The 57,671-nt window shown below is 31.6% G+C and carries 49 protein-coding genes and 3 pseudogenes (1 of these 52 running past the window's edge); 14 read left to right on the plus strand and 38 right to left on the minus strand.

What is annotated here, in order from left to right; translation table 11 throughout:
- Together LDL57_RS02750 and LDL57_RS02755 are read right to left on the minus strand one after the other, a co-directional pair.
- Positions 1-445 carry the start of a pentapeptide repeat-containing protein gene (locus LDL57_RS02750; protein ID WP_225506998.1) on the minus strand. Its footprint begins 5,921 nt before the window's first position, so only the first 445 of its 6,366 coding nucleotides appear in the window; it begins with the start codon at positions 443-445; its stop codon lies off the left edge, out of view.
- Positions 446-616: 171 nt separating this feature from the next.
- Complete coding sequence (locus tag LDL57_RS02755; protein ID WP_180560540.1) at positions 617-934, minus strand: hypothetical protein; 318 nt, start codon at positions 932-934, stop codon at positions 617-619.
- Between the two features lie 154 nt (positions 935-1,088).
- Between LDL57_RS02755 and LDL57_RS02760 the strand changes: the two genes are divergently transcribed.
- The gene (locus tag LDL57_RS02760) at positions 1,089-1,334 is read left to right on the plus strand and encodes a hypothetical protein (protein ID WP_225507000.1); all 246 of its coding nucleotides are present in this window, start codon (positions 1,089-1,091) and stop codon (positions 1,332-1,334) included.
- Positions 1,335-1,662: 328 nt separating this feature from the next.
- On the opposite strand, the gene umuC is transcribed toward LDL57_RS02760, so the two are convergent.
- Together umuC and umuD are read right to left on the minus strand one after the other, a co-directional pair.
- Positions 1,663-2,934, minus strand: a complete 1,272-nt coding sequence (umuC, locus tag LDL57_RS02765) for a translesion error-prone DNA polymerase V subunit UmuC (RefSeq protein ID WP_180560542.1) — start codon at positions 2,932-2,934, stop codon at positions 1,663-1,665.
- Positions 2,935-2,942: 8 nt separating this feature from the next.
- On the minus strand, positions 2,943-3,326 hold the full coding sequence (gene umuD, locus LDL57_RS02770) for a translesion error-prone DNA polymerase V autoproteolytic subunit (RefSeq protein WP_225507002.1): 384 nt from the start codon (positions 3,324-3,326) through the stop codon (positions 2,943-2,945).
- Positions 3,327-3,987: 661 nt separating this feature from the next.
- On the opposite strand from umuD, the gene LDL57_RS02775 reads away from it, so the two are divergent.
- From LDL57_RS02775 to LDL57_RS02790, 4 genes are all read left to right on the plus strand, one after another.
- A complete protein-coding gene (locus LDL57_RS02775) occupies positions 3,988-5,238 on the plus strand; it encodes a class-III pyridoxal-phosphate-dependent aminotransferase (protein WP_180560544.1) in 1,251 nt (416 codons plus the stop codon).
- Positions 5,235-6,296: a zinc-dependent alcohol dehydrogenase gene (locus LDL57_RS02780; protein WP_180560545.1), complete on the plus strand. Its 1,062-nt coding sequence runs from the start codon at positions 5,235-5,237 to the stop codon at positions 6,294-6,296. The genes LDL57_RS02775 and LDL57_RS02780 overlap by 4 nt, the downstream gene beginning before the upstream one ends.
- A 20-nt stretch (positions 6,297-6,316) precedes the next feature.
- Positions 6,317-6,946, plus strand: coding sequence for an HAD family hydrolase (locus tag LDL57_RS02785; protein WP_180560546.1), 630 nt, complete (start codon positions 6,317-6,319; stop codon positions 6,944-6,946).
- 80 nt (positions 6,947-7,026) lie between these two features.
- Positions 7,027-8,145, plus strand: coding sequence for an MFS transporter (locus tag LDL57_RS02790; RefSeq protein ID WP_180560670.1), 1,119 nt, complete (start codon positions 7,027-7,029; stop codon positions 8,143-8,145).
- 565 nt (positions 8,146-8,710) lie between these two features.
- On the opposite strand, the gene LDL57_RS02795 is transcribed toward LDL57_RS02790, so the two are convergent.
- The 33 genes and pseudogenes from LDL57_RS02795 to LDL57_RS02955 form a co-directional block, all read right to left on the minus strand.
- On the minus strand, positions 8,711-9,982 hold the full coding sequence (locus tag LDL57_RS02795) for a glycoside hydrolase family 68 protein (RefSeq protein WP_225507004.1): 1,272 nt from the start codon (positions 9,980-9,982) through the stop codon (positions 8,711-8,713).
- Positions 9,983-10,529: 547 nt separating this feature from the next.
- A complete protein-coding gene (locus LDL57_RS02800; RefSeq protein ID WP_225507006.1) occupies positions 10,530-14,006 on the minus strand; it encodes a hypothetical protein in 3,477 nt (1,158 codons plus the stop codon).
- 337 nt (positions 14,007-14,343) lie between these two features.
- Complete coding sequence (locus LDL57_RS02805; protein ID WP_225507008.1) at positions 14,344-14,715, minus strand: hypothetical protein; 372 nt, start codon at positions 14,713-14,715, stop codon at positions 14,344-14,346.
- A gap of 368 nt (positions 14,716-15,083) precedes the next feature.
- Complete coding sequence (locus LDL57_RS02810; RefSeq protein ID WP_051296968.1) at positions 15,084-15,362, minus strand: helix-turn-helix domain-containing protein; 279 nt, start codon at positions 15,360-15,362, stop codon at positions 15,084-15,086.
- A gap of 172 nt (positions 15,363-15,534) precedes the next feature.
- Positions 15,535-16,077 (minus strand): hypothetical protein, encoded by a 543-nt coding sequence (locus LDL57_RS02815; protein WP_180560550.1) that lies wholly within the window; start codon positions 16,075-16,077, stop codon positions 15,535-15,537.
- Positions 16,078-16,314, minus strand: coding sequence for a hypothetical protein (locus LDL57_RS02820; protein ID WP_180560551.1), 237 nt, complete (start codon positions 16,312-16,314; stop codon positions 16,078-16,080).
- Positions 16,292-16,957, minus strand: coding sequence for a hypothetical protein (locus LDL57_RS02825; protein ID WP_225507010.1), 666 nt, complete (start codon positions 16,955-16,957; stop codon positions 16,292-16,294). The genes LDL57_RS02820 and LDL57_RS02825 overlap by 23 nt, the downstream gene beginning before the upstream one ends.
- A gap of 271 nt (positions 16,958-17,228) precedes the next feature.
- Entirely contained in the window at positions 17,229-17,492 is a 264-nt protein-coding gene (locus LDL57_RS18070; protein ID WP_180560553.1) for an OrgA/MxiK family T3SS sorting platform protein, read from the minus strand.
- On the minus strand, positions 17,493-18,284 hold the full coding sequence (gene sctJ / locus LDL57_RS02835) for a type III secretion system inner membrane ring lipoprotein SctJ (protein ID WP_180560554.1): 792 nt from the start codon (positions 18,282-18,284) through the stop codon (positions 17,493-17,495).
- A gap of 1 nt (position 18,285) precedes the next feature.
- Positions 18,286-18,585, minus strand: coding sequence for a type III secretion system inner rod subunit SctI (sctI, locus tag LDL57_RS02840; RefSeq protein WP_225507012.1), 300 nt, complete (start codon positions 18,583-18,585; stop codon positions 18,286-18,288).
- A 36-nt stretch (positions 18,586-18,621) separates the two neighbouring features.
- The gene (sctF, locus tag LDL57_RS02845; RefSeq protein ID WP_180560556.1) at positions 18,622-18,933 is read right to left on the minus strand and encodes a type III secretion system needle filament subunit SctF; all 312 of its coding nucleotides are present in this window, start codon (positions 18,931-18,933) and stop codon (positions 18,622-18,624) included.
- A 13-nt stretch (positions 18,934-18,946) separates the two neighbouring features.
- A complete protein-coding gene (locus tag LDL57_RS02850; RefSeq protein ID WP_180560557.1) occupies positions 18,947-20,131 on the minus strand; it encodes a PrgH/EprH family type III secretion apparatus protein in 1,185 nt (394 codons plus the stop codon).
- A 136-nt stretch (positions 20,132-20,267) separates the two neighbouring features.
- On the minus strand, positions 20,268-20,525 hold the full coding sequence (locus tag LDL57_RS02855) for an acyl carrier protein (RefSeq protein WP_180560558.1): 258 nt from the start codon (positions 20,523-20,525) through the stop codon (positions 20,268-20,270).
- A gap of 212 nt (positions 20,526-20,737) precedes the next feature.
- A complete protein-coding gene (locus LDL57_RS02860) occupies positions 20,738-21,859 on the minus strand; it encodes a hypothetical protein (protein ID WP_180560559.1) in 1,122 nt (373 codons plus the stop codon).
- A gap of 16 nt (positions 21,860-21,875) precedes the next feature.
- A complete protein-coding gene (locus tag LDL57_RS02865; protein WP_180560560.1) occupies positions 21,876-23,000 on the minus strand; it encodes an IpaD/SipD/SspD family type III secretion system needle tip protein in 1,125 nt (374 codons plus the stop codon).
- A gap of 116 nt (positions 23,001-23,116) precedes the next feature.
- Complete coding sequence (locus tag LDL57_RS02870) at positions 23,117-23,323, minus strand: hypothetical protein (RefSeq protein ID WP_180560561.1); 207 nt, start codon at positions 23,321-23,323, stop codon at positions 23,117-23,119.
- 15 nt (positions 23,324-23,338) lie between these two features.
- On the minus strand, positions 23,339-24,208 hold the full coding sequence (locus tag LDL57_RS02875) for a hypothetical protein (RefSeq protein ID WP_225507014.1): 870 nt from the start codon (positions 24,206-24,208) through the stop codon (positions 23,339-23,341).
- 15 nt (positions 24,209-24,223) lie between these two features.
- The gene (sctE, locus tag LDL57_RS02880) at positions 24,224-26,215 is read right to left on the minus strand and encodes a type III secretion system translocon subunit SseC family protein (RefSeq protein ID WP_225507016.1); all 1,992 of its coding nucleotides are present in this window, start codon (positions 26,213-26,215) and stop codon (positions 24,224-24,226) included.
- Between the two features lie 28 nt (positions 26,216-26,243).
- Positions 26,244-26,774: a SycD/LcrH family type III secretion system chaperone gene (locus LDL57_RS02885; RefSeq protein WP_225507018.1), complete on the minus strand. Its 531-nt coding sequence runs from the start codon at positions 26,772-26,774 to the stop codon at positions 26,244-26,246.
- A 109-nt stretch (positions 26,775-26,883) separates the two neighbouring features.
- Positions 26,884-27,921: an EscU/YscU/HrcU family type III secretion system export apparatus switch protein gene (locus LDL57_RS02890; RefSeq protein ID WP_180560564.1), complete on the minus strand. Its 1,038-nt coding sequence runs from the start codon at positions 27,919-27,921 to the stop codon at positions 26,884-26,886.
- A 9-nt stretch (positions 27,922-27,930) separates the two neighbouring features.
- Positions 27,931-28,701: a type III secretion system export apparatus subunit SctT gene (sctT, locus tag LDL57_RS02895; protein ID WP_180560565.1), complete on the minus strand. Its 771-nt coding sequence runs from the start codon at positions 28,699-28,701 to the stop codon at positions 27,931-27,933.
- A 9-nt stretch (positions 28,702-28,710) separates the two neighbouring features.
- On the minus strand, positions 28,711-28,965 hold the full coding sequence (locus LDL57_RS02900; RefSeq protein ID WP_180560566.1) for an EscS/YscS/HrcS family type III secretion system export apparatus protein: 255 nt from the start codon (positions 28,963-28,965) through the stop codon (positions 28,711-28,713).
- Positions 28,966-28,977: 12 nt separating this feature from the next.
- Positions 28,978-29,640 (minus strand): annotated as a pseudogene (locus LDL57_RS02905) (EscR/YscR/HrcR family type III secretion system export apparatus protein).
- A 34-nt stretch (positions 29,641-29,674) separates the two neighbouring features.
- Positions 29,675-30,607: a FliM/FliN family flagellar motor switch protein gene (locus LDL57_RS02910; protein WP_180560567.1), complete on the minus strand. Its 933-nt coding sequence runs from the start codon at positions 30,605-30,607 to the stop codon at positions 29,675-29,677.
- Positions 30,601-31,359: a SpaN/EivJ family type III secretion system needle length determinant gene (locus tag LDL57_RS02915; protein WP_225507020.1), complete on the minus strand. Its 759-nt coding sequence runs from the start codon at positions 31,357-31,359 to the stop codon at positions 30,601-30,603. Before LDL57_RS02915 ends, LDL57_RS02910 begins: the two co-directional genes overlap by 7 nt.
- A 258-nt stretch (positions 31,360-31,617) precedes the next feature.
- Entirely contained in the window at positions 31,618-32,088 is a 471-nt protein-coding gene (locus LDL57_RS02920; protein WP_180560569.1) for a SpaM family type III secretion system protein, read from the minus strand.
- On the minus strand, positions 32,072-33,364 hold the full coding sequence (sctN, locus tag LDL57_RS02925; protein WP_180560570.1) for a type III secretion system ATPase SctN: 1,293 nt from the start codon (positions 33,362-33,364) through the stop codon (positions 32,072-32,074). Before sctN ends, LDL57_RS02920 begins: the two co-directional genes overlap by 17 nt.
- The gene (locus tag LDL57_RS02930) at positions 33,364-33,765 is read right to left on the minus strand and encodes an InvB/SpaK family type III secretion system chaperone (protein ID WP_180560571.1); all 402 of its coding nucleotides are present in this window, start codon (positions 33,763-33,765) and stop codon (positions 33,364-33,366) included. The genes sctN and LDL57_RS02930 overlap by 1 nt, the downstream gene beginning before the upstream one ends.
- A 17-nt stretch (positions 33,766-33,782) precedes the next feature.
- On the minus strand, positions 33,783-35,807 hold the full coding sequence (locus LDL57_RS02935; protein ID WP_225507022.1) for an EscV/YscV/HrcV family type III secretion system export apparatus protein: 2,025 nt from the start codon (positions 35,805-35,807) through the stop codon (positions 33,783-33,785).
- A 28-nt stretch (positions 35,808-35,835) separates the two neighbouring features.
- Positions 35,836-36,894: a type III secretion system gatekeeper subunit SctW gene (gene sctW, locus LDL57_RS02940; RefSeq protein WP_225507024.1), complete on the minus strand. Its 1,059-nt coding sequence runs from the start codon at positions 36,892-36,894 to the stop codon at positions 35,836-35,838.
- 41 nt (positions 36,895-36,935) lie between these two features.
- Positions 36,936-38,555 (minus strand): type III secretion system outer membrane ring subunit SctC, encoded by a 1,620-nt coding sequence (gene sctC, locus LDL57_RS02945; RefSeq protein ID WP_225507026.1) that lies wholly within the window; start codon positions 38,553-38,555, stop codon positions 36,936-36,938.
- The gene (locus LDL57_RS02950; RefSeq protein WP_225507028.1) at positions 38,527-39,357 is read right to left on the minus strand and encodes a helix-turn-helix domain-containing protein; all 831 of its coding nucleotides are present in this window, start codon (positions 39,355-39,357) and stop codon (positions 38,527-38,529) included. The genes sctC and LDL57_RS02950 overlap by 29 nt, the downstream gene beginning before the upstream one ends.
- A 59-nt stretch (positions 39,358-39,416) precedes the next feature.
- Positions 39,417-39,902, minus strand: a complete 486-nt coding sequence (locus tag LDL57_RS02955) for a winged helix-turn-helix domain-containing protein (RefSeq protein ID WP_180560576.1) — start codon at positions 39,900-39,902, stop codon at positions 39,417-39,419.
- A 1,648-nt stretch (positions 39,903-41,550) separates the two neighbouring features.
- Here LDL57_RS02955 and LDL57_RS02960 point away from each other — a divergent pair.
- The 3 genes and pseudogenes from LDL57_RS02960 (at position 41,551) to hemB (ending at position 45,261) form a co-directional block, all read left to right on the plus strand.
- A pseudogene (locus tag LDL57_RS02960) lies at positions 41,551-42,695 on the plus strand (trans-sulfuration enzyme family protein).
- Positions 42,696-42,721: 26 nt separating this feature from the next.
- Positions 42,722-44,140 (plus strand): Na+/H+ antiporter NhaC family protein, encoded by a 1,419-nt coding sequence (locus tag LDL57_RS02965; RefSeq protein WP_180560577.1) that lies wholly within the window; start codon positions 42,722-42,724, stop codon positions 44,138-44,140.
- Positions 44,141-44,283: 143 nt separating this feature from the next.
- On the plus strand, positions 44,284-45,261 hold the full coding sequence (gene hemB / locus LDL57_RS02970) for a porphobilinogen synthase (RefSeq protein WP_180560578.1): 978 nt from the start codon (positions 44,284-44,286) through the stop codon (positions 45,259-45,261).
- A 30-nt stretch (positions 45,262-45,291) separates the two neighbouring features.
- Here hemB and crcB read toward each other — a convergent pair whose 3' ends face one another.
- Positions 45,292-45,675, minus strand: coding sequence for a fluoride efflux transporter CrcB (crcB, locus tag LDL57_RS02975; RefSeq protein WP_180560579.1), 384 nt, complete (start codon positions 45,673-45,675; stop codon positions 45,292-45,294).
- A gap of 677 nt (positions 45,676-46,352) precedes the next feature.
- On the opposite strand from crcB, the gene hcp reads away from it, so the two are divergent.
- The 6 genes and pseudogenes from hcp (at position 46,353) to LDL57_RS03005 (ending at position 57,091) form a co-directional block, all read left to right on the plus strand.
- Positions 46,353-48,005: a hydroxylamine reductase gene (hcp, locus tag LDL57_RS02980; protein WP_202881812.1), complete on the plus strand. Its 1,653-nt coding sequence runs from the start codon at positions 46,353-46,355 to the stop codon at positions 48,003-48,005.
- Between the two features lie 846 nt (positions 48,006-48,851).
- Positions 48,852-49,880: a hypothetical protein gene (locus LDL57_RS02985; RefSeq protein ID WP_225507030.1), complete on the plus strand. Its 1,029-nt coding sequence runs from the start codon at positions 48,852-48,854 to the stop codon at positions 49,878-49,880.
- 1,266 nt (positions 49,881-51,146) lie between these two features.
- Positions 51,147-52,133 (plus strand): hypothetical protein, encoded by a 987-nt coding sequence (locus LDL57_RS02990; protein WP_225507032.1) that lies wholly within the window; start codon positions 51,147-51,149, stop codon positions 52,131-52,133.
- A 409-nt stretch (positions 52,134-52,542) separates the two neighbouring features.
- Positions 52,543-54,255: pseudogene (cptA, locus tag LDL57_RS18075) on the plus strand (phosphoethanolamine transferase CptA).
- Positions 54,256-54,904: 649 nt separating this feature from the next.
- On the plus strand, positions 54,905-56,200 hold the full coding sequence (locus LDL57_RS03000; RefSeq protein ID WP_180560583.1) for a dicarboxylate/amino acid:cation symporter: 1,296 nt from the start codon (positions 54,905-54,907) through the stop codon (positions 56,198-56,200).
- A 366-nt stretch (positions 56,201-56,566) separates the two neighbouring features.
- The gene (locus tag LDL57_RS03005; RefSeq protein ID WP_180560584.1) at positions 56,567-57,091 is read left to right on the plus strand and encodes a hypothetical protein; all 525 of its coding nucleotides are present in this window, start codon (positions 56,567-56,569) and stop codon (positions 57,089-57,091) included.
- Positions 57,092-57,671: the final 580 nt, after the last annotated feature.

The following is a 57,671-nucleotide window of genomic DNA, read 5'->3' on the forward strand; positions in this document are numbered from 1 at the left end:
TGCTATTTAATTGCTCATGGATCATAGCCGGTATTTTGAAGTATCGCTTATATTCAGCGCTAACACGCTCTTCCTGCAAAAGTGCGGCCAGCAGCATACCATTATTGCTAATCTCTTCCAGGCTCATGCCCTTAATGTCAGCACCACTTTCCTTTAATAGCGCCATTCCAGCATGTAAATAGCCCCATTCTGGTTGATCTATCATCATCTCTGCTAGTTTTTCCGCCCCCTTATCCGCCTTAATCTGTAGCGTAAATATGGGCATGATATGATTAATAACTTGCTGTTGAAAATAAGTGCAGCTTTCAGGCGACAATTTACCAGACTCATTCTGACTATTGAGTTGTTCGAATAACCGCCGTCGCAGATTAGCATGGCGTAGGAGAGAATGTTCCTGTGATTGGATATCACTACTTTTTTTTAATAACGATGCATCAGATGACATACTTAATAAAGCATATTGTAACCAATCGGTAATAATTGATCGCTGCCGGACGGAAGAAATTTTTTCATCTGGATTAACACCATTTTCACTGAATGGTTTTTGTTCTTGTGATGGGATCCCACTGATTTGTTTTAATTTCCATGCTTCAGATAATATATCTAATCTAGTAGTTTATGACCAATTGGCAGTTGCTTGCTGCTGTGTAGAAAAATTTTTTTCCTCTGGATCAGCACCATTTTCACCTAATGATTTTTGTTCTTGGAATGGGATATCACTGATTTGTTTTAATATCCATGCCTCAATTGTCATACCTAATACGGCATATTGTAACCAATTGGCAATGACTGCTTGCTGGCGGACAGAAGAAATTTTTTCCTCTGGATTAGCGCCATATTCACCTAATGGTTTTAATAGTACCCTAGCGAGCTTGGCTATCTGCTCTTCATTATCTTTATAGCGGATCAGATAATCAATGACATGATTTACCAACTCACTGACTAAAATAATATCGCAAGGTTGGCATGTGATATAACCTTCTTCGGTTAGCAGGCCACATAAGAGTCTAACCTGTTCATCGTTAACAGAATAATAAAAATCTTCTGTTGATAATGATATGACTGTTGGTAATTTATGATGTAATTGTTTGATAAGCGCAGCACTATCATACTCATACGAGGTGGCAGAATTATTTGACGCTGAAATTAACGATGTTTCTCCATCATGCGGTATTATACTGTCTGAATTTATTGAATTATCCGTTGAGCTTTCTTCATTGGCGCTATTTTCAGCTACTTTTTTATCGCGTTGCGCAACATCTGATGCAGAAGATAACCGGTTAGTTGATGAGGTGTTTGAGTTTACTAATTACATGAGACATTCCAATATTTAATTTTAATTAATGTTAAATTATATAATTCAATGTTATTTTTTGTTAAAAATAGTTATCGAAAACATGAATAAATAATTTATTAATCGATTGTTTTATGGTGATAAAAATTAGTTAATTGTGGAATGTAATGTACAGATATGATAAATAAATCATCGATTATTAAAAAATAGCTACCAACTATTAGATTAAAAAACGCTATTGAATTTGTTTAATAAAAATCCGATACGCTCAACATAATAGCCATTAGCAGGGGATGTGAAATCACCAACGCTTTTCAAACACAGCGGCTAAATACAACAGCTTAAATATCGCCAAATCGTTTCTTATATTAGCATTTTACAATAGGTATTTGATTAATATCTGTCGTCCAATGAGGAGAAAGATATTCTTGCTTCATTACCCAGGGATATTTTTTATTAATCAGCCCTTGCCCGGCAAAGCCTATTTTGCCAATTTGATTTTGATTGATAGTGTCGATCACTTGCATAAGGGAATACGCGTTAGCTAATGGCTTTTCTGTTGCAAAAAGAGAAAGTTGGCTCAAATCTGGTTCACTAAAATCACTTAGCATGACACTACTTTTGCTATATCTAATCCCCGGCTGCCATATCTGCAGTAAAATCTCCGTTGCCGCCTTAATAATATCTCGACTATCTTGCGTTGGATAAGACAATATTTTGCTCGCATATCGATAAATAGCCGGCTCGCTTGATGAGAAACGACTAGTTTGGATCGCAATTCTAACAAAACGACAGCATTGTCTTTGTTGCCTTAATTTTTCTGCTGCACGCTCTGCATGCGCACAAATACTTTGTCTAACAAATTCAAACTCACTGATCTTACGGCCAAAAGAGCGAGAACAAATTATCTGCTTTTTGGCTTTTTGTTGCTGTTCTAATGTTAAACACGCAACGCCATTTAATTCGCGGACTGTCCTTTCTAATATGACAGAACCAAATTTGCGCGCATCGCTTGGCGGCATCTGGCTTAAATCTAATGCCGTTTTAATATTCATTAATTTTAATTTTTTGGCTAATTTTCGACCTATCCCCCACACTTCATCAACGGCAATTAAAGACATTAATTTTTGTTGCCTATCGCGTTGACTAAGATCAACAACACCTTTTGCACCTTTCCATTGCTTGGCGGCAAAATTGGCTAATTTAGCTAACGTCTTTGTCGTGGCTATCCCTACCCCAATAGGCAAATGACAGCGCTGCATAATTTGTTGTTGTAGATAACAACCGAATTGGGTTAAATCGTGTAATGAGTCAATATCAGTGAGATCACAAAATGCCTCGTCAATAGAATAAACTTCTAATTTGGGTACCAAAGAGGCTAACACTTCCATGACACGCATACTCATATCAGCATAGTAGGTATAATTGGAGGAAAATACCGCTATATTGTTAGCTTTAACCATCGACTCAATTTCAAACCAGGGTGCTCCCATTTTTATAAAAGCTTTGGCTTGCTCAGAACGTGAGATAACACAACCATCATTATTAGAAAGAACAACCGTTGGTTTTCCTTTTAAATCAGGCTGAAAAACTTGTTCGCAAGATACATAAAAACTATTAACATCAATCAGGGCAAACATTTTATTACTCAAAAATAATGAATAGCATATCTGACAACACCAAAAATACGTACAGACATATCTTCATTGATAACAATCGGCGGATAAACAGCATTAGCTGAAAGAAGTGCTTTAAATGGAGATAATTGTAAATATTTACATGTAAATTCTCCATTTAATTCGGCAATCACAATCTCACCCTGTTTTGCTGTGTTATGGCACTCCACAATCAGCAAATCTCCATCTAAGATCCCGGCATCTTTCATCGAATGACCCGATGCCCGCAAAAAATAGGTACTTTCAGGAAAACGAATTAATTGTTTATCTAAAGAAAGCCGCTTTTCAACATAATCTTGAGCAGGAGATGGAAAGCCACAAGCAATCTTATCTAAAAATAAAGGCAAATTACCCATATCAATCACCATAATAATACTGTATAAAAAAACAGTATAATATAGTAAATAACAAAAAATAAAATATTTTTATCTGGCAAAACAGATTGGAAAAACGTTGTGGTCGATATTTTGCCTAACAACAAAGCATCTAACATCGATTTAAGGGCCACTAACTGGTTGTTAAACTATTTTTCTGATTAGTTAATTAAAGTTATTTTTTAAATAATTATTACTCTAATCATGTAAAATATTAATTTAAAATATCAATCGATATTTATAATCAAATAATATTTTAAAAAAATTAACATCCTCTGTAAAAAAAAATATTATCTGTTTAATTTTTTAATTAAAGAAATCATAATAGAGATGAATCAACAAAATCTTTAATTTTAAATTATTATTTTTAATATCACATCTATATGATAACTTATATTACGATTATAAAAATTCAAATCAATCCATTAAATACACTCAATTAACAAAAACCAAAACATTGATTTAAAAAGAAAAAATAATAAAGTAAGTTAAAATTCATTAATTTAACACTGATTAATTTTTATTATTTTTTAACTGGCATGTAATTGTCATTTTTTTGATTTATTTTTTGATATTTATTAATAAACAATAATTATAAAATCATAAAATATATTATATTAACTAAATTGGAGGCTTTAATATTATGCAGAAAACCTTTGAAACTCTCATTGCTAAATACCAAGGTGAGGGTCCCTACTTAATTATAGATGGAAATAAATATATTGATGCAGCTTCAGGGACATTCAATCTACCACTTGGCTACACTAATAAAAGAATAGCCGATAAACTAAAGCAGCAAATAGATCGCTGTACCCATTTAAGCTCTGCCTATACCCGTGAAATGTCAATTTGTATTCTACAAAAATTAATCAAATATCTTCCTGAAAAAATCAATCGTATTTGGTTTAGAGATGTTTCAGGATCGGGTGCTGTTGAAGGTGCAATAAGGATGGCACAAAAAGCGACTGGCCGCTCTGGCGTCATTTCACTATACCTGGCCCATCATGGCCAATCGCTGGCAACGGCACAAATATCCGGTAATGCTTTTCGAATCAAAAATTTTCGCATTAATATTGAAGGATCGCTTAAAATTCCTATGCCGCCTAGCCTGCTAGCCGGTGCTGAAGACACAAATATATTAGCGTCTTATCCCGATCTCGATCAAATTATCCAACTCGGCTCTAATGACAATATTGCTTGTCTTATTATTGAGCCTGTTATGGGTAATGGTGGAAATATTGTTATACCCACTGATTTCTACCGCTATATAAGAGATGTCTGTCATAAATACGGCATTATTATTATTGCTTATGAAGTACAAACCGGCTTTGGTCGTACTGGTACGTTCTTTGCCTCTAATGGTTATGCCAAGGATCTTGATCCTGACATTATTGTTTTTGCTAAGGGTGCAGGCGGAATTGGCATTCCAACAGGCGGCATTTTAATGAAAGAAGAATTAGATGTGCTTGAATTCTATGAGCACTCAAGTACTTCTGGTGCCAATCCATTAGCCTTAACCGCACTTAATGAAATTATTGATATCATCGAAGATGAAAATATTTTGGCTAATGTACAACAAAATGAAGGTTATTTACGAGATAGTTTAATTGCATTACAAAATAAGCACGATGATATTACTAAAGTACGTGGCCTTGGATATATGTTTGGCTTCGACACACCATCACCAGAATACGCAGCTCAAATTATTGATCTCGCTAACAAGCATCATCTTATCATTCGAGGATCGCGTTATGGTAAAAGTTGCACCCTAAAAGTACGTCCACCACTCATTTGTACCCGCCAACATATAGATGAAATTATCAATAAATTGGATATCACGTTTAATGAAATGAGTCAGTTAAAATCAAATAAACCAGAGGTAATGATACCATGAAGGCACTCAAATATTCACAAGCTTGGCAAATCAATATCCATGAAACCCCTGCTCTGCATTGCCAAGAGGCTGATGATGTGATTGTTAATATCGCAGTATGTGGTGTTTGTGGGACAGATATCGGTATTATTAATGATAATTATCCAGTTGCGATAGCGGGAACTACGCTCGGTCATGAGGTCAGTGGCGTAGTAACTGAAATTGGTAAGAATGTCACTAAATTTAAAGTTGGCGATCGGGTTGTTATCAATCCAACTTATGCCTGCCAAAAATGCCGGATGTGTTTAACCGGTAATCCTAATCATTGTGAAATGAAAATGGGGACTGAAGCCGGTGTTTCTTACGATGGCGCTTTTGCTGATCAATATCGAGCTAATGAAGCTTTTTTAATTAAGTTAGACGAGCATGTCAGTATGGAGGCGGCCTCACTCACTGAGCCCTTGAGTTGTACCATTACCGGTGTTGATAAACTAGCCATTACCCATACTAATATTCGTGCTGCTGTAATTGGAGCAGGCCCAATGGGAATGCTCTATTTATGGGTACTTCATCAACGTGGTGTAAATGCATTTATTGTTGAAAAAAATTCCCACCGCTATCAGTTTGCCAGTAAAAATTTACCACCCAATAGCAAAATTTATCATGATTTTGAGTCAGCAATAGAACAAGAGTATGGTACAAGCAATAGTCAAATAGATTTATGTATTGATACTACCGGCCAAATTACCGAATTACTCATTTCTCACCTGGCCCCTGGCGGTAAATTACTTAATGTTGCCTTAAAAGATAAAAAAGCAACGCTAGACGTACTAAAAATCGCTGATAAAAGTTTATCGATAATAGGTTCAATTGATTCACTAAATAATAGCTTCGAACGTGCTTACGCGATGATCCGCGATAAACAGATCCCGGCAGAAAAACTAATAAGCCATACCTTCAGTTTTTCCGATTATCTATCCGCTTTTCGTACCGTTGGCTGTGATATTAATAATAAAACAATGGTTCCACTTGAAGCTCCCAACTGCAAAGTACTACTACGACTATCTAATATTAATTAGCAGATAAGCAGAATAGTAAAATGGATAAACTGACAGTTATTTTTGATATAGACGGTGTTATTGTTGATAGCGAACAATTACATTTTGACGTTCTACGCACTGTGGCAACTGAGCAAACTCAGCATGTTGAAGCTCAACAATTAATTGGGCTAAGTTTAGAGGAAACCTTATCATATATTGGTATCCCACCAGAACAGCAACCATCGGTTTCCGCTCAAGTGATTGAAACCTATAAAGCTAAATTAGCTAAAAAATATTTGCGACCTGGGGTCATTGATTTAATTAATCTACTGGAACAACGACATATTCCATTTGGATTCGTTTCTACGGCGCCACGTGATGTATGTTTAGCTAACATAAATTTACTTGGACTATTAACCCCCATTAAATTGATTGCAGGTAATGATGTTAAATATACCAAACCTCATCCAGAACCCTATCTCACGATGATGACTCAACTAAAAGCTAACATCAATAACACCATCGTTATTGAAGATACAGATTTAGGTATCAGTTCAGCTTATGATGCCGGTCTGCGTAAGATATATGCCTGGCCGCATCCGTTATCTACTGGGCAAAATTATCATCAGGCCACTGCGATCATTAACCATCTCGATAAGATAGTGGATTTGGCTAAGCTGAAAAACTAAAGCTAATTTTCAATCAATTTTTAAGCTGTCTGTTCGCTGTCGAGGAACTCGTTGTGTCTGAAATAAATATCGTGAGAGCTATGCACTTGCCTATTATTGCGACTCGTAAAGCATTTTTTATTGCTGGCTTTAGTTTAGCAAGCTGGGCACCATTAATACCTTTAGCTAAGCAACGGCTACAGGTAGAAAATGGCACCATGGGGGCGATACTACTGGCTTTTGGTTTAGGCTCTTTATTAATGATGCCATTATCTGGGATGCTAGCAGCTCGTTTTGGATGCCGGCGAATATTTACTCTAGCGACAATATTAGTGCTGGTAACATTAGCAGCACTCGTTTCAATAGAAACGGTTTTACCATTAGCAATCACACTATTTCTGTTTGGTGCGGGTATTGGTGCAATGGATGTTGTCGTTAATATTCATGCGGTGATTACGGAAAAACAAGCACAAAAACCAATAATGTCAGGTTTTCATGCCCTATTTAGCTTGGGAGGATTTGCTGGTGCTGGCATCGTTAGCTTGTTATTAACATTTGGCGCTACACCATTACAAGTAATTATATTAGTTATATTATTTATAAGCTTACTAATGATATCAACCTGGAATGGCCTAACCAATTATACTACCGCAAATGACACGCCTTTTTTTGTCCTACCAAAAGGTAGTGTGATTATCTTGGGATTATTATGTTGTATCGCTTATATCATGGAGGGCTCCATGCTCGACTGGAGTGGTATTTTACTCCTCAGTCAACAGAATATTGCTCCTAATCATGCCGGACTAGGCTATACATTATTTGCCATTATGATGACCTTTGGCCGCATCTTTGGCGATAAAGCAATTAGCCAATGGGGCGCTCAGCGGGTATTTATTAATGGTAGTTTTATGGCAGTATTTGGTTTTGCTATTTTGGTAGCCAATGGTCCATTATGGACATTAGCAATAGCCTTTATGCTAATAGGTCTCGGATTATCAAATATTGCACCTATGCTATTTACTGTCTCAGGAAAACAAACTGCAATGCCTGAAGCATTAGCTGTAGCCGCAGTGTCTACGCTAGGTTATTCTGGTATTTTACTTGGACCTGCTTTGATTGGCGGTATTGCTCATATGTTCACACTTCCTGTGGCTTTTATTTGCGTGACATTAATGTCTACCGCTTTAATTTTTTGTCTGCGGTTGATAAAACTCACTTAATATTACAAAATTAAAATTATCACAATTTTAGAATTTAGCATTCTCCTTTAAACAGAGGAGAATGCTAATCATACTAAATCAAAGCGAATAAAAAATGCTTAAACTAATTAACATCTGACAATTAAATATTCCAATGGAAATCTAAATTAAACAACCAATAATATGATCAATCTTTAATAATTTTTCATTAACATTTTCAAAATTCATCATAAAATTAATTACGTTTATTGCTTGAAGATAGATAATGCATTCATTTCTTATAAATCGAATAAACGTTTATTTCTCAATGACTATTAGGTGAAAATCTTTTACATCAATGCTGGATTATCTAAATTATCTATCAAATTAATTTGATCTTTCTTGCTGACTAATTGCTCTGCGGTAATAGCCCCCAAAAGTAACAACTAAATGTTATATTTTAATGTTAAAAAATAGGTTAATTTTTCAGGCATAAATTGAAATTAATAAATTAAATAACAAAAATATCAAATTAGTCAGAAAAACGATTGCTTAAATTTTATTCATCTGGATAAGAATTTAAAATAAATTGAGCAACTATAACAAGTTAACCACGGCATCTCTTTCTTACTACCACATTCTCCATCGGCGGAATATAACCGTAGCCAAACTCTTTCACCATAAATGTACGGTTTCCTTCAATTTTGACTTGGATCGTTGGTGCTTCAGTGCCACCAATGCGATATTGTCCTTTACCATCATCAATATTAGGATTGGGAATATTATCAATAAATGATGTAACTAAGCCATTGGGCATAACATAATGTGAGTAAGTTTGATAAGGGCGAGCTGATGGATTGCCAAGAACTAAACCAGAGCCATTTAATGGTTCATAAGGTCCGGTCAGGTTGTTACTAACAAAACCATATACACCATCAGGTCCATTTAAACCGTCGGCATAAGTATACTGATGACTGACCGTAAACAAATAATATTTACCGTCTTTAAATACATAATGTGGCCGTTCAGTCTGATCATTCACACCTACAGCAGTGAGCAATGGAGGAAGTAACTGCCAGTTCTCACCAGATTTGTCTTTTGCTACCGCAATTCCAATACAACCACACTGAAAACGCGCCCCTCCAACCTCTTCATATCCAGGCGGAATGTCCCCCATATCATCACTGGTAATAATATGTGTGCCACGTTCACCGGCCACATTGCCTTCAAAAACCATATAGAGCTTCCCATCGATAGGATCAATAAAAGGCCATGGATCGCGAAAATTCCAGTATTGATTTTGTTCTTCTGTCTGATAATAAAAACCATCCGCCGAGAATAGCGGGATCACTTCGTCAAAACCGACCATTCTAACATCCGTTTGCGATGTAACAACCCGTCCACAAATTTTAGCCATACATGCACCAGGAGTTACACAGGAATAATATAATTCTATTTCACCTTTATCATTCATAAGAATCGGGGTTCCAGCCCATTCCCTACTGGTAGGTGAAACCCCCTCTTGCATCACTCGATCGCCAAATTCCCAACTTTGACCATCCCTTGAATACCAAAAACAGATACGAGCACGGCCGTGACGATCATGCCAATCACTCGTTATATCATATCGACCATCTTTATATTTAAATAAATCTGGACGTCTTTCAGCCGTTAATGTAAAGATGATTGACCATCCATTAACCGAAACAATCGTTCCATCTAGCGTTCTAAGCGGCATGGTATCCCAGATAAACAACGTTTCATCCATAACCGGAAAATTATAATCAATAAGTGGTTGGGTTGTTGTTGGATCATCTATATAAACTTTAAGAGCATCAGCTCTTGTCCAACGACTAGTTTTAAAGGCTATATTAGTCATTTTATTATCCTTAAAATAAATATCTTACAAAAAACAATTAACAAAAAATTCAATAAAGTCATTTTTTTATTTTGTTACTTATTAAAATAATTAGTAAAGATAATTTTGATAGTTTTTAATTTGGCATTAAAGCTAATACTATTTCATTAATAGATAAAAATATGGCGAAGTTTAGTTGCTTATTTTAGTGTTTATTTTTAATTTAAAATTTAATTAAAAAAATAAAAGCATTTTTAAAAAAATTTAAATAAAAAATTTGCCTCTGTCATTTTATAAGATATTTACCCTATTGCTAGCACAGCAATAAGTTTTAGTACACAAGTACAAAATTCAGCATTACACAGTAAAAATTTTCGTACTCATTGCTAAGATATATGAGCGAAAAGGTGTTTTAACACCAGACCCCTTTAATGACTTTTTAGCAGCAATTATTCTGCTATCATCGTTATGGATAGCAGAATTCAATGCGCCGGTATTTTACTGATAAGCTAATTTATTATCAGTTACCTCTACACCGGCTAATAACATTGTCATGCGTTAAGGGCAATTATATATTAGAGAGATAGTTATCTAATAACTGAAATGAATATCTATTTAATGAGAAAACGGCGATTATCTGTTCAGCAAAGCTTTGCTCATCACTAGGTGTATCCTTAGCCAATAAAGTTTCTAATGCTGACTTTATTACAGCGGGCGGAACCTCTGTTAAACCGTCACTATAATATTCTGCATGCAATTGTAAAAAATTATCAATGCTTATTTTTTTTAACACTAATTTTGCTATATCATTGGTCATTGATTCAATAATGCTGTCCATTTTATTATGCTCTGCTGCCCGGGCAATGCGACTATTAATCACTGTAAGGTTTTTGTAGAGACCAAGTAATTTATTCCAAAAGTTATGATTGCGCATGTGTTGCTGATTAATTAGCCATTGTTGGGTAAAATTTAAATCACTCGCTGGCATAAATGTTTTAGGATACGGCCGCCACCATTCGGGATTATGCGCAATCTTTTCACTGTATGTTAGCGGGTAAGCTGTGACTTTTTTGCCTAATTTATTGGCTAAAACCTGCCCAGAAGGATACCTGCCATAAGCGCCAAAGCATGATTGTAACTCGATAGCGCCGACCGCACGTAAATCAATCGTATCTTCTGTTCTTAACATTAAACCTCTAACAACATCGGCAAGTTCTATTGAATCCATATAATTAATAATCGATGGTGCCCCATGGGCCCTAATCAGTAATTTATTACCTTTTAAACCAAACATGGAATCTTTACCTAACAATGACGCTTGTCGCATCGCCGATAAGTTAACCTTACCTGCCGTTACTTGATAAGAACCAAATTTACCATCAGCAAGTTGGGTAAAATTACCACCAAAAATTAATTCCAAACGATCGGTATGCCTAATGGCAAATTTTCCATCACCCAGGCTAACCATTAATTTCTTAACAGAATAATTATTTTCGTGAAAAGCAACTAGGCTACCTTTAGGCAACGACGCCAATTCCGAATAATGATTAATTTGTTTTTGATTAGTCATCAACTTTTGTAGCGTTTTTTGATGATTACTGGAGGAATATAGCGATTTCGCCACACCATAAAATACCAACGCTTGCTCAGAAGATAACTCACCTGATCGCTCTAATAGCTCAGCAATACATTTTGCTGAATCGGTCATAGCCTCTGAGACTAAATCTTTCGCAACTTGGTCTATCGGTTGGCCATAACTGTATTTTGCTCCTTTAGGATAACCAGCCCAGACATTTAATCCACCGGCTTCTAATGAACCGGAATGTTTTAAAATACCGCCTTCAAATTGGCCTAATTGTTCTGCCGTAATAATTTTCTTACCATCGCCTAAACTGGCATCCAATAAGCTATTTTTTATACCGGCAAAACGTCCATTACCAACACTAACCATCGCATGTACTGGCCTATCTGCATTAGCCACTGTTTTGGTAAAAACAACAAGCTGTCCTTGTTTAATTTGCAAAAGATCATCTATGGTAGTTATTTTTTGCACATCATTAAATAAATCACTATTACGCAAAAAATCAGTATAATATTTGGCCTTCTTTAAATTTTCAATTAATGAGCGTTCTTGTAGCTCAGTAATGACATTTGCTTGCTTTAATATATCGGCAATATAAAGTTCAGCCGTTTCATACTTTGTTCCCGCCAGCATATTTGAGCGAATAGCCTCTCTTATCCGATTTCTTGGCGCCAATCCTATGTAACTCATAGTGTTGGTGCTATTAAGAATATTAATATTCTGTGATTGTAACGTCATTTTTTTCATTCCTAGCACTAAACTAGCCGTAACAGTTCGATTCATCCCATAATGGGATAAATCATCCAAAATATTATTTGGAGCAACAAATACTTGTTTAGGTAATTTAGTCTTGGCATAGAGCGTCCCTGCCTTAGAAATTATCTTTTTTAAAACCACAAGAGAGATCACGCCCGCAACTTCTAAACCCATCGCAAAAGCGGCTTGATTTAAATAATTATTACGCTCTTCTAGGGTATCGCTATTAGCGGCCTGGCCAAATGAAGGTAACACAGTAATTAAACTACCATATAAAAATCCAGCTACAGGTTCCATAAAAAAAGCAGGTAATATAAATAATTTAATATGTTCGAATATGTTAAATATGCTATTTTCACTATGAGAAAAAACTAATACATCTATATCAGCAAGATACATTTCTAATATATTCTCATATAAATAAGAATAATCCTTACCCTTCTTTATTAGTCTTAACTCTGCAGCAACCATTTTATGAGCTACCGGAAAGTGATAATTAAACCAATCACTTATTTCTTTATTATCTTTTATTTGATTTTTCATATCTCGTAGTGAACTAAATTGGAGACGTTGACCGGTAATGGTCGAGATCACACTAATTGGGGTATTCTCTGGATGGAGATTTTGATAATTAATTGGGTCATTTCCGGTGCGATCCATTATTTCACGCTGTGCATAAACTAACAATGATGGGCTATTTTCGATAAGATAATAGGGTTTATTTTTATTATTATAATCATTAAGTAACGTATCGATATAATGATAAAATTTATTTTTCATATTACCATTATTCTTTAATCCCTCTATATTATTAATATAATCCTTTTGAACATCAAATGAATCGATTTCTTCGATTATTTTTTTATTATATTTATTTGGAAAATTTCTATCTAAATTATACATCATGAAACCTAACTCATGTGATATATATTTTTTATCCCTACCAGCAAGAATATCATATATTGTAAATTTTTTATATTTGCTAACGGGATCAAAAGTACTTAAATATCCAAAACCTTTTCTAGTTATTTTATAATCTACTTCATCTGTTAAAGAAAGGTTTTCAACTTGATATTTATCCTTAAGATTAGATAAAAAATCAGTCAAATATTGAGCTGAGCTTGGCATTAACTTATTAATATCATTTAGTTCTTTTTCTAACTTTTGAAAATTTTTAATAATATAATAATGCGCTTTGATATTTTCACACTCTTCTTCTAAATAATATATTAAACCGGGTTGAAATTCAGCAGGAAACTTTAGTTTAATGTGATCTCTTTTTGAGAAAGGTGAATCAATTTCTTGTATATGTCGTAACATATATTCATAAATTGTGGTTGTATCAACTTGAATTCTACCATTTTGATCTTTATAACTATAAACATACTCAGTTAATGTAATATCCTCTAATGATAATTTACCAAACACATGTGCATCGGTTTCATAAATAGATGCTAAAACAGATATTGCATAAATATTTAATGTTTCAATTTCTGGATTAATTGTAAATTTGCCACTATTAACTTTTTTTATTATTTTATTTGCTGCATTAATCATTTCATATACTTCTGCTTTTTCTGCCGCAGTCTTATTTTGCCAACCTTCTACATTGAGGGTAATTATATGCTGGATAATATCTTCTTTATTAAAATGTATCGGCGTTTTTACTATACTTTTTAATTTATTTTCATATAATGCTTCAAGCATATTTAAATAGTGATCAGAAACATATTTATCAGTTTGTTCAATTAAAGTAATGATATTATCTAATCCATAAACAAATGCTTTACTACTATCAGCTGAAAGGGAATAATAAAAATTTTTTCAATTATATTGCTTAACGCTTGAATAAATCTAAAAATAGGAATTGTGTTTATTGAAAAGCCCAGCGTACTTAGTTGATGAACACGAGTGGATTTTTCTGCTATCAACAATACCTTACTACAAACTTCAATATCATTTTCAATTCCAATTATTTCATTTTGTATTATTTTATATTTCTGTTCATCTGTTTTTAATATCGTTAATTGCTGTCGACAATTTTCTAGTTGTAATTTTTTTGTAGCAATTTTATCTTTACTGTAACATAATAATCCAACCCAGTTATGTTATTTAGATGTTTCATATTATTGTCAGCAGCATTAATTAAATTGAGAATATCAACAAGAATATCGCTTGAAATAGTTTTCTTTAAAAAGGTATTACGAATATTTTCTGCGCGCTGATCACTTATTGCATTCATCATTGCAAAATGATCAATGATTTCCGTCCCTTTATCTGATGATATTAGCATTGTCGTTTTTTCATCTAATATTTGTTTTACTGATTTGTCTTTTTTTAGCTTATTATTATTCTCATTGTCCATGTCTAATTTGATAGGATTTATATTTGTAATACGACTAGAAGTTATTTCCATAAATATTCTCGTCTATACAATAAATTATTCTAAAATACAATTATATTAATAGAATAGTAATTAGTAATAAAAAAAATAACAGCATAAAAAATATTTATTTTTTATGCTAAATACTTCTCTAAAAAATAAAAATAATTTATTCAATTCGATTAAGTTAAACATAGTAAAATCACACTAGTACATATTTAGCTAATAAACCAACAAAAACCCCCAATTCCTATAAAAGAAATGGGGGTAATAACTCTGTGTTGGTTATTAAAAAGAAAAATAAAAATGCAGTTTATTTTTCCATAGGGACGAAGAAGATTCTATTTATATCAATATTATCTTGATTTTTAATCGATAGTTTAAAACAAGATGAATACATACTAACGTTTATTTTTAGTTACCATTAAACAATTACCCATACTATAATAATCCTCCCAAAAGTTAATTCTCGAATTAACAAAATAACTTTCTATAGCGATATCTAGTACCCTTGAAACTTTAATCAACCATTCAACATTAATCCTAACTTCACCTCTCTCATAGCGAGAAAGATGTTGTTGGCTAATACCTAATAAAGCTGACAGATCTGCTGCTGAAATTTGCAATTTTTGTCTTTTTTTTCTTATCATTTGTCCAATATTATAATTTATACAATCCATAATATTCACCATCAAATGAGACATTTAGCATGAGGGTATATTAACTAAAATGTTAATCATAATCATGATGAAAAAATTAATAAATACTAAAATATAACATTTAAAAAAAATAAAAGACTAACTTATGATAAACAATTTATTTTTTATTAAAAATAGCTGAAAACAATTGACATCAACAATTCAAATAGTTATCTAAACTTTTTTTAAATAAAACATAATCAATATCATATCGTGAGATTGTTCTAATTTTATTTCTTAACATATAGATGGGTTGATAATCAGGAGCCCCAACTTGCTCAATTTTACTGCAGATCATCTTTTTCTGTTTATCTTGTTGCATAAAATTATTTAAAATAATCCAAAAAGAGTTAGATTCGGCTTTAGTTAAAAAGGCTAAATTCTTAATCAATAAATTATGATGAACTTTTTTAGCATAAAAAGTATTTATTCGATTTGCATCGTAATAGGTATAACTTCCGGCTAATGAATAAAGAAAAACACCTTTTTCATATTGGTGTAATTTTATACAATCCACCATTCTCTTATATAAAACAATCGGTGTAGATTTATTTAAATTATTTTTTACCGTTGTACATTCTAAATGATTATTTAAACCGCTGATTGATAAATTAGTCTGATCATGAAAATTATGGCACCCACTGATGATGCAAGAAAAAAATATAACAAGATAAATAAAAATAGTTTTACTTACCATTTATAATCCTTCCTCTTCACTTTCTTTGGCTTTGTCATATAGTTCACGTAGTTGAGTATAAAAAAGAGGATCTACGCCCCTTGTTTTATTTACTAAGTAGGAATCATTATAATTTGCAATCATTTCATTTTCTTTCAGTCTATCATCTAATGATTTAATTTTTTCGGTAATAGAAGATTCTGTAATAGAAGATTCTGTAATAGGTGACATAATATTATTCATTATCGGAATTTTCATATTGTTGTCCTAAAGGTGAAAGATTATTAATAAGAAGATCAATATTTTGGATCATTTCTTTATAAAAATATTTTTCTTGTATAGATAAATTTATATGTTCTAATATCAAGTTATGTTCAAGTCTTATCATATTATCTTTATATTTAATAAGAAAATAGTTTTCAGCATGGTAATCAAAAATAATATTTTCTTGTTTAAACTCAATACAATTAACAATTTTATATTCTAATTTTTTATATAATTCTGGCTGAATAATAATAAGTTCATCTTTCTCTAAATTATTAGAAAAACTAGCTAAACAGCTATTGATAAAATAAGCAACTAATTTTTCATCATCAATAATCTTATTTAAACATTGATTAACTTGATTTAGTACTTTTTGCTGAATTGCATGATAAATATCATCAGAATTTTTAAAATAACAGATAATATTGTCAATTATACTCTTTAACCCAGCTTTGTAGCCAATTAAAAATGCTTCTTTGCTTATTCTATCCGACTCTTTGACTGCATTTTTGACTATAGTATCGGCATAATTTTTAGACTTTTCAGTAATTGAAAATGCTTTATTATGTTCAGTCAATATCTCTTTTTTTAATAAAACATTATCTATTATATTGAGACTATTGATATCTTTTTGCATATTGAACAGCCAATTTTAATAAATTAAATTGTGGATTTAATTTAGCAAAGTTATAATCATCATTGTCTATACGAGGAAATAATATCGCCAATCTTTTCATTACTGTATCTGACAAATAATCTTGAAATATATATATTTCTTTTCTGGCCAATAACCATAAATCAATATCAGAAAAATTGTTTTTTGCGATAAACACGAAATCATCAATAATATTTAACTGACAAAAATTTCTTATATTTTTATCTAATTTTACTATTTTTCCAGTGCGAAATCATAGTGAACGATAGCGTAAACAAGCTAACATAAAGGAAACTTGCAATATTATATTCCAATTTTTTATAATATATCTTTCAATATGATTGCAATTAAAAGTACTATCAATCGGCAGGGAATAAAAATTTATTACTACACTATTAAAAATCGACCTACAAGCTTTATTATTAAAAATTGCAGGAATAGAAAAATGATCGCTATGCATCCAAGATATCGGATCATATAAGAAAAAATTAATTTTATCACTAGACATCATAACCATTTATTTATTACTTTTATCTTTTAGAATAAGTTTTTCTTTAATAAAATTTGTCATAGAATTATTATTCATAGTAAGTAATGCTGGTATCTTTCTATTTTTATTTATCAAGAAAAATAGAAAACAGATAATTAAGATAATAAAAATATTAGCAAAAAATAACCATATAAAACTAGAGGTTGTCCCCTGATGATGGGATATTAATTTTAATCGATTTATCTGTTCCATTTCTGTGGTAACTACAGAAATATCATCATAACTTACGCCATTTACACTATTTTTTAAAAATCTTTTTATATCATTAATTAATAGGTTTACATCCTTAATCGTATCATTATATTTAATTAATGCCGAGACATGATATTTGTGCTCTTTTTTGCTTTCAACACTATTTAACTCATAGCTAATATGCACATGAGCAGTTACGATGCCTTCAATAGAATGTAAAGATTGTGCCAATCTCTGTTCAATTCCTGAATAGAGGCGTGCTTTTTCAGCTAACGGTGATGATACTAAGCTATTAGACGGAAACATTTGCGCAATTTCTAATCTGGGTTTACGTGGTAAACCGTAACGATTAATCAAATCTACCGCCGGAATAAAATCTTCTTTTTCAATATAAATAATATAACCCGATTTTGCGCTCTCTTTTTTATAAGCATCAATATTATTCTGTTGTAATAAAGCTATCACTTCATTGGCTTGGTTTTGATCCAAATTTTTAAGTAATTCCTGTTCATTACAACCGGTTAATAACACCAATAACAAAATTAAGTTGAGATAAAATTTTTTCATACTAGGTTTTCAATAATGTTTCAACAGCAGTTACTCCTTTGCGAGAGAGCGTTTGTAATAGAGAAAGGCGTAAATTATAATCTGCCGTCCTTTGTTGAAGATAACTTAAACACTTTGGATCAGAATAATTGGCAGGGTTATTTGCTATATTCAATATTTGTTCATATTCCATTTTGGTTGTATAAGATAGCCTAGCAAAATGCGCAATTAAATAATTATCTAAGCCAACCGAACCAGGATGTAAGTTAACAATATCAGTAACATGGTTACTAACAAAGGAATTAATAATTTTTATTATCATAAATCACTCTTAATAAAAAATATTTTTCTAAAAAGTTTAACGGAAATTAGAAATAATATTGTTATCAACATCTTTAAGCGCTTTTATCACGTTAGATTGGAGATTACGATATAAGGTATATTCAGAAAGTAGAGATTGATATTTAGCTAACAGCATTGGATTTGATGGATCCTTAGTTAATTGTTTTAAGGTATCATCAAGAGCGATATTCATTTCTTTCACACCATTATCAAAGCTGGCCGCTGTTTTAACCAGATAACCACCAACAGACTGGGTTGCATCAAATTTCTCTTGTTTTTGACCAGTATTAGCCTCATTAACTTTGCTACTGCCAATTGATGCCGACATATAAAACCTCCTGTTAATTTTTATTAAAATAATAGTGAAATGGAGAAGTACGTATATAATTTTTACTACCATACCTAAAAGATTTATCTTGTAGCCAGTCACTATTTAACTCAATAGTAAAATAAATATAATTTCTTCCCCAATTTTGATAAAAATTATTAATAAATAGCTTTATTGACTGTATTTCCTGATCACTTAAATTATCTAAGATAAAAAAAGTAATGCTATTTTTAGAGACAATTTTTTTGTAATTTATTTTTAGTTTTTTAATTCCATGTTCAGAAATATTTTCAATATACTTATCACTGATAGACTTAAAAACCACATTAGTTACAAATAAAAAATCTTTTTTTAACTTTTTGATCAGATAAGATTTTTCTTTATCCGTTAAGCTTGTTCTTTCTTTACTAACTGATATGACTGGCTGCTCAGCTTTATCCAGCTCAATAGCATGAAAATAGACTAGCGGAAAATTTTTTCTCAACCAGCTAGCAAGAGCTCTAAGTTGCTGTTTTTTTGATAATACTTTCACTTGACTAGCATCATCACTATTATTCAATAACTTTCTAGCATGATATACATAGCGTTCTTTACTTGCTAACAGATATATAATGTTATCCTGACCATAACTTATTCGATAATGTTCTAAATCATTACGCAATAAAACAGAAAGCTTAGATATTTTTCTTTGTTCACTAGTAAAATAAAAATAAGCGCAGATACCTATAACTAATAATATCAGTAAAAAAAATAATGTAATGACTAAATAATTTTTCTTGACAGGAGAAAATCTATCTGCCGTTATATCAATAATCGGGTAACGATAATGTAAGACCTTTTCACTAAAGCTATCATCCATGTTACGAATCGCAAATGAAAGGTCATTAATGTAGTATATTTCATTCAATGTAATACTTTGTTCATTATCGACATTTTCATCACTGATTTCTCTAACAATGATATTACCATTACCACTTAATGTATTATTTTCAATAATTATTTCAAAACTATATTCACGATCAAGACAAGGAATGTAAATAAGATTATTTGGATATAGGTTTCCCTTATGTATCGTCTCAATTGTGCTATCATTTGTGACCATAAAAACAGTATGAAGATTATCAAGCAAAAATTCACACCCAGCTAGTTTTCCATTCAGGATCCTAAAAACGAGTTGCTTATCTTTATTCATCTCCATACAGTTAATACTTATCTAATTATTACTTTTGTCTACAATATGTTTTTTTACCAAAAAAAGCATAATCAGATAATCATCAAATTATAATGATAATTAACAAATGAAAAAATAATCCATGTAATATTTACCAATGTAATTAATATGTTTTATTTAAAACTAATTCAGATAAACCTAAAAAATTATATATATCTCCAACAGTTTCTATACTTTCAATATCTTTACTGGTGAAGTTTATCTGATAATAATTTTCTAACTCAATAAATAAATCTATTAGCATTAAAGAATCAGCCATACAATCATATATTAAATGCATTTCTGCTGAAATTTCTTCAATGGATAAATTGAGACTTCTTGCAATAATATTATTTATCATTTTATAATCTAAAGCATCCATTTATTATATTGTCTAACCATAGATAATAAAATAAATTTTATTAAAAAATATAATAACATATTATAAAACAAAGCACTATTGATTAAATTATATTTTTTAAATTATAATTAACAAGTAAAATAAAATATTTTATTTATAATATTAAATTGTAACTCTATTTATACTAATATAATATTTATTCTTTATATAATTTAGCAATAACAATTACCAAATTAAGTATTCTTTGGATTATATTCTGGTTGAAATTCTAATCGATACTCTGGATTCCATCCCGTAATATATTTAACATTTTGAAAATTAGTCGCCAATGTTTCAAGCGGAGCACTCGCTTCAACTGATGATTGTTGAAAAATACCTTTATTATTTTCAATTGATTGGGCACAAGAGTTATCATTATTGTGATTTTGTGTGATATCACTAGAGCCAGGTTGTTCTATATCATATTTATTTGAAAAATTTAATGCGTTAAAAGCAATAAATTCACAATTAACTATATTATTAAAGCGCATCAAAATATCTTCTTCATTATTGAGAGTTGCCATTCTTTTATCATAAAAAATATTAAATCCTGCCGAAAAAAGCTGTCCATTTTCTATTTCCCTATCAATTAAGCTTTGTTCTATACCATACTGCTTAAAATGGGCATATAATTCTGTTAATGCAAGTTCTTTGATATAATGAGCAAATGATAATCCATCCGTATTTATAGTTTCACTATATCTAGTTAATAAATACTTAGCCATTTTTTGAAATTTAAGCGCATCCTTTACGCAGCTAGTGGTTGTGCCATTTAATATTGTAATATCACATTTATAATCTAATATTTTTTTAAAAAAATCATTAAATTCTTCATATATTTTCTTTCTATTATTTTTAACTAAACTTGATGTTAATATAAAATTTATTAATGCAATAAAAATATAAAGATGTTCTTTTTGTTTTTTGCTTATTTGGCTAAAAGAATGTTTTTTAAAGATCTCCAAAAAACGATTTAAGATTAATTGACTTTTTCCTTCTAATAGATCTAATTGACGATCAAAACTCATCACAATTGCTGTTTTTTGATCAGGCATTTTGATCTTAGCTTTATACATACGTTCACTTAATAATACATTATTACTCTTATTAATACTGCTATCACATTTATCATTAAAAACAGAAATAGATTGTTTAGAATGAGAAATACCAGCTATCGAATCACTATTACTATTGCTAACTTTCTGGATTTTACTTACGTACCTATTTGATGTGTCTTCAGAACAATTAGTTTGATCTATTGGCTGACTAAAATTTGCTACTAAACTAGCTTTATTAATACAAGATGGTTTAAGCATAACTCCTCTCTAATTATTAAATAGTAAGGAATGATTTATTTGATTCTTGTAACTCCCTAATTGTATTAGTCAATATTTTAATGACATTATCGTAAATAGCATTGGCATTTGAATATTTCTGCGTTACCGTTTGTGAAATGGTTTGAGCTTCTGTTTTAAATTGGTCAAAACCAGATTGCCATGCCGCCCACCGTGCTGAATTAAATGTAGCATCCGATATAAATTTTTTTTCACCTTTCTTCGCGCTAACTTTTGGAAAATTGTTGATGATTTCATCAATAAAGCTGACATCCATTTTAAGATAGATATTATTCTTCTCAATACTAATGGATTTCTTGGCATTCAAACCCAGCTGTTTAGCCCATGCAATCGCCTCATCTTGATTTTTTAGACTACCTTCAGCAGGTACCAGCCTTCTATGGCTATATTTACTTTTCAGTTCTGTAAGCTTATCAATTATCTTTTTTGTTTCATCAAATTTAAACTCAATCGTATCTTTATCGGTTTTTATAGCATCTTTAAATGAGGCGAGTATTTCATTAAGTTCTCTTAGCGCATCCGCATAAGATTTAGCGCTACGTTGAAAAACTTCCAAATAATCTTTATTAATATTAGTAATACTTTCAAATAAACTTTTAGCTATTTCCACGCTTGATTTAACCTTAGAAAAATTAGCACGATTAAATAATAATTTTTTTGCACCAGGTATATTTTCTTCTGTATATTCATCTATTACACTACGCATTATTCTTATTTTTGTAGCAATCTCTTCACTGTTTTTCCCCTCATAATCAAGACTATCCAAAAACGGTATTATTGCCTGACTTTCTATCTGTTGTCCGCCTCGTAGGGCGTCTGCAGATGACAACAAACGTTCATTATTGTTTATCTGTGCTGCTTGTTGATTTGATTTTTCACTGCCCGCTGGATTTTTCATTGCCTGAATTAACTTTTTATTTTTCCTAACTAAATCTTCATTACGGTTACGCAAATATTTTAGTTTATTTAATTCACCATCCTGATTAGCAATAACCGTTTTATTATGACTTGCCTGGGAAGAATTACTATCAGCCTTATCATCGTTATCATCATTTTTATAAAAAATTAATGCCTGATTTATAAAAGGGTTATAAATTTCCATCTCAATTCCTGTAAGGATCTTGACTAAAAACTCCAATAAGGGCGCTTAATATCAGCCTTAAATTTTAGTCGTATTAGTCTAGCAGTTTACTTTTTATCTCGAATACCGTTAACAAATTAACCAATAATAGCTCGACAAGTTTGAGCTCTACGTCGATATTCTTCCATGAACATATCTAAAATTTGTTTTAACAATGTGATAAATTCTTCTTGGGCTTTTTTAGAGATTTGCGCTATGTCACTAAAGGCACGTTCTTTTGCCAAATCAACCTGCGATTCAGCCGATTTTTCTGCCTGCGCTGTTGCATTCTGCTGTCCAGCCATCTGGCCTACCACTGCCTAATTTTGATTTACTGCATTTGCTGCCACTAAACTTTTCTGCGCCTCATTTTGCGTTTCTCGCCCAGTCAGCTGAAACATCTGTGCTTTAGTTTGAGATTCCTGTGATTGAGCCATAAAAACTGATGCAGTCTCATTATCCGTACCGGCACGCGATGCATTGTAGGCTGCATTTCGTTGCTCTATTGCATCTGCATTTAATTTAACGGCTTGAGTATCATGAAGTTTGAGTGACGAATTTTGTTTAGTTAAGCTCTTAATTGACCCAAAAGTTCCAGCACCAGCCATGGCAATAGAAACCATTGCCGTTGTTATTGCTTGTTTTTTCCCTTCCTGAGCCGCTTCAACCATATTATTAGCGCTTGATTTAATTGAATCATAGGCGATCTTAACCTCCATATTAGCTAATTGACGACGCATCTCTAACTGACTTAAAGCCGCCATCAACATTGCCTGAATTAATTTATCCTGGTTACCGGTATAGCCATTAGCCAATTGGGTGATCTCAAAACGATTGCAATCATTTATGTTATCATCAATTTTGATAAGCCCTTCTTTATCTTTAACTGATAGCAAAAAGTTAAATAATTCTGCTCTATTTTCAACATTAGCGAGTAAGCTTTCAACAGCTTCTTTTACATCACTAGCTAAATCTTTTCCGCCAATCTTGACAGGTTTTCGTAATACAAGTTTTACCAATTCATCGCCTGTTATATTTATATTATTTATTATATTTTTTATATCGGCTGCTGTTGGTGCAGATCCAGCTAAAAAGGGTTTTTCCGTATTAGAAATAATCTCTGGATCATCAATATTAGGATTAGTTGGGTATGAGATAGCTTTATTATCAGAATTACTTATTGCTGTCATATTTTCCTCGTTAATTTAAGCACGCAAAGACTTACTGATATGTTTACCAGTATCATTTTGAGCAGTAATTATCTCTGCAATATCAGAAAATAATTTCATGATGCCCTCTTGCAGATGTTTATAAGTTGTAAATAAATGCTGTGAATCATCCATTAAACGGTCAATTTCATACCGTTCTAACAACATATTAGCATTGATATTGGCTTTCTGTAATTCAGCATTGGCAACATTAATTCTCAATCCTCCTTGGGTTGCGGTATTGCTAAACATGATTACTTGATTAGCCATAGCTAATCTATTGCTGGTAATTCTCAGCAAACGATGAATTTCTTCCGGTGTACTTAGCTTCATATTTTTAAATACCGACTTATTAACGTGGTGAGTTGCTTTTTCCATCATTGCTGAAATCTTACTGGCAACTTGTTCTAACTTTTTAGCAATTTCATTGATTATTTTTTTTACTAGCGCAGATGTTTGATTACTCATATTCCTTACTGCGTTTGGAATAATTTTCTTTATTACCTGAGTAATTGCTTGTTTAGCGACTTGCATAATTGAGTTGATAAAAGTTTGCGACATCTTTTCAAAGAGAAATTTTGCCGCAGATTTCGCCACATAAGCTAAAGCAATCATTGCAGCAACCGCGACCGCCGCAGTTGCAATGCCTTTTGCTATTGACAATAAATCAGTGCCAGCCGCCTTATCGATCTCTTTTAATAAATAACCAAGTGGCGTATATTCGAATATCGCATCGACAACTTTACCTATTATCTCCATTAATGGCATAAAAACATGCTCCATTAACGGACTCATGATCCTATCGGTTAATGATCGACCTGTCGCTTTTTCAGCAATAAAATCTGCTGCTAATAACGCTACGCCAACCGCCATTAAAGCAATGCCAGCGCCGCCAAATAGTGCACCGACTGCACCAATAGCCATAACCAAACCACCCAAAATTTGTCCGACACATTTGGCTATTTTTTGCGTTTCTTCGGCTTTTTTTACCTGTTCTTCATATTCTTCAGCTTTGCGTTTTAGTTCATTTTGATTCGCCGTTGCTCGTTTACGATTGATTTCAAGATCATCCTGTAATTTATCAACGGCGCTATTGCCAATAATAATAATTAATGTTGTTAAAATTTCTAACAACTTAGCTGTGTTTGACATAGCCTCTTCAATATGATGTTCAATAGGTTTATGGCTTTCTATCTCGTATGCTTTAAATTCACGCAATTTATTTAGTGCATCATCAAGTAAATCAGCACATTGAGCTACATTATTAATAGCAGTTTCACACTCATTTGATCCCATCTCAAATAAGTTATTTAATTCAATTAATTCACTTTCTTTTTGCTGAATAAAATTTGTAAGGGTATTTATTTCCTCTGCTAACTTTTTTTCTAAGAGCAAACTATTTTCAGTAAGATTTTCTTTTATATTTTCTGTTAAATTTTTATAATCTAGCTGCTTATTATTTAGTTCATTTTTTTTAGCATGAAGTTCATTCTCAAGCGCTTGTTTACAAGATTTTGCTTCTTGTAGTTTCATCGTCATGCTATTTAAATACGCTAATTGTTGTTGATATTCATGATTCAATTGATCAATTTCGCTTGATAATTGATTAGCATTTTCAGTCCTAGCCTTTAATTTAACATTAAACAGTTCAATTCTCTGTTTTAAATTTTCCCCTTGAAGATCGACAGTAATTTTTTGCATTTCAGCCAAAATAAATAATAAGTTACCTTTTCCTGGTAGTGAAGAATTTGGCTTTCTAATTTGAGGAATATCAATTGAACTATTACAAATTTCTTTATTATTAGGATCTGATTTTAGAATTAGTTCTAATTTGGCTTTATTACTTAACTGAGTTCTTTCTTTGGGAGAAATAGTCATTTTATTTTTAATAACGCTAGCAATTTCATTAAAATGATCATCACTGATATTTTCATTATTAAAATTATTAGAAAAATTTTTCCTTATATTTAATGTGTCTATCTCTCCCATATAATAACTCCTAATTAAATATATATTATTACGAAGTTGAACTTTCTGTTTTCACTTCTGATTCTGATAATTTCGTTTCTTTAATAACCTTACGATAAACTTCAGCTTTTTTTACTAATTTAGCATCCGTGCTTTCATTACAAACTAAATCAAAACAATAAAGAGCTTTAGCAATATCGCCCATTTGTAAATGGCATTGGCCTGAATAAAAAACAGGGCAATGATTATCTTTTGCCATCACATAAGATAAAGCATAAATATCACAAGCTTTGGCATAATCCTTTTTAAGCTGATAAACAACGCCTAAGCCAATGAAATAATCTGCATTTTTTAAATCATACATACATAGAAATTTAAAAAACTTTTCGGCTTCATCAAGCCTACCTTGTTGATAAAATTCATAAGCATGGGCGTAAATATTCTCTAAAACATTTTCATCTATTTCATAGATATCTTTTAATGTGGCACCCGTATTCATAACTGTCAGAATAGTTTCTTCAAGACCAAAACTATCTTGTTCATTCTGAGTAAGAGATATATTTTCATTATTACAGGGCATAGTAAATCTCCTGAATTGCTATTAGCATTCATTTTCATAATTAAAACAGATAAATAAATCATGTTCACATAAATAACGCTCATTAAAAAATAGTAATTCTTTATGTAATTTAGTTATCCCACTCATTTTCTACTTTTTGTAACCAACTAAGAATTTTAATTACTTCACCAATTTCCTCTAAATTAATAAAAGAATAAAGTTGATGTGTATTATATATTCGACGTGCTAATGCAATATTTTCTATCACAGGTACGCCCTCTTTTTCAGCATAAGCTCGCGCAGCAAGTGCACGTTGATTAGTTTCAAGTACCGAAACCATGGGTATTGCAACTATCTGCGGATTTAAATAGATACCAATAATTATATGTGTTGGATTAGCGAGCATGAATTTGGAACTCTTAATATCTCTTTTTACTTGTTCAGATAAAATCTCGACATGCAATTCTTTCCTTTTTGATTTGATTTCAGGATTTCCTTCCTGTTCTTTATATTCACGTTTAACTTCATTTTTATCCATTTTTAAATCTTTAATGTGAATAAAATATTCTGCAATTGAATCCAAAATTAAAACAATAATAGATGAAGATAATAAAATAATAATAAAATCACTAATTAACTCTTTCCAAACGATAAAAATGCTTTCAATATTTAAATAAATTTGAGAAAAAATAATTTTTTTATTATTATTCCAATAAATATATGTAACAATAAAAAATATTATAATGAACAAAAATGTTTTAATAAAATCTTTTATAGTTCTAATGCCAAATATCTTTTTAATCCCATTAATGGGATTTAAATTATTAAAATCTAACTTAAGTACTTTAGTTGCAATTTTAAATCCTGTCTGCGCCATCGTTGTTAGCATAATAATTAATATACATAAAAAAAGGAAGGGCAAAAAAATCTTTAACGCTGTAAAAAGAAGAATAAAAGTATAGTTTAATGGTCTGATACTATGATTATTTTTTAATGTATTCGCCCAAATATCTATTATAGTTTTAAAATTAATATAATTCATTAAATATAAACAACCTAAAAAAATAAGGCAGCTAATAACCAAATCTTTACTTTTAAAACTTTTTCCTTTTTGTGCTGCATCTTTTAACTTCTTAGGCGTTGGTTTTTCTGTTTTGTTTGCTGACATAGCATTCCATTAAATACTGTTTTGAATTAGTTTAAAAGATATTTGCTGCATGATTAATACCGTTTCACTAAAAGATGAAGAAAAATAAATCATCAACATAGTAAAACAAATTAAACTTTTAACAGTTAAAGCAATAGAAAATGGATTTAATTGGGGTGCATATCGACCAAGGAGTCCAAGCATAACTTCTGTGACCAAAAAAATAATAATTAATGGACTGGCTAACATTACTGCTTTTGAAATTGCATAAGAAATAAAAGTTAAAATATTTGTAACTGATGGAAATTCCATTGCAAAAGGTAGCCACAAACGATAACTATGGTGATAAATTTGCAAAATTGTTATCACTCCATCATTAGCTAAAAATAGTGTCACCGCAAATAAATTAAAAAAATTAGCCAGTTCCGATGTATCTACACCATTGATAGGATCAATACTACTACTTAATGTCGCTCCTCTTTGATTATCAATAATATTTCCGGTTATTTGTAACACAAAAAAAGGTAAAGAAATAAAAATAGCAATCATTAACCCAATAATAATTTCTTTTAACAAGATAACTAAATAACCCACCGATTCTAGTTGAGGTAAATCATAGGTATCATAAGGCCATATACCGATAGCAATAAATAACGCAAGAGGAAATTTTATTGTGGGAGATAAAATATTGTTAGATAAAAATGGAATAATAGAAAATATTGGAAAAATACGGGATGCTATAACAACGACATGAGATAAAAAATTATAAATATTAAAATAAGCATTAGGTTCTATATGCATAATATTACATCACGATAAGGCTAATTTAATAACTTCTTGTGCATAACTTAAAAGAACTTCGCTATACCAACCTGAAAGTAAATATAAACATCCCATTACCCCAATTAACTTTAATCCAAAAGGCAACGTTTGTTCTTGTAGTTGAGTAACCGTCTGAAAAAGTCCCACAACCAAACCAATTACTGTTGCGACTATGACCGGTAATAATGAAAAGATCAATATTAGATATAATGCTTTATTACTCGCAAAAATAATATTAGTCATAAATTTTATATCTTATCCTGTTGCTAATTCAATATACTGAGTTATTAAACCTTTTGACAATAAACTCCATCCATCTAAACATATAAATAGAATTAATTTTATAGGAACCGATATTGTAACCGGACTCATCATCATCATTCCAAGTGATAATAAAATACTTGAAATAAGTAAATCGATAACAACAAAAGGTAAATATAAATAAAAACCGATAGTGAAGGCATTTTTTATTTCACTTAAAGCATATGCTGGAAGTAATGAAATAATAGAGCTATCATTACCATTTTCATTGTGATTATCATTTCCATCATTGGCGTTTTGATGTAACTTATCAAAAAATGAGACTAAATCTTCATCTGAATATTTTATTAGATAATTTTTATATCCACTGAGCCCAGAATTTACTGAATTAATAATAGAATCAATATCTTTATAATCTATATTGACCTTATTAAATTCTTAATAACTGGTTTTCACTATTGGCAGTAATACAAAAAAAGATAACATTAATGCAATCCCATTTAACACCATATTAGAAGGAATTTGCTGTAGTCCTAAAGCATTCCTTGCCATAATAAAAACAATAGAAAATTTTATATAGCATGTTCCCGTCGCAATAAGAAATGGTAATAAGGTTGAAAACGCTAATAGGGTAATCAGAGAAATATCATCATTCATAATTTCTACTTATACTCGCTTTATTAATAATTAGTTATTTTTCGTTATGAAATAAATGAGTGATCTCTATGCCTAATCGATCTTCAATGCAAATTATATTACCTTTTGCAATTAAAACTCCATTAGCAACAATTTTAACATTATTTTCTGCTGCTAAATCACATGGTAACACTTTACCTTGGAAAATACTTTCTAACTCCGATAAAGGAATTTTGTTTTTTTGTAAAATATATTCAAGAGTGATAGGAATATCATCTTTAGATCTTATTTTATCGCTAGAATTAATTAGAATATTATCGTCACTGATTGCATCATCAATATTCTCATCATAAAAATTTGTATTTACCATATAAACTCCATTATCGTTAGTAAAACGACCAATAACTTTGTTCTGAATAACCACATCGTACGTTTGCTGATTTACAAATAAAATATCACCTACATTGACTTTATTTAAAGTTAATACTGTGATCTTGCTAAAACCCATTCTTAAAGTTAATTCCACTGGGATATGATCACATTTATATTTCTCTAATTTACTTACATAATTTAAGTCATTATCAATATCATGGATCCATATATTACCATAATCTGTCCTAAGCATAGCTATGATATTTTTATAATCGCTATCGTTACAATTAACTTTCCCATTACTATATATAGCATTAAATTCTAATTCAAAAGGTAAAAGTTCATTTATTGTATAGCTATTTAAAAAAAGGGCTTCTAATTCTTCAAATTTCCAGGCATACATAGATAAACCGTTTAAATCTGGTTTTATTAATTCTAACCATTCACTTAAGTCTATTATTCCTTTCCAATTTTTATCAGTAAAAAAAGATAATAAGAATTCTCCAATTGGCAGTGGAAATTTTTTTTGACTAATTCCTTTTTTTTGCCAAGAAATTAACAATTGTTTGAAATTAATTTCCTTGTGGCTTTTTGTAGACAAATAATTTTTTAACATTCTTTATCCTCAATAACCATTTGATATTTATTATTTTTTTTATTATCTTCATCTTTGTCATCTTTTCTTATAATGAAAAAATTTTTTTCACAATTGCTATTACTATTTAAATAGTTATGAATTCTATTATCAACTAATGAATCTGATGGACAAAAGCTAAATAATGGATAATGCTGTAGATTCTTATTTATACTTATATCTACATAATGTGTTTTTCCCCATTTTCTGAAATAATATTTTAATTCTCTATTTTCATTAGAACTAATAAAACTATTTTTTATATTGTTATTTTTTTGTGGATCTTCTGATGAAGGTAACTCTATATTTTGATTAAATGTTTTTTTGGATAACAAAAATGTAGTAGGGTAATCATAACTATCTTTATCAGTCATTGGTATTTTTTCATAACTTGCTATCAAATTCATTTCTGGAGAATCAAATAAATTATTCACGCTACTTTTTTTGTTTTGCCCACAAGATCCTAAATCCACAGTGTCAATTAAAGTCGTTATATAGTTTGCATCAATCGTATTATTGATGCTTAATTCATTGATAATGTTCTCTTTTTTTACAAGGCTATCTTCATGTTTTATAGCATGTATTTGGCTAGATATTTTATTGCTGGAATGATAATTTTTATGACTGTTAAATTTATCATTCTTTATCTCTTCTCCATTGGCAAAATCTTTGAAGACTGAGTGATTATTTATTATAATATTTTTTATGTTGCTTTCTGATAGCTTTAAAGACATATTATAAAGTTGATTATCTATTATTATACTATCTTTTACTTCATTTTTTATTAAAAAACTAATTTCATCAATATTGGTAAGATAATCAACTTCATCAATTTCATCTTTATTTTTGCAATCATAAAATATAGTATTATCATTTGATAAATCAATATCATTAGTTTTGATAAATCGATTTCAGATAATAATCTATTATTTTTTATATTTTCTTTAATAATATCATCTAATGAGCATGTTCTGTTTTGCTTTGATTGTATATTATAAATTTTTATTAAACTTACTTTTGGCATAAAGAACTTCCTCTATTTCGTTTTCTTCAATAAGATATTTCCTTTGAATAATTTTAACCATTTCTTTTTTCAATAAAAAAATATACTTTTCACTTTTCATATGTAATTTTTGTTTAATATTTAATTTTTCTTTTTTTTCTAAAATAACAGCCTGATGAGCAGCTTCCTTTTTAGCTTTCTCCAATTTCAAATCTATTAATTGATGATTAAATACCGCTTGTTTTCTTTTTATTGCTAATAACTCATCTCTTGATAAAAACCCTATATTATTAATATCTGCCAATAAGGTATTAATAAACAAAATTTCTTTATTAATCTCATTGATCTCTTGTTCTATTATCATTATCTTATTTTCTAATTTCTGCAGTAAAATATCGTTCTGATTTATTTTTTGGCATTTTAAAGTATGCCTTTTTTTTACATTACGATAAAATTTCATACATCTCCTGTTTTATTAATGCAAAAGATTTTTTTTCATCAGGAGATTGTATAAGCCAATTATTTATTTTGTTATATTTATATAACATCTCATCATTTTCACGGTTTTCACCTTCTTTATATTCGCCTAAATCAATAAATATTTTCAATTCTTCAATTTTACTTAAGATTTTTCTTACTTGTGCAGCATGACTCAAATGTTTCTGATCACATATATGAGAAGCTACCCGACTTATACTTTGTAAAATACTAATAGCAGGGTAATGACTTTTTTCTGCCAATTTACGATTTAAATAAATATGTCCATCAAGAATAGAACGGATCTCTTCTGCAATCGGATCTGGCTCATCATCACTTTCTAATAATATAGTATAAAACGCCGTTATTCCCCCTTTTTGTGTAAGCCCTGGCCGCTCTAATAATTTTGGCAATGCTTCAAATACAGAGGCAGGATAACCTCTTCTTGCGGGAGGTTCTCCCGCAGCTAATGCCACGTCACGTAATGCTCTCGAATAACGTGTTATTGAATCTAAAAATAGCACTACGTTACTTCCAGCATCACGAAAATATTCAGCAATTGTTGTGGCAACCAGCGCAGCATTTACCCGATCTATTGAAGAGTAATCAGAAGTGGCGTAAACAATAATACATTTATCAATATGACCCGTTTGTTTCAATGTATCAACAAATTCTGTTAGCTCACGCCCCCTCTCACCTATTAATGCGATAACAAAGATATCTGCACTGGCATGTTGTATCATCATATGTATTAGTGAAGTTTTTCCACATCCAGCAGAAGCAAAAATACCCAATCGTTGACCAATACCACAGGTGATTAGCCCATCGATCGCTTTAATACCAGTTACAAATGGATGCTGTATTGGTTTTCTCTGCAAATAATTTGGTGGACTTTGGTTAATACCACGCTTTTCATTAGTTAATAACCCACTGTTTTCTTTAAAACGTTCAGCTATATGTCCCATTGAATCAATGACACAACCTAATAAATCTGATGAAAGTTTTATGGTAAAATGTTGTTTTAACGGAATAATAACACTCTCTTTTGAGATCCCTATCGATTCACCTATTAGCCCTAGTATTACAGTCTCTTTTCGAAAACCAAGAACTTGTGCCTTAGCAATAATTTTTGTATCTCGCCAATTTTTATGAATATGGCAAATTTCACCAATTTCACAATCAGCAATATTGGCCTCAATCATTGTTCCTAATAGAGACTGAATCTTATATATTCTATGGCTTAAAGTGATTTGATTCATTAATGCAGCATCTCTGAATAATTATTTATTAAATGGAAGAATTCTTCCAATGCCGCAGAAAAGCCTGCTCCATCGGCTAAATATGCTGGTGAAACAACGCCAGCCAAATTAATATATCTATTACGAGAAATTAATTGTAACTGTTTTGTCACAGTAAACTGACATTCTTCCATTAATTTTTTTAATATTTTTTCGCTTAATTGGTAAATCACATTACTTTCCTCTTCGCAAAGAGGACTCCACAACCATACATAATTATCATCAATGCTTATATTGATATCTAATGAATTACTAAACTCTAATGTAATCGTGGAATGTCCATCAAAATCAGAAATTAAATTTTTATCGCACCCACTATGTACCAGTGCATCACGAACTAATAAGGCAATATCAATATGCATACTCTCTCCATTTAGCTTTAAATCGTTCTTAATACATTTACGGAAACCGTTTCTGTTAATTCACCAAAAGAAATAACATCTACATTATTAAATTTGTTTTCAACAAATTTTTTTAAAAATCTTCTAATATCAACTGAACATAAAATTACGAAATCATTATAAGATAAAGGTAGGCTATCTAAAGCTATGGATATTTTATCTAGTAAATATTCAGACTCTTTTGGTTCTAAATTCAAAAATGCACCGGCCGAGGTATTCCTAATATTACCTCGAATAATTTCTTCATTTTCATTTGATAATAAAATAACGTTTAAATTATTTCCTCTTGAAAATTTGTGACAAATATATCTTCCCAATGCACTACGGATATGCTCAACTAGTAAAATAACATCTTTCTCCTTTGGAGCCCATTGTGCAATAGTTTCCATAATTAACTTCATATTTTTTATTGATATTTTTTCATTAATCAGCCGTTGTAATATTTCAGCTATTCTTTGAATAGTTGCATGTCTGACGACTTCTTTAATAAGATCTGGATATCGTTCTTCTAAATTATCAATTTCTTGCTTGGCTTCTTGTATACCAAAATATTCGTGTACATAACGAGTGAGTATGTTGGCTATGTTAAAATAAATTTCATCAATATAATGGCGACATAAATAGCCTATTTCTTTTATTTTTTCATAATCCGTTTCATTTATCCAAATATCATTATTAATAGTAATCTTTTCGATGCCAAGATGTTCAATTTCATCGGTCTTATTAATTAGTCGATATCCATCATATCTAACATAGAATTGATCTGCTTTTATTTCATTAATTAATAGTACTATGGTATTTTCTTCTAAATCATCAGAATCACTTATAATAATATCAGGCAAATTAATTCCATAATCTAAATAAAATTTATTTTTTAATTTGATAGAAATATTTTCTTTTTTTAATTTTTCAATTGCGCTTTTATTAACAATCAAAATTAAAGGGAGCGTTTCATTTGTTTTTTTATTAATTACCCCTTGATCATCTATTTCTAAATCGGTTATTTCGTTCTCTTCAATTAATGTTGTATTTTCTTTCTTTGGTATATTTCTTTTAAATTGAAGATAATAAATACTAGTCAATATTGCTGAAATCAATAAAAAAACAATAAAAGGAAAACCAGGTAAACTTCCAATACTCAGTGCAATTATTGCTGAAATAATCAAAATTAATGGATTAGTTAATAATTGGTTAATAATTGTTCTACCTAAGTTTTCATTGTCACCATTCACCCTGGTAACAACAAAACCTGCTGCAATCGCGATTAATAAAGCAGGTATTTGTGCAACCAATCCATCACCAACCGTCAAAATCGTATAGGTTGCTAAGGCATGCGAAAAATCCATCTGATGCTGACTAACACCAACACTAATGCCACCAATAAAATTTATGAAGATAATAATAATACTAGCAATCGCATCACCTTTGATGAATTTCATTGCACCATCAAAGGATCCGTAAAGCTGACTTTCCCGTTCAACAACACTACGACGACGTTTAGCTTCCTCCGCATCAATAATACTAGAGCGTAGATCAGCATCGATACTCATTTGTTTGCCAGGCATACCATCAAGAGAAAATCGGGCCGCAACTTCGGCCACACGTTCTGAACCTTTGGTAATAACCATAAACTGTACAATAGTTACTATAGCAAAAATAACAAACCCTACTACTAAATTATCAGCAATAACAAATTGGCCAAATACAGCGACAATCTCCCCTGCATCAGCTTCACTTAATATTAATCGACTTGTACTGACGGTTAACGATAATCTAAATAATGTTGTTATCAATAAAATAGCAGGAAATGATGAAAAATTTAGTATTCTATTTACATAAAATGAAGATAAAAATACTAATGCAGATAAAATAATATTTAACGCGATTAAAAAATCAACTAAATAGGTCGGTAAAGGAATTACCAACATTGAAATGATGACAAAAACTAAAATTAATACAAACAGTTCTGAATGTCTTTTTATTTCATTTAGAAAATTATTCATATTTACTCAATTATTATAGTGATTTATACTATCTTATATGAAAAAAAGTATTTAATTTTTCTATCAACTGATCTTTTATTATTTCTTTATCATTTTCATTAATGAAAATATATAGCGGTAATTTTTTCACTAAATTATATATTAATTGAGTTATTTTTCCTTTATCCTCATTGCTACTATCTGCTTTTAATAATAAATCTAGAAAATCCCCTGTTGCATTAGGTTCCTCAAGTGCGCCAATAAAAAATAATGCTATATTCAACTCCAGAAAGGGAATTGCTTTACTTTTATAATAGTTAATTAAAGAAACAACAAAAAATTCATCACATGATTTTATTGTCTTTATCTGATTTAATCTTGCCAATAAATTACTAAATTCTATTCGACTACAACTGGGATCATTGGAATTAATATCAGTAATAGTTGCATTTTCGATAAATTGTAAAATTATTTTTCGATGTTGTGTTCCATAGGTTGAAATCCAGCTACTATAAATTTGTATCTCACACAAATCTGTTTCAATAAATTGTCTATAACTTTCACGCAGTAAATAAGGTTTAACATCTATTTTAGAACTAAATATACGTGCTTTAAGTGCAACATTAATCCCTGATTTTAAACGTTTTTCATTTGTGGTTTGTTCTACATAACTTAATACATCTATCATTTTTTTTCTATTTTTTTCATGTAGCCTATTACGCCTAATTAAAGCCCGTAATACAATCACTAAATCACTATCATCAGTTATTAACTTTCTAAGTTCTCCTACTAAATGTTTAGTTATACGATCGGCTGTAGATAAAATATTTACTACTTTATCGATTTTTTGATCGATCTCTTCATCTAAAACATTGTCAAATTCATTATAATTTTCTGGTTCACTTTTTCTAACTAATTCTCTTCTCTGTCTAATTTGCGACAGTAATAGTACTTTCCCTTGTTCATTACCTAATTTTTTTCTTTTTTGACTATATTGATATCTTTCTTCGATGTCAGTCTCGTTTTCAGCGTCGAAGGCCTCCTGCCGATCCACTTTTTCCTGATTATTCACTTTTTCCATAATTAATTTTTGTCTATGGCGCTGCATGTGCTGCACCATATTATAAGAATTATTTATGTTATTATTCATCAACGATTACTCAGAAAATTTGACATCCAATCTTCTAATTTATTATCAAATTTATCTTCTATTACTTTTTTAGCAATATTTTCCGCACTCGTGCTTAAAGGATTAATAATCTCTTTAGGCTGTATAAGAAACACTCTGACTAAACTATCTTTTTTTTCAATATTATAACGAAATAGACTACCTAAATAAGGAATATCTCCAAGTAATGGTATTTTTTCTTCTATATTTCTATGTTCGTCACGCGTATAACCACCAATTAACAGACTTTTATTTTGAGGAACTCTAGCAATAGTACTAATATTTGTTCGTCCTATTTCTGGTAACTGATCAGTTATTTGCCCTCCGCGGCTACCATCTTCAACAGTAATCATCATTTCAATTTGATTATTTATAGTAAACCTAGGTAACACACTAATCGCGGTACCATAAGTAACATTTTTTAAATCTGTTGCTCTTTCACCAATTAATTTGGTATAAAAAGTTCGATTATTATCAAATATTGCTGGAATATTTTCTTGCGTTAGCACCATTGGTCTAGAAACAATATTAGCTTTTTCATTTCTTGTTAATGCAAATATATCGGCCATAAAACTGGCTCCATCAATAGTGCTTGTTGTTGCATTTATTGATATACCTAATTTTTGCCCAATATTAGCACCGCCTCTCCATTTTATACCGAGTTGATCAAGTGCTTTTTTTTCAATATCAATAATCCATACTGATAGTTCTATATGCCTCTTGGTTATATCTAACTGTTCTACAATTTTTCGTAAATAATTTACCTGTTCTCTATTACCTTTTATTAATAAGCTATTATTACCAGGATTAGATATAATAGAAACTGTACCCTTGTTTAAAGATAAATCTTCTATTAAAGACGAATTGTTGTTCTGATTAACTAAGTCGTCTTGATTTTTTTTTAGCGTATAATTTTTTAATTTTGAAATATTATTACTTGAAGCATCCATCAATTTATTTATTATTGATGCCATTCCTGGAATAATAATATCATTAAATCTATATTGATAATGACGATCTTCTACAAATGTATTATATAATGGCACAATTGCTATTTTTTCTCGGCCATCAAAGCCTATAGTAGCTTCATCTAAAAACTGGGTGGTATTAACTATTGTCTCGACATAGACTGGTGGTCCAGATATATAAAATAAACGATTGTTACTACCAAAGCGTAGCGGATAACGTTCATCATACAAACCTGAATCTTTTAAAAAATTTTTTATCTCTTGAATTGTTGTATTATGTAAGGTAATAACAGTATTACGCATTTCGAGCGCATCACAAATGTATATTACTTGGCCATTATCGTACCACATCAAATTAAGTTGCTGAGTAATATCTCTTAAAGTATCAAGTGGATATTTAAGATCAAAGTCGCCAGTTATTTTCTTTTTTACAGCAAGTTGACTAACTACAATTGGTTTATTAATTACCGAAGATAGAGCATCAAAAACACCACGTATGGTTTCATTTTTAGCAATATAACCTGATTCAATACTTTGCTCTGATGCGGCTTTAGAACTTGACAATAATATGAAATTTAAAAACACAAAAAAAATTAATATACTACTATCTTTTCTTATCTGTAATCTCTTCATCGGTGACACTAGGCCCTTTCTTTTGATAGTATCTTTTTAACCGGCTCGGACTTATCCCCAAAAAACTCTTCACTTCATCAGAAAAATGAGACAGGTTGGAATAACCATATTTAAAAGCTATTTGTGTAATATTCTGATTTTTATCATTCAAATCTAATAACGCATTAACTAACCGCCATTTTTTTAACTCAGTTTTAGGAGAATTACCTAATGCATTTCCTGCTAGTTTCCTAAAGTAAGAAACTGATAATCCATATTTTATACTCATTTTCTGTAATTTTTGGTTTCCTTCCAACATCGATTCTTCAAGCAGAAAACGGACAATACGATATTCTTCATTTTGGCGTAATAAAGAAGAAAACCTTTCTGCCTTTTTCTCTTTATTAATTTGTTGACTCAAAAACCAATATTCTAGATTTTTTTGTTTTTTATAAGTATCAAAATTAAAATTAATAAAAGCAGAAAGATAATTATTTTTAAAATTATGAATTTGATTATTTGCTTTATCAATAAAAGCCTGCATTTTAGCTAAATGTAAGATATTTTCTTTTTTTAACCTGATTTCACCCGATAGAACATCTATTTTAGAAGGTAAAATCGTCATGATCCCACTCTTTCCAATATCCAAACAACAAATTTCTTGATTTTTTTTTGAACTAATGCGAAGTTCTGTTTTACTGACTGCGGTAACATAATAAAGAACTGGATTTTCTAATAAAATTTCGTCATATTTTAACCACATAGATTCACTCTGCCGCAAAACTTGCTCCTTAACATGAAACCAGCTTCTAGCAAAAAACACGATCCCATTAAACCTTAAAATTAGACAAAGATCACAACCAAATTATGACGAAATCATGACTATTTACATTTAATGTTCAATGTTAAGCGCTGAAAACTATCCTTTATTGAATTTGAAGAACAAATACCCTCTTTAAATACAGGTAATATTCTGCCAATACTTTGCATATAATGCCCACTTTGCCGCTTATCGTGGCTAGGAATTTGGTATAGATAATCGTTCCTAGCGTCCAAATCGATAAGTTTTACATCACCATTAAAGCAATATCCTCTACCATAAATGGTTATAATCAAATTTTCCTGTTTAAATAATTTTCGTAGGGAATAGATACAACGAACAACCGATTCATCTTTTACTTCTCCACCTTGCCAAACATAAGCGACGATATCATCTTTCTTTATAATCTTTTTACTATTAGCCACTAAACAACTTAATGCCCTTAATTCTTTGGGTGGTATTGCAATAATTTCTCCATTTTTCATCAGCATTTCATTGCAATGTAATCGATAATCTAAAAATTGAAAAACTAAATCTCGATGTATCATAATAAGCATCCTCTCTACGACTCTATTTAATAGTCTAATTAATAGCCATCCTTGAAAATGGTATCCATAATAAAATTGCATCACACTATCTGTTATTCTACAGATTTTTTATTATTTACATTAAATAAAATGATTGAAGGTTAAACAACTCTTACCACTAATATAAATAAATTTAAATTTTTTAATTCCATTACTTAACTCCGCTAATGAAACAAGCATCAGTATGATTTTTAAATAATAAAATATATAAGAAGTATAATAATATATTATAATAGTTCTCTATTACAAGAAAAGATTAAAGTCATATTACCTCAATTATGCAATTTGTTTTTATCGATCCGTTTACACATTATTGATAGCCTAAAACTATCAAAAAATAAACACATTAATAACTAATTGATAACAAGGAACATTATCATGTTTCCCATTTATTTACCAAAAAATAAACATGAATAATATTTATTTAATTTTTGACCGATATTTTATTCTTTTATTTAACAAAAATAAAACATTTTGTTATCTAATAATAATTTTTTTTGAACATTTACAATAAAATATTCTTTTTTGGTATTTTATTTGATAATAAATTTATTTGTTAGAAATATTTTTAGCAAATAAAATCTACAGTTATAAATTTATTATTATTTACAACCAACTTTAATTTATTGTTTCATACAGTAGTTTATTAAATATTTTTAATGAAATTCCCTTCTATTTATGTTTAATTTTTAAACAAAAAGGATACATGATGTCTATATGCTTTGCATATGCTAAATTATATCAATAAGTATATATCTGTTATATGGTGCAGTTTTTTTATTTACCATTAATTAACTCAGCATCTTTTTAATATGCTAATTCTCGTTATCAATTATTTTTTTCTGTATAAAACTATACAAAATTTTAATAACTAATATTTTGTACTATATATAGGATAGAAACTCTTTTCCATTTTCGACTATCAATTAAGTAACTACTTTTCTACTAGTTAGGCCTATAATTTTATTTTTTAAGCTTTTTTATAATTTTCTTTAAGCACTTATTAATTATGATACTTATCTTTACCAATAATGATTGATAGATGTTAATACTGAAATAATGCTAAAACTTGAATCTTTTATCTAATATAATAAATAGTAAATAATTTAATATTATTAATAAAAAATTTTATACTATAAAACCTAACTTGCATTATCATCCTGTTTCATATAAACATTAATCTAACAATATTTTGTTTTTGTTAAAATTATTTAATTGGTCATTTTTATATATAAAAATTAATAGCAAAAACCAATAAAATAGAAAAGATTATTTTCAAAAACAAAAATGTTTAACCTAAATATTATTAGAATTATCTTTCTCTTTTATTTATAATATTTCTTGTTTTAATTTATCTCATTGTAAAAACTTTCCCTCCAGTAAATTAGTGACACAAAATAACAAATAAAATAATAATATATAATATTTGTTTTTTTATAAAATACTGCCACTACTTTTCTTATCAATAGAGGATAAATACTGCCATATTAATATATCACCTAGATCCTTTCATTTAACACAAATCTATTGTAATTCTATCCATTTATACAACTATACTTATTGTCATATAATGATTTAATACTGATTAGAAAAATATATAAGGGTTATAATGGCAAAATTTTCAACTATTTTAATTCATGGAGGAAAACAGCACGATAAAGCTAATAATGCTATTTTCCCCACTATCACCACAGCAAGTAGTTTTATTCAACAAAATATTGATGTTAATGGTGAATTTAGCTATTCACGAATTAAAAATCCAACACGTTATGCTTATGAAACATTACTTGCTGATATTGAAAAAGGTTTTTATGCTACCGCAACTGCTTCTGGTGTCGCTGCAACATTACTGGTATTAAATTTGCTACCACAAAACTCGCATATTATTGCCATGCAGGGTGTCTATGGCGGCACTTATCGTATATTTGAAAAGCTAATAAAAGAAACAAGTGGTCATAAAGTCGATTATATTGATCTCAATAATCTCCAACTAGTTAAAGAACATTTACGCAAAAATACCCGTCTTATTTGGATAGAAAGCCCAACTAATCCGTTATTAGAACTTGTTGATATTAGTAAAATTTGTCAGTTGGCAAAAGAAAATAATATCATAACCTGTGTAGATAATACCTTTGCCACTGCCTGGAATCAAAAACCTCTTGAATTAGGCGCTGATATCGTCATGTTGTCTACTAGTAAATACATAGGCGGACACTCAGATTTAATTGGTGGTGCCGTCATCACTAATCAATCTACAATTGCCGATAAAATTGACATTATTAAAACAACCATTGGTGCTATTGCTTCTCCTTTCGATGCCTATCTAGCATTAAGAGGTTTAAAAACTTTAGATATTCGCATGACAAGACAATGCGCAAATGCACTGGCAATTGCTAAATTTTAAATAAACATCGTAATATTACAAAAACATACTATCCAGGACTGCCTGATAATCCACAATACTCTATTTGTCAGACACAAATGAAAACCGGTGGCGCAGTTGTTACAATTAACATTAATGGCAATCGAGATAACATAAAAAATATTATCGGCAAATTGCAATATTTTGTTCTGGCCGAATCATTAGGTGGGGTTGAAAGCATGGTAAATCATTCAGCAACTATGTCCCATGCCGCTATGACGGAAGAAGAAAGAGTCAAAATGGGCATTTACGATACCACCTTACGCTTATCTGTCGGGATAGAAGATATTGATGATCTACTTAACGATTCAGAGCAAGCACTTAATTTTTAATACACACCTAGAGACAGGGTATCGCAATGAATGACTACGGGATCTGGACAGTAATTACACCGCTTATCACTATTATACTCGCGATAATGACACGCCAAGTGATCTTATCGTTATTGATAGGTATTTTAGTTGGTTATACCGTGATTAACGATCACAATATTTTGTTAGGCATTCAAGCGACCTTGACAGGAATTATTGCTACTTTTGCCTCCCCCGGTAATACACAAACGATTATTTTTATTTTATTGATTGGCGGAATTATGCGGTTAATTAGTGTGACCGGTGGGGTGGGAAGTTTAGTGCACTTGCTAACCAATAAAACGCGTTTAATAAAAAATAAAAAAGCAATCCAACTGCTTGCCATGTTTATTTCAATAATCATTTTTATTGAAAGTTCCATTAATCAATTAGTCGCTGGTGCTTCTACTAAAAATATTGCCCGCTCTTATGGCGTTTCAGCAGAGAAAATGGCCTATATTATTCAAACGTCGGGTGTCTCGGTATGTTCTTCTGTTATGATCAATGGCTGGGGAGCTGCCATGATGGGAGTGATTGGCGTACAAATTTCTAAAGGTTTTATTTCAGGCGAACCATTCGAAATTCTCGCTACTGCTATGCCATATAATATTATGGCTTGGTTATCATTAGCCTCAGTACTATTTTATATCCTTACCGATTATTCATGGGGCCCCATGAAAATAGCTGAACAAAAAGCGATTGCCAATCAATATAGCTCCCATCAACCATCTTCCATTGCTGATGAAGAGGTCATTGATCATCCAGCAACTCACACTGTATTGAACTTTTTTATTCCTATTCTGGCAACAGTTTTAATGGTACCTATTGCTCTTTATATTACGGGTCATGGCGAATTTACTAAAGGCAGTGGTTCGACCTCTGTTTACTGGGCGGTGATGTTTGGTACTTTAGTCTCCTTTATCTGGTTTTTAGCCCGCCGCATTTTAACGATCGAAAGTTTCTTTAAGGAAGTTTATATCGGTTACGCTAGTATGATCAAAATTAGCTCAATCATGATTTTAGCTTTTTTAATGGGCAATGTTTCTGCCGATCTAAACACGGGTGCTTATATTGCGCAAATTTCCACTGGTGTATTGCCGGCAGGATTATCGGTAGCTTTTATTTTTTTAATCAGCGCCATCATGTCATTAGCAACCGGCACTTCATGGGGAACTTTTGCTATCATGATCCCTATCGGCGTACAATTAGCCCTTTCCGTCAATATGCCTGTTGAATTAATGATTGGCGCAGCGATTACCGGTTCGATTTTTGGTGATATGACTTCACCAATTTCTAGCGACGCCATCGTTGCTTCAATGGCAACCGATTGTGATCATATTGAACATATCAGAACACAAATGCCTTATGCTATTGTCACCGCAATAATTGTATTAATTATTTATCTTTATTTAGGATTTAGTCAATAAAACAAAATGGCATATAGAGAAAAACAGCGCTTTAAATAAATATGTAAGATGAATTAATAATATTTATAATACGCAGCAAATATTATTATGCAAAAAAATAATACGTTTAATTATAATTACTGTAGCAGTAGCAAGGAGAAGGTGTGCAACATCAGCAAACTATTCGTCGTTTAAGGCGATTACGTCAAACAAAAACAGTTCGCGCTTTATTTAAAGAAACCACTTTAACGTTAAATGATCTTATCTTGCCCATTTTTGTTGAAGAAGAAATTAAAGATTATCAGCCAATTACAAGTATGCCTGGGATTTTTCGTATTCCAGAACACAGGTTGCCTTATGAAATCGAACGGATTGCTAAAGCCGGGCTCAAATCAGTAATGTTATTTGGTATTTCCCATCATCTTGACGAAACAGGTAGCGATACCTGGCATGAAAAAGGTTTAGTTGCTCGTATGTCAAAAGCCTGTAAGGATACTATACCTGAGATGTTAGTCATGTCAGATACCTGCTTCTGTGAATATACCTCGCACGGCCATTGCGGTGTGCTAGGCAGTAATGGCGTGGATAATGATGCAACATTACTAAACCTCGGCCGACAAGCAGTTACTGCTGCCAATGCTGGTGCTGATTTTATTGCGCCTTCAGCCGCAATGGACGGGCAAGTCATTGCCATTCGCGATGCACTGGATAAAGCAGGTTTTACTGCTACCGGTATTATGTCCTATTCAACCAAATTTGCTTCCAACCTTTATGGCCCTTTTCGTGAAGCGGCAGGCTCTTGCTTAATTGGGGATCGTAAAAGTTACCAAATGGATCCAATGAACCGTCATGAAGCGATTAGAGAATCATTGATAGACGAGCAAGAAGGCGCTGACGTTTTAATGATAAAACCGGCCGGCACTTATCTGGATATTATTCGTGATATTCGTGAGCGAACTGAACTACCATTAGCCGCTTACCAGGTCAGTGGGGAATTTGCCCAAATCAAATTTGCTGCCCAGGCGGGCGCAATTAATGAAATCGATGTTGCGCTAGAAACATTAGGTGCCATCAAGCGTGCCGGCGCTAATCTGATTTTGAGCTATTTTGCATTAGATTTAGCAGAAAAAAAGTGCCTTTAAGCAATTCATGTTAGCAAAAATGGTTAGTTGCTAGCGATTTTGGAGCAATTGGTAAACCAACATACCAAAATAAGTTACGAGTAATGTACTAACCACATGAATTAAGATTTCCAAAAATCCATGATAGTAGCGTTGTTGCTGAAACGAGAGCATAACTTCCAATGAAAAGGTAGAAAAAGTTGATAAGCCACCACAAAAACCGGTCATTACCATCAATCGCCACTCAGGTGATAGCGTATAATGGTTAGCAAAATAAGCAAAAGCAATACCTAATATAAAACTAGCAATGACATTTGACAGATAAGTCCCTAATGGTAATAGCGCAATTAATGGATTTAATTTGGTCGACAAAAACCAGCGTGAGATACCGCCAAGCGCAGAGCCTATTGAGATCGCCAAAAAGATTTTAATCATAAATTATTTTCATCCAATAGAACATTTCATCATCAATATTTTGTGCTTTTCTTGCTACAGTAGCAACCACATTGATATAACAGATAATTAATATTAAACAATTCAATAATAATTTGTCATCATCCTCAAGCTGGAAATTATGCCTATCTCACTGCCAAAATTCTTCTCTTTAGTCGCATTAGTCATCATTCATTAAATGACTTAAAGCGTTTACCTTAATATCGTTTTCATTTGCCACATAACTTTTGTCTTTTCCCTTGGCAACAGTAGTCAATTAACGCTTAAGCATCAAACCTAATGATTAATAATAGAGTCATTAACTAAAACCTTAACTAACCTGCTGTATTATGCGCATCGATAGAGAATGAAAGTTGTTGATAAATAGATAAGTATTTTACTTAATAGTGGAGGGGTAATAATAGATGCTATAGCCAGCTGTCACTACACGAGATATTAATAGCTAACTTAACTAATGGCAGATCCGGAATGCTCAATGATAATAAAGGAAAAAGAGCGTTGGTTGTTTTTTCCATTATTACTGTTAGAAACTTTCCTTTTAATGCCAAAATTGTACTAAATCAATTTCCTATTAAGTTGTATTAAAAATATATTTTCAACCCATAAGGCTAAAGTATAGTATAAACATGTATGTTAAATGCAAATTTAGTGGAGTTATCATGTTTTGTGTGCAATGTGAGCAGACGATATGTAGCTCAGCCGGCAACGGTTGTACTTATACCCGCGGTGTATGTGGTAAAACAGCTGAAACATCGGATTTACAAGATCTACTGATCGCTGCGCTACAGGGACTATCGGCATGGATAGTTAAAGCTTATCAATACGGTATTATTGATCATCAAATTAACCTCTTCTCACCACGTATCCTTTTCTCTACTTTAACTAATGTAAATTTTGACTCTTCGCGGATCATCGAATACGCACGTGAGGCAATTGATAAACGCGAGGCTCTGAAAAACCAATGTTTAGCAAAAGATCCAACGATTATTTTAAATCATCCAATGGCAGATCTACAATTGTCCAGTAACAATCTCAGCAAGTTACAGCATCAGGCAGCAGAGTTCGCACTTAATAAAGATAAAGCGGTGATTGGTGAAAATATTCTTGGCTTACGCTTGCTTTGTCTGTACGGTTTAAAAGGTGCAGCGGCTTATATGGGGCATGCAAGAGTTCTTGGTCAATACAGTAACGATATCTACCATCAGTACCATAAAATTATGGCATGGTTAGGTAGCCACCCGGCGGATATGGATGCCTTATTGCAATGCGCAATGGAAATTGGTCAGATGAATTTTAACGTAATGGGCATTTTAGACGCCTGTGAAACTGACGCTTATGGTCACCCAATACCCACTCAAGTTAACGTAAAACCCGTCGCGGGTAAATGTATTCTGGTTTCCGGCCATGATCTGCAAGATCTACACAACTTATTGCAACAAACTGCCAGCACGGGTATTAATATTTTCACCCATGGTGAAATGTTACCGGCACACGGCTACCCAGAAATACGTAAGTTCAAACATCTAGCCGGTAACTATGGTAGCGGCTGGCAGAATCAACAAATTGAGTTTACCCAGTTCCCCGGCCCAATTATCATGACGTCAAATTGTATTATTGATCCATTTGTTGGCAACTATGCCGATCGTATTTGGACCCGTAGTATGGTTGGCTGGCCAGGGGTAAACCATTTGGAAGGCAAGGATTTTAGCCAGGTGATTGCTAAAGCGCAGCAGATGGCAGGGTTTATATATAGTGAAATTGAACATCTGATCACCGTTGTTTTTGGTCGCCGCACGCTGCTGGATGCAACAGATAGACTTATTGATCTTATCAACAGTAAAAAACTGCGCCATATCTTCCTAATAGGTGGTTGCGATGGAGCGCGGAATGAACGTAACTATTTCACCAATTTTGCCACTCAGATACCAAATGATTGTCTGATTCTAACTTTAGCTTGTGGTAAATATCGTTTTAATAAATTGGATTTTGGTAAAATAGCAGGCTTACCACGCTTAATAGATGTGGGGCAATGTAATGATGCCTATTCGGCAATTATTCTGGCCATCAAATTGGCGAAAAAATTAGCCTGTAGTGTGAATGATCTACCGCTATCCCTGGTTTTTTCCTGGTTTGAACAAAAAGCAATTGCTATTCTACTTACCTTGCTGTCATTTGGAATAACTAATATTGTCATTGGCCCAACTACACCGGCTTTCTTGACGTCAGATTTGCTCGCTATCCTAAAGAAAAAATTTGGTTTAAGAAAAATCACTAACGTAAAACTGGATATGCAGCAATTGCTATGTACTTAAAAATAAATAATAGCAATATTAGCATGTTGTTGATAAATGCACTCCCATCCCATAACTCAAGAAATATCATATGTGGTTGGGAGCTGTTGTTACTTTTATCGGCACTGTTGCAAGCTTTGGTCGCTGATAATCTTCCTTACAATTTAATCAATGGTACTGAGCATATTTGTTTTAGAGATCGATACTTTACTGGCAACATCGTTCTTTGAGCGGTACGCCGCAACTGTCAATATAGCATCATCTATCACGAATTACCGAAGATGCAGGCGCTACACAAAGCTATGGCAGAACGAATCTATATAACCATACCTTGAATAAAGTAAGGCTGGTGAACAGCGTTTTATAATGTAATCCGCTGTGATTGCCCAGAAGTGCTGCCATATTCATATTTGCAACCGTGATCTTTTTATTAATCAATTATTTTATTCATATACCTATTATTCATAATATCCTGTTGCCCTATTTAATTTTTATTATCCATCTATATTTAAAAATTTTTTATAAAAAAATAATTAAAATTACAAATATTGCATTTAAGCTATTAATATATTTAGTTCACTAAATTAATTCAATAAAGCGTGTATTTAATACCTTCGTCAAAGCAGATAAATAATGATAAGGTGGAAACGGGTATAATAAATATCATTTAATTAAAGTAATACAAAAATAGCAATACTTTAAAATAAATAATCAAATTAGGTAAAAACTCTATCCATTAATTTTTATCAATTGACTAATAAACAATTCAAGCTTTTTACAACAGAATATCAGCAAACTATCAATAAGTTACCATACAGTATAAATATAAAATTAATATACTAAAACTATTTTTGAGGATAAAAACAGATGAAATTAATCTATAAACTAATACCTCTTCTTATGGTAAACATAGCATGGGCTAATGATATAATACCCGACCATATTGGAGACAATTATGTCCATTTTGCTGGCGCCGCGACGATAAAATCAAATATGCCGATTGGTACCAGAATTATTGGCCCTCTTGAAGGACAGATGAGCACTAAAGTTCATGGCAGCTGCCCTAGAAACAATATTCGTATATTAGTAAGAACAAGTGATTATAATAGCTATGTCGATACTTATAATGGTAACAAAGTTTATGCTACTGGAACGCCAGGAATTGGTTATGCAATAAACGATTATCAACTAAATACAGCTGATCGCGATCGTTGGTTTATGTGGGGAATGGTAAGAAAAAACACTAAATTTGTAGCTGGCCAAATGGGTGCCTATGCAGGAGTTAGTTTTTATAAAACTGGTGATATTCAACCTGATGCCACCATTACAAATTTTAATATGGCAAAATTTTACTTACGCTGTCTTAATAGCGGACCAAGCCGTCTTATGGCTACCTTAAAATTTGTTGGCCGATTAACAATGAAAGTCGAGCAAGATAATAACGGTGGTTCCAACAATGGCGGTTCGAACAATGGTGGCTGGAATAAAGGCGGACAAGGAGGTAATGGCAACAATAGTGGTTCGAACAACGGTGGCTGGAATAATGGCGGACAAGGCGGTAATGGCAACAATAGTGGTTCGAACAACGGTGGCTGGAATAATGGCGGACAAGGCGGTAATAACAACAATAGTGGCCCGAACAATGGCGGACAAGGCGGTAATAACAACAATAGTGGCCCAAACAATGGCGGACAAGGCGGTAATAACAACAATAGTGGCCCGAACAATGGCGGACAAGGCGGTAATAGCAACAATAGCGATTCGAACAATGGTGGACAAAGCGGTAATAACAATAATGGCGATTCGAACAATGGTGGACAAAAAGATAATACTCCAAATAACAATAATAACAACAATAGTAACAGCAATAATAGCAACATTTGGCCAACTCATTAATAAATAGAATAATGATAAAAACTATTTAATAAAAAAAATAACATTTTATAAAATTATTTTCAGTGGAGTTTTCACTATAACTCCACTGCTATTACTGTTTTTTTATTTATATATTTTTCGTTGACCAATGGCTTTCAATTTTACAAAATCGAAATCTTACCTATTGCGAATAACAGAGCGCGCGCCATTTATTGCTATTAAGCAATAATAAATCTATTACATAAAGATTCAGACTTTAAAATATAAACCCAGACATATTTTTTATATCAATAACTCAATTAGCAGTATTCCTTCATCATATTCAGGTATACTTTTTATAATAGTTATTTTAATTTATGAACCAATGTTGTTGTTTTATTTTATATTTTGTTAAGTTCACTATGCATATCGTCATCTTAAGCCAGCTTAGAAAAAATTTAGTTAAATTTAATAAATTTCACTTAAGAAAAAAATGATAAAACCAAAAAATTTCAGTAGTTGTATGGGCTATCGCTACTTTTTCAATCGATACAATTTATCGCATAAATGATTATCGAATGCAACGATTGAAAATACCAAGGCAAATAGGATAATTAATCGATCATGTTAAGCTATTCAGTTTTGAAGCCCAGAGAGCTAATTGCCCAATGCAGTTGCTCTAAAAGATAAAAAATACCATCGGGACAACCTCTCCTTTGTCTAATACTTGCCTTCCCTCGATACCTTAATTAAACCTTCTCAGGCTAAAATGTAGCTGATAAATAACATTTTCAACTTTGTATTCTTTGAGACAGACAAAAGGCAATTCAAGCTTCTATTTACAATAATGCCGGCTAAGTTATCGCTATTTCCTTACCAATGACGATAACTTCATTGTTCTCACTTTCATTATTATTAAAATTTAGTAAATTGTTTTTATTACCAATTGCTATTTAAAGAAAATTTTTTCTAAAAAAACTTATTATAAATATTAAATTTAAGCTATCAATACATTTAATTCACTAAATTAATTCAATAAAGCGTGTATTTAATGCCTTCGTCAAAGTAGATAAATGATGATAAGGTGGAAATGGGTATAATAAATATCATTTAATTAAAGCAATGCAAAAATAGCAATACTTTAAAATAAATAATCAAATTAGATAAAAAACTCTATTCATTAATTTTTCTCTCTTAATAATCTATTCAAGCTTTTTTACAACAGAATATCAGCAAACTATTAATAAGTTACCACAAGTTATAAATATAAAATTAATACACTAAAACTATTTATGAGGATAAGAACAGATGAAATTAATATATAAACTAATCCCTCTCTTTATGGTAAACATAGCATGGGCTAATGATATAATACCCGACCACCTAGGAGAAAATTATGTCCATTTTGCTGGCGCAGCGACGATAAAATCAAATATGCCGATTGGTACCAGAATTATTGGCCCTCTTGAAGGACAGATGAGCACTAAAGTTCATGGCAGCTGCCCTAAAAACAATCTTCGTATATTAGCAAGAACAAGTGATTATAATAGCTATGTCGATATTTATAATGGTAACAAAGTTTATGCTACTGGAACGCCAGGAATTGGTTATGCAATAAACGATCATCAACTAAGTACAGCTGATCACGATTGGTGGTCTATGTGGGGAATGGTAAGAAATAACACTGAATTTGTAGCTGGCGAAATGGGTGCCTATGCAGGAGTTAGTTTTTATAAAACTGGTGATATTCAACCGGATGCCACCATTACAAATATTAATTTGGCAAAATTTTACTTACGTTGTCTTAATAGCGGGCCAAGTCGTCTTATGGCTACCTTAAAATTTGTTGGCCGATTAACAATAAAAGTTGAGCAAGACAATAACAATGGTTCGAACAATGGCAGCTGGAATAATGGCGGACAAGGCGGTGGTAACAATAATGGCGGTTCGAACAATGGCGGCTGGAATAATGGCGGACAAGGCGGTAATGGCAACAATAGTGGTTCGAACAACGGTGGCTGGAATAATGGCGGACAAGGCGGTGGTAACAATAATGGCGGTTCGAACAATGGCGGCTGGAATAATGGTGGACAAGGCGGTAATAACAACAATAGTGGCCCGAACAATGGCGGACAAGGCGGTAATAGCAACAATAGCGGTTCGAACAATGGAGGACAAAGCGGTAATAGGAACAATAGCGGTTCGAATAATGGTGGACAAAAAGATAATAATCCAAATAATAATAACAACAACAATAGTAATAGCAATAATAGCAACATTTGGCCGACTCATTAATAAATAAAATAATGATAAAAACTATTTAATAAAAAAATAACATTTTATAAAATAATTTTCAGTGGAGTTTTCACTATAACTCCACTGCTATTACTGATCATTTTATATATTTTTCTCAAATCAAAGCACTAGCTGCTGTTATTATTACTATAATCTTTATCTTTATTATTAAAACCCAAAATAATTGGCTATCTTGTTAGTCAAAATAAAATATCATTTAATAATACTTCTTAACTAGTGTAAATCTGGTAACGCATTTTCAACAATCACTTAAGAGCAATAATATTTTTGTTGCAATTATCTGTATTTCGTTTAATGTTCAAAAAATTATCAGTCGCCCAAAACCTGATAATGAAAATAATACCCAACACCTTACGTTTGAAAAACCAAATTGATGAGCATAAATTATATGTTTAATTCTTCACCAAGTAAAAAAAATAACTTGGTAGCCTTTATCTGGTTACTTGTCTTTTTTCTCTATTTTTCTACGGTTATTCAGATCATTGTAGTAACAACCGGTCAAAGTAATACCATTGGGCTAAGAGATTCTCTTTTATACAGCACTGTTTGGCTTATTCCAGCCCTGTTTTTTTCTCGCCATATTAAATTGGTTACCGCTATTATAGGCTTTATTCTTTGGCTATCCTCTGCGATCGCCTTGGCCTATTATATTGTTTATGGCCAACAATTTTCACAAAGTGTCATGTTTATCATGTTTGAAACAAACACACATGAAGCTAGTGAATTCTTAACGCAATATTTAAGTATTAAAGTTATCGCAACCCTATTGCTTTATACGCTAATCGCTATTTTTTTATGGACACGCATAAAACCTGTTCATATATCCGTTTCTGCTAAACTTTTATTGTCAACGATTATTATTGGTATTCTTTTTGGCGCCCCTTTTTACAAAAAAGTTATCAAATCAAACGGTGATCTTGATGATCTCATGCCATATTTAAATGCGAGAATGGCTTATGCTGCCCCTTGGCAATTTATTAGTGGTTATTTTCTCTATCAGAATCAGCTGATGAATATGGAGGCTATCTTAACCAACAATGCTAAAATTCCTCCATTAAAAAATTTGATTGATAACAATGGTTCTACGCCAAGAACATTAGTGTTGATCATTGGTGAGTCGACCAGCCGAGGCCGCATGAGTTTATAGGGCTATGGCCGTAAAACAACACCACAACTAGACGCGTTAGCAGCACAATACCCTAATAATTTAAAAGTATTCACCGATGTGGTTACTTCACGCCCTTACACTATCGAAGTGTTACAACAAGCATTAACTTTCGCCGATCAATTACAACCCGAACTTTATAAAACGCATCCCTCGTTAATGAATATGATGAAGCAAGCGGGTTATAAAACTTTCTGGATCACCAATCAACAAACTATAACTCAGCGTAATACGATGTTAACTGCGTTTTCACGTCAGACGGATAAACAATATTACCTGAACAACGATATGGCGCAAAGTTCACGGCAATATGACACATCGGTGCTAACTCCATTCCAGGAGGTATTAAAAGATCCCGCTGAGAAAAAATTTATTGTTGTCCATTTACTTGGCACTCATATGAAATATGCCTATCGCTATCCTAAAAATGAGGGGATATTTGATAATAAAACAGATACTATGCCGGCTAATCTTAGCAAAAGTGAACAAGCCGATTATAACGACTATGATAGTGCACAACACTTCAACGATAAGGTCGTGGCAACGCTAATTAAAGATTTTGCTGCATCTAACGAAAACGGTTTTTTAGTCTATTTTTCTGATCATGGAGAAGAAGTTTTTGACACACCGCCATATCATATATTAGGTCGTAATGAAGCAGCACCAACGCGCCCTATGTATGAGATCCCTTTTATTATCTGGCAATCACCGCAATGGCTTAATGCTCATCACCACCATTTAGATAACATGGTAAATAGACCCTATAGTATTATGCATTTGATCCACACTTGGTCAGATTTAGCCGGACTTGAATATGATGGATTTGATGCCAGCAAAAGCGTCATTAACAAAAATTTTCTGCCTGCCCCACGTTACATTGGTGATCCTTATAATAAACAACAACCACTAACAACTTATGATCAACTAAAAAAATAGTCCTTTCATTCATTCCCCTGGTTAATTATCAGGGGATAACACCGCTAATCATAAGATTTAAAGATAAAAATCATATTCATAACCAAATTTAAACTGACTAATTTTTAGACAAGATTATAGTGGCGTACTTTTGTTTAAGATATCAATTAATTAATAACTAAAAAGCTAAATTATTAGTTAATAATGGCAAAAATAGTCGTATCCCCGCTATTACTAGAGCATTTTATTAATTAAATAAACTAATAATATCAGCTCGTTAATTCACAAAATTTAAAATTATTCATTAAATTATATGGTTTGTTCACTTTAATGCTGTTATGGTTATCATTCTACATTGTAGGATTGCATAGCATATCAAAATGCTAATGTGTTTAATGCTTAATGGTATGAATTATTTTGAACATGTAATTTAACACTTAATTAAATAACAAATAATCAATATAAACATTCACTTAACTTGATACTAATCATGTATCTAAACCAGAATATTGTATCAATTTCGATAAAAACAAATCGATATTATTTCTCATTTTAAATGCATTTATTTAACAAAATTAAAGGATGACTTAAATAATAACACTGAAATACTAATTCAGGCTTTGTTAAATAATATGAGATCTAATACCAGCCTGACAAAAACGGAATCATTATGAAATCGAAAAGTTTAACTACTTGGATTATTATAGGCCTGATCACCGGGATAATCGTTGGATTTGCATTAAATTCACTTACCAGTACAGAAGTAACAACGAGCTACGCTAAAAATATTTCAATCATTACCGATATTTTTTTGCGTTTGATAAAAATGATCATTGCACCATTGATTATTTCAACACTGATCGTCGGGATCGCCAAAATGGGTGATGCCAAAACATTGGGGCGGGTTTTCTCAAAAACGTTGTTACTGTTCATGGTCGCCTCTTTCATTTCAATTACCGTTGGTCTGGTTATTGTTAATATTCTTACACCAGGAGCAGGTATTAATTTCGTGGCAAATAGCAGTTCAGCGGTGACAAATATCGCACCTACGACCTTTTCTTTGCACAATTTTATTGCTCACGCCATACCTACCAGCATTATTGATGCGATGTCGCGTAATGAGATTTTACAGATTGTAATTTTCTCAATTTTTATGGGATGTAGCTTATCTGCTATAGGTAAAAAAGGTGAACCGATTATTAAAATTCTGGATTCACTGGTTTACGTAATGTTAAAGCTGACAAGCTACGTTATGCTTTTTGCCCCTATTACCGTTTTTGCCGCTATCTCCGCCATGATTGCTGAACGCGGATTAGGTGTACTGATCAGTACTAGCATTTTTATGGGAGAATTTTACTTTACTCTAGCATTACTGTGGGTGATCTTAATTGGAGTATCGGTGTTAATCGTTGGCCCATGCATTTTACGCTTAGTTAAACACATTATGGAACCCGCCTTACTCGCTTTTACTACTTCAAGCTCTGAAGCCGCTTTCCCTGGTACTTTAGAAAAACTGGAAGAGTTTGGTATTTCTAATAAGATTGCTAGCTTTGTTTTACCCATTGGTTATTCATTTAACCTTGTAGGTTCAATGGCTTATTGCTCATTTGCAGTTATCTTTATCGGTCAAGCATGTAATATCCATTTAAGTATGGGTGAACAAATCACGATGCTGTTGATTTTAATGCTGACATCTAAAGGTATGGCCGGCATACCGCGGGCATCTTTGGTCGTTATTGCAGCGACACTAACCCAATTTAATATTCCAGAAGCTGGCTTAATTTTATTAATGGGCATTGATCCTTTCTTAGATATGGGACGTTCAGCAACCAATGTCATGAGTAATGCCATGGGTGCAGCACTTGTTGGTCGTTGGGAAGGTGAACACTATGGTGACGGATGCCGAGGCACACCGAAAGAAAAGTCTGATGATTTTTTTACTGATAAAATCAGTTTGAAATCTTAATAGCAGGTAATATTCTCCAGCAAAATAGAACAATAAGACGCGCCGATCAGCGCGGCTTATTGATTTAAGATACAATACGACTGATTGATTTGAAGTAATCATTCATACCACTCATGAAGGATTATCTATTATCATTTTAGCACAATTACTTATGCTAATTTTTTTTCATTCCTCTAATTCTCATCTATGCTTAATGAATAATGAACATAAGCTACAGAGTTATACATATCAAGTTGTTATGTTGTTAAAATCTTATATCCTGTCTTATGTCTTTATTCAAAAGATGTATCTATAATGTTAAAGTCTTTTTTATTGATTATATACTTATTTATGATCGTCCATGAATATAGAGAAAGGAACCTATTAATGAACAAAAAAATTCTAAGTATGCTCATCTTGGCGGGTATAATAACTGCTGTTACTGGCTGTGATGAATCGCCTAAAGTCGACGATGCCATCCAACAAACCAAGGAGAGTGCTGAACAAATAAAACAGGCGGGTGCAGATAAAGCCAAACAAGTGGTGGATGAGGCAAAAGAAGCTGCGACCGATATAAAAAATAAAGCCACTGAAGAAGCTGATAAACTATCAACTAAAGCAGATCAATTAAAAGAAGCAACCCAACAAAAAACATCTGAGTTACAGCAAAATATTTCAGATAAAGCGACTGAAGTCACAAATCAAGCAAAAGAGAAAGCAACTCAGGTTAAAGAAGGGTTTAATTCTGAAGTACAGACATTATCTGATAAAGCGGCAGCGGCGAAAGAGGATATAACAAATAAAGCAGCAGCGGCTAAAGAGGATATAACAAATAAAGCAAACGCATTAAGCGAAAGTGCTAAAGAAAAAGCGGCTAGCATGCAACAAAATACTCAACCACCAAAACAATAAAATTCAATTAGTTCAATGAAAGAAAAGAAAATATTGTTAAAAATTAATTGTAGCCAAAACCATTAAAAATAAAAATAATATTGTTATTACACTTCCTTCTAACCTGATAAGGCCAGTACATCTGGCCTCTTTTTTTAACCTAGTTTGATTGATGGTATAAAATTTATCATAATCTGAAATTAATACAGTGACATGATTATTAAAATCGGTTCTAGATTTGTTACATCATAAATAATCTACAAAAATAGTCTCTTCGGCCATGTCTTTACAGGACAGCCAAAGTTGGGGAGTTAAAGGCAACATAAATAGCATTATATTTTCCCCTGTCATAATAAACCATCCGATGAATATTGAATTATCAGAGAAATAAAAAAATTCATTTTACATTTTTAAAACAAATAGTTATTAGAATATTAATTTTATTATTATTCATATCGGTAACAGCATAGCAAATAAAAAATCTATTCAGCTTTACTAACTTAATGCGTCTTAAATAGAAATAAATTAATATCATGAGCAAAATAGATGCATTCAATACCATCTATTTACTAATATAAAATCCAAACCAATCATTTAAGCT

This window comes from Arsenophonus apicola, from assembly GCF_020268605.1.
GTDB classification, from domain to species: Bacteria; Pseudomonadota; Gammaproteobacteria; order Enterobacterales; family Enterobacteriaceae; genus Arsenophonus; species Arsenophonus apicola.

Coding starts and splice junctions, on each gene's coding strand:
- umuC (WP_180560542.1), bottom strand. CDS start 2,934: ATGTTTGCCCTGATTGATGTTAATAGTTTTTATGTATCTTGCGAACAA.
- umuD (WP_225507002.1), bottom strand. CDS start 3,326: ATGGGTAATTTGCCTTTATTTTTAGATAAGATTGCTTGTGGCTTTCCA.
- LDL57_RS02775 (WP_180560544.1), top strand. CDS start 3,988: ATGCAGAAAACCTTTGAAACTCTCATTGCTAAATACCAAGGTGAGGGT.
- LDL57_RS02780 (WP_180560545.1), top strand. CDS start 5,235: ATGAAGGCACTCAAATATTCACAAGCTTGGCAAATCAATATCCATGAA.
- LDL57_RS02785 (WP_180560546.1), top strand. CDS start 6,317: ATGGATAAACTGACAGTTATTTTTGATATAGACGGTGTTATTGTTGAT.
- LDL57_RS02790 (WP_180560670.1), top strand. CDS start 7,027: ATGCACTTGCCTATTATTGCGACTCGTAAAGCATTTTTTATTGCTGGC.
- LDL57_RS02795 (WP_225507004.1), bottom strand. CDS start 9,982: ATGACTAATATAGCCTTTAAAACTAGTCGTTGGACAAGAGCTGATGCT.
- LDL57_RS02800 (WP_225507006.1), bottom strand. CDS start 14,006: ATGCTTGAAGCATTATATGAAAATAAATTAAAAAGTATAGTAAAAACG.
- LDL57_RS02805 (WP_225507008.1), bottom strand. CDS start 14,715: ATGGAAATAACTTCTAGTCGTATTACAAATATAAATCCTATCAAATTA.
- LDL57_RS02810 (WP_051296968.1), bottom strand. CDS start 15,362: ATGGATTGTATAAATTATAATATTGGACAAATGATAAGAAAAAAAAGA.
- LDL57_RS02815 (WP_180560550.1), bottom strand. CDS start 16,077: ATGGTAAGTAAAACTATTTTTATTTATCTTGTTATATTTTTTTCTTGC.
- LDL57_RS02820 (WP_180560551.1), bottom strand. CDS start 16,314: ATGAAAATTCCGATAATGAATAATATTATGTCACCTATTACAGAATCT.
- LDL57_RS02825 (WP_225507010.1), bottom strand. CDS start 16,957: ATGCAAAAAGATATCAATAGTCTCAATATAATAGATAATGTTTTATTA.
- LDL57_RS18070 (WP_180560553.1), bottom strand. CDS start 17,492: ATGGTTATGATGTCTAGTGATAAAATTAATTTTTTCTTATATGATCCG.
- sctJ (WP_180560554.1), bottom strand. CDS start 18,284: ATGAAAAAATTTTATCTCAACTTAATTTTGTTATTGGTGTTATTAACC.
- sctI (WP_225507012.1), bottom strand. CDS start 18,585: ATGATAATAAAAATTATTAATTCCTTTGTTAGTAACCATGTTACTGAT.
- sctF (WP_180560556.1), bottom strand. CDS start 18,933: ATGTCGGCATCAATTGGCAGTAGCAAAGTTAATGAGGCTAATACTGGT.
- LDL57_RS02850 (WP_180560557.1), bottom strand. CDS start 20,131: ATGGAGATGAATAAAGATAAGCAACTCGTTTTTAGGATCCTGAATGGA.
- LDL57_RS02855 (WP_180560558.1), bottom strand. CDS start 20,525: ATGGATGCTTTAGATTATAAAATGATAAATAATATTATTGCAAGAAGT.
- LDL57_RS02860 (WP_180560559.1), bottom strand. CDS start 21,859: ATGCTTAAACCATCTTGTATTAATAAAGCTAGTTTAGTAGCAAATTTT.
- LDL57_RS02865 (WP_180560560.1), bottom strand. CDS start 23,000: ATGGAAATTTATAACCCTTTTATAAATCAGGCATTAATTTTTTATAAA.
- LDL57_RS02870 (WP_180560561.1), bottom strand. CDS start 23,323: ATGGCTGGACAGCAGAATGCAACAGCGCAGGCAGAAAAATCGGCTGAA.
- LDL57_RS02875 (WP_225507014.1), bottom strand. CDS start 24,208: ATGACAGCAATAAGTAATTCTGATAATAAAGCTATCTCATACCCAACT.
- sctE (WP_225507016.1), bottom strand. CDS start 26,215: ATGGGAGAGATAGACACATTAAATATAAGGAAAAATTTTTCTAATAAT.
- LDL57_RS02885 (WP_225507018.1), bottom strand. CDS start 26,774: ATGCCCTGTAATAATGAAAATATATCTCTTACTCAGAATGAACAAGAT.
- LDL57_RS02890 (WP_180560564.1), bottom strand. CDS start 27,921: ATGTCAGCAAACAAAACAGAAAAACCAACGCCTAAGAAGTTAAAAGAT.
- sctT (WP_180560565.1), bottom strand. CDS start 28,701: ATGCATATAGAACCTAATGCTTATTTTAATATTTATAATTTTTTATCT.
- LDL57_RS02900 (WP_180560566.1), bottom strand. CDS start 28,965: ATGACTAATATTATTTTTGCGAGTAATAAAGCATTATATCTAATATTG.
- LDL57_RS02910 (WP_180560567.1), bottom strand. CDS start 30,607: ATGTTAAAAAATTATTTGTCTACAAAAAGCCACAAGGAAATTAATTTC.
- LDL57_RS02915 (WP_225507020.1), bottom strand. CDS start 31,359: ATGTCTTTAAAGCTATCAGAAAGCAACATAAAAAATATTATAATAAAT.
- LDL57_RS02920 (WP_180560569.1), bottom strand. CDS start 32,088: ATGAAATTTTATCGTAATGTAAAAAAAAGGCATACTTTAAAATGCCAA.
- sctN (WP_180560570.1), bottom strand. CDS start 33,364: ATGAATCAAATCACTTTAAGCCATAGAATATATAAGATTCAGTCTCTA.
- LDL57_RS02930 (WP_180560571.1), bottom strand. CDS start 33,765: ATGCATATTGATATTGCCTTATTAGTTCGTGATGCACTGGTACATAGT.
- LDL57_RS02935 (WP_225507022.1), bottom strand. CDS start 35,807: ATGAATAATTTTCTAAATGAAATAAAAAGACATTCAGAACTGTTTGTA.
- sctW (WP_225507024.1), bottom strand. CDS start 36,894: ATGCAGCGCCATAGACAAAAATTAATTATGGAAAAAGTGAATAATCAG.
- sctC (WP_225507026.1), bottom strand. CDS start 38,555: ATGAAGAGATTACAGATAAGAAAAGATAGTAGTATATTAATTTTTTTT.
- LDL57_RS02955 (WP_180560576.1), bottom strand. CDS start 39,902: ATGATACATCGAGATTTAGTTTTTCAATTTTTAGATTATCGATTACAT.
- LDL57_RS02965 (WP_180560577.1), top strand. CDS start 42,722: ATGAATGACTACGGGATCTGGACAGTAATTACACCGCTTATCACTATT.
- crcB (WP_180560579.1), bottom strand. CDS start 45,675: ATGATTAAAATCTTTTTGGCGATCTCAATAGGCTCTGCGCTTGGCGGT.
- hcp (WP_202881812.1), top strand. CDS start 46,353: ATGTTTTGTGTGCAATGTGAGCAGACGATATGTAGCTCAGCCGGCAAC.
- LDL57_RS02985 (WP_225507030.1), top strand. CDS start 48,852: ATGAAATTAATCTATAAACTAATACCTCTTCTTATGGTAAACATAGCA.
- LDL57_RS02990 (WP_225507032.1), top strand. CDS start 51,147: ATGAAATTAATATATAAACTAATCCCTCTCTTTATGGTAAACATAGCA.
- LDL57_RS03000 (WP_180560583.1), top strand. CDS start 54,905: ATGAAATCGAAAAGTTTAACTACTTGGATTATTATAGGCCTGATCACC.
- LDL57_RS03005 (WP_180560584.1), top strand. CDS start 56,567: ATGAACAAAAAAATTCTAAGTATGCTCATCTTGGCGGGTATAATAACT.